This window comes from Acidimicrobiales bacterium (assembly GCA_041394265.1).
In the GTDB taxonomy this organism is placed as follows: Bacteria; Actinomycetota; Acidimicrobiia; order Acidimicrobiales; family SZUA-35; genus JBBQUN01.
In genome coordinates this window covers 1,089,817-1,146,702 of the sequence record JAWKIO010000005.1, presented here as the reverse complement: position 1 = coordinate 1,146,702, position 56,886 = coordinate 1,089,817, and the positions used below count along the sequence as shown (strand labels likewise).

The 56,886-nt window shown below is 67.1% G+C and carries 59 protein-coding genes (2 of these 59 cut by a window edge); 38 read left to right on the top strand and 21 right to left on the bottom strand.

Annotation, left to right across the window (positions count from 1 at the left end):
* The 3 genes in view from R2733_05510 to R2733_05500 are tightly spaced (at most 9 nt apart) and all read left to right on the top strand, a layout consistent with a single transcriptional unit that may run on beyond the window.
* On the top strand, positions 1–346 hold the 3' end of the coding sequence (locus R2733_05510) for a cellulose synthase catalytic subunit (GenBank protein MEZ5375952.1). The gene continues 1,685 nt to the left of window position 1, outside the view; only the last 346 of its 2,031 coding nucleotides appear in the window; its start codon lies off the left edge, out of view; its stop codon occupies positions 344–346.
* A 9-nt stretch (positions 347–355) separates the two neighbouring features.
* Complete coding sequence (locus R2733_05505) at positions 356–1,186, top strand: sugar phosphate isomerase/epimerase family protein (protein ID MEZ5375951.1); 831 nt, start codon at positions 356–358, stop codon at positions 1,184–1,186.
* Positions 1,183–1,953: a hypothetical protein gene (locus R2733_05500; GenBank protein MEZ5375950.1), complete on the top strand. Its 771-nt coding sequence runs from the start codon at positions 1,183–1,185 to the stop codon at positions 1,951–1,953. Before R2733_05505 ends, R2733_05500 begins: the two co-directional genes overlap by 4 nt.
* Before the next feature lie 37 nt (positions 1,954–1,990).
* Here the strand turns inward: R2733_05500 and R2733_05495 are convergent, their stop codons facing one another.
* The 3 genes from R2733_05495 to R2733_05485 all read right to left on the bottom strand — a co-directional run bounded on the left by R2733_05495 (position 1,991) and on the right by R2733_05485 (position 2,924).
* Positions 1,991–2,380, bottom strand: coding sequence for an ATP-binding protein (locus tag R2733_05495; GenBank protein MEZ5375949.1), 390 nt, complete (start codon positions 2,378–2,380; stop codon positions 1,991–1,993).
* A 3-nt stretch (positions 2,381–2,383) separates the two neighbouring features.
* Positions 2,384–2,551: a hypothetical protein gene (locus R2733_05490; GenBank protein MEZ5375948.1), complete on the bottom strand. Its 168-nt coding sequence runs from the start codon at positions 2,549–2,551 to the stop codon at positions 2,384–2,386.
* Positions 2,552–2,666: 115 nt separating this feature from the next.
* A complete protein-coding gene (locus R2733_05485) occupies positions 2,667–2,924 on the bottom strand; it encodes a GNAT family protein (GenBank protein ID MEZ5375947.1) in 258 nt (85 codons plus the stop codon).
* 120 nt (positions 2,925–3,044) lie between these two features.
* Here R2733_05485 and R2733_05480 point away from each other — a divergent pair, with 120 nt between their 5' ends.
* The 7 genes from R2733_05480 (at position 3,045) to R2733_05450 (ending at position 11,201) form a co-directional block, all read left to right on the top strand.
* Positions 3,045–4,388 (top strand): cytochrome P450, encoded by a 1,344-nt coding sequence (locus R2733_05480; GenBank protein ID MEZ5375946.1) that lies wholly within the window; start codon positions 3,045–3,047, stop codon positions 4,386–4,388.
* Between the two features lie 69 nt (positions 4,389–4,457).
* Positions 4,458–4,910: an AraC family transcriptional regulator gene (locus tag R2733_05475; protein ID MEZ5375945.1), complete on the top strand. Its 453-nt coding sequence runs from the start codon at positions 4,458–4,460 to the stop codon at positions 4,908–4,910.
* A 9-nt stretch (positions 4,911–4,919) separates the two neighbouring features.
* Positions 4,920–5,363 (top strand): VOC family protein, encoded by a 444-nt coding sequence (locus R2733_05470; protein MEZ5375944.1) that lies wholly within the window; start codon positions 4,920–4,922, stop codon positions 5,361–5,363.
* Positions 5,364–5,436: 73 nt separating this feature from the next.
* A complete protein-coding gene (locus R2733_05465) occupies positions 5,437–6,090 on the top strand; it encodes a helix-turn-helix domain-containing protein (protein ID MEZ5375943.1) in 654 nt (217 codons plus the stop codon).
* A complete protein-coding gene (locus tag R2733_05460) occupies positions 6,087–6,863 on the top strand; it encodes an SRPBCC domain-containing protein (GenBank protein MEZ5375942.1) in 777 nt (258 codons plus the stop codon). The genes R2733_05465 and R2733_05460 overlap by 4 nt, the downstream gene beginning before the upstream one ends.
* A gap of 49 nt (positions 6,864–6,912) precedes the next feature.
* Positions 6,913–9,906 carry an NADPH-dependent glutamate synthase gene (gltA, locus tag R2733_05455; GenBank protein ID MEZ5375941.1) on the top strand — a complete coding sequence of 998 codons (2,994 nt, stop codon included), beginning with the start codon at positions 6,913–6,915 and terminating at the stop codon, positions 9,904–9,906.
* Positions 9,907–9,983: 77 nt separating this feature from the next.
* Positions 9,984–11,201: a methyl-accepting chemotaxis protein gene (locus R2733_05450; protein MEZ5375940.1), complete on the top strand. Its 1,218-nt coding sequence runs from the start codon at positions 9,984–9,986 to the stop codon at positions 11,199–11,201.
* Between the two features lie 12 nt (positions 11,202–11,213).
* On the opposite strand, the gene R2733_05445 is transcribed toward R2733_05450, so the two are convergent.
* From R2733_05445 to R2733_05435, 3 genes are read right to left on the bottom strand one after another with little or no spacing between them, the layout of a single operon-like run.
* A complete protein-coding gene (locus tag R2733_05445) occupies positions 11,214–11,585 on the bottom strand; it encodes a hypothetical protein (GenBank protein ID MEZ5375939.1) in 372 nt (123 codons plus the stop codon).
* Between the two features lie 16 nt (positions 11,586–11,601).
* The gene (locus R2733_05440; protein MEZ5375938.1) at positions 11,602–12,294 is read right to left on the bottom strand and encodes an RES family NAD+ phosphorylase; all 693 of its coding nucleotides are present in this window, start codon (positions 12,292–12,294) and stop codon (positions 11,602–11,604) included.
* Positions 12,287–12,736: a hypothetical protein gene (locus tag R2733_05435; protein ID MEZ5375937.1), complete on the bottom strand. Its 450-nt coding sequence runs from the start codon at positions 12,734–12,736 to the stop codon at positions 12,287–12,289. Before R2733_05435 ends, R2733_05440 begins: the two co-directional genes overlap by 8 nt.
* Positions 12,737–12,844: 108 nt before the next feature.
* Here R2733_05435 and R2733_05430 point away from each other — a divergent pair, with 108 nt between their 5' ends.
* A complete protein-coding gene (locus tag R2733_05430) occupies positions 12,845–13,660 on the top strand; it encodes a thioesterase family protein (protein MEZ5375936.1) in 816 nt (271 codons plus the stop codon).
* 78 nt (positions 13,661–13,738) lie between these two features.
* Positions 13,739–14,875: an OpgC domain-containing protein gene (gene opgC, locus R2733_05425; protein ID MEZ5375935.1), complete on the top strand. Its 1,137-nt coding sequence runs from the start codon at positions 13,739–13,741 to the stop codon at positions 14,873–14,875.
* Between the two features lie 24 nt (positions 14,876–14,899).
* Here the strand turns inward: opgC and R2733_05420 are convergent, their stop codons facing one another.
* Together R2733_05420 and R2733_05415 are read right to left on the bottom strand one after the other, a co-directional pair.
* Positions 14,900–15,649 carry an alpha/beta hydrolase gene (locus R2733_05420; GenBank protein ID MEZ5375934.1) on the bottom strand — a complete coding sequence of 250 codons (750 nt, stop codon included), beginning with the start codon at positions 15,647–15,649 and terminating at the stop codon, positions 14,900–14,902.
* Positions 15,650–15,710: 61 nt separating this feature from the next.
* Positions 15,711–16,466, bottom strand: coding sequence for a class I SAM-dependent methyltransferase (locus R2733_05415; protein ID MEZ5375933.1), 756 nt, complete (start codon positions 16,464–16,466; stop codon positions 15,711–15,713).
* 73 nt (positions 16,467–16,539) lie between these two features.
* Between R2733_05415 and R2733_05410 the strand changes: the two genes are divergently transcribed.
* Entirely contained in the window at positions 16,540–17,955 is a 1,416-nt protein-coding gene (locus R2733_05410; GenBank protein ID MEZ5375932.1) for an MFS transporter, read from the top strand.
* Here the strand turns inward: R2733_05410 and R2733_05405 are convergent.
* Complete coding sequence (locus tag R2733_05405) at positions 17,883–20,348, bottom strand: DNA polymerase (GenBank protein ID MEZ5375931.1); 2,466 nt, start codon at positions 20,346–20,348, stop codon at positions 17,883–17,885. The two genes, R2733_05410 and R2733_05405, sit on opposite strands and share 73 nt — an antisense overlap.
* 80 nt (positions 20,349–20,428) lie before the next feature.
* Between R2733_05405 and R2733_05400 the strand changes: the two genes are divergently transcribed.
* From R2733_05400 to R2733_05375, 6 genes are all read left to right on the top strand, one after another.
* Positions 20,429–20,917, top strand: coding sequence for an FABP family protein (locus tag R2733_05400; GenBank protein ID MEZ5375930.1), 489 nt, complete (start codon positions 20,429–20,431; stop codon positions 20,915–20,917).
* Between the two features lie 25 nt (positions 20,918–20,942).
* Complete coding sequence (locus R2733_05395) at positions 20,943–21,365, top strand: DUF3237 family protein (protein MEZ5375929.1); 423 nt, start codon at positions 20,943–20,945, stop codon at positions 21,363–21,365.
* Positions 21,366–21,397: 32 nt separating this feature from the next.
* Complete coding sequence (locus R2733_05390) at positions 21,398–21,892, top strand: PPOX class F420-dependent oxidoreductase (GenBank protein MEZ5375928.1); 495 nt, start codon at positions 21,398–21,400, stop codon at positions 21,890–21,892.
* A 7-nt stretch (positions 21,893–21,899) separates the two neighbouring features.
* Positions 21,900–22,766 (top strand): phytanoyl-CoA dioxygenase family protein, encoded by an 867-nt coding sequence (locus R2733_05385; protein MEZ5375927.1) that lies wholly within the window; start codon positions 21,900–21,902, stop codon positions 22,764–22,766.
* Positions 22,767–22,844: 78 nt separating this feature from the next.
* A complete protein-coding gene (locus R2733_05380) occupies positions 22,845–23,279 on the top strand; it encodes a PaaI family thioesterase (GenBank protein MEZ5375926.1) in 435 nt (144 codons plus the stop codon).
* Between the two features lie 27 nt (positions 23,280–23,306).
* A complete protein-coding gene (locus R2733_05375) occupies positions 23,307–24,035 on the top strand; it encodes an enoyl-CoA hydratase/isomerase family protein (protein MEZ5375925.1) in 729 nt (242 codons plus the stop codon).
* Positions 24,036–24,040: 5 nt separating this feature from the next.
* Here R2733_05375 and R2733_05370 read toward each other — a convergent pair whose 3' ends face one another.
* The 3 genes from R2733_05370 to R2733_05360 are packed head-to-tail and all read right to left on the bottom strand — an operon-like array spanning position 24,041 to position 25,146.
* A complete protein-coding gene (locus R2733_05370; GenBank protein ID MEZ5375924.1) occupies positions 24,041–24,475 on the bottom strand; it encodes a hypothetical protein in 435 nt (144 codons plus the stop codon).
* A 32-nt stretch (positions 24,476–24,507) separates the two neighbouring features.
* Positions 24,508–24,891: a helix-turn-helix domain-containing protein gene (locus R2733_05365; GenBank protein MEZ5375923.1), complete on the bottom strand. Its 384-nt coding sequence runs from the start codon at positions 24,889–24,891 to the stop codon at positions 24,508–24,510.
* Between the two features lie 18 nt (positions 24,892–24,909).
* Complete coding sequence (locus R2733_05360; GenBank protein ID MEZ5375922.1) at positions 24,910–25,146, bottom strand: thiamine-binding protein; 237 nt, start codon at positions 25,144–25,146, stop codon at positions 24,910–24,912.
* 364 nt (positions 25,147–25,510) lie between these two features.
* On the opposite strand from R2733_05360, the gene R2733_05355 reads away from it, so the two are divergent.
* From R2733_05355 to R2733_05305, 11 genes are all read left to right on the top strand, one after another.
* On the top strand, positions 25,511–26,584 hold the full coding sequence (locus R2733_05355) for an ABC transporter permease (GenBank protein MEZ5375921.1): 1,074 nt from the start codon (positions 25,511–25,513) through the stop codon (positions 26,582–26,584).
* Entirely contained in the window at positions 26,581–27,207 is a 627-nt protein-coding gene (locus R2733_05350) for an ABC transporter permease (GenBank protein ID MEZ5375920.1), read from the top strand. The genes R2733_05355 and R2733_05350 overlap by 4 nt, the downstream gene beginning before the upstream one ends.
* Before the next feature lie 54 nt (positions 27,208–27,261).
* Positions 27,262–28,362 carry an IS5 family transposase gene (locus R2733_05345; protein ID MEZ5375919.1) on the top strand — a complete coding sequence of 367 codons (1,101 nt, stop codon included), beginning with the start codon at positions 27,262–27,264 and terminating at the stop codon, positions 28,360–28,362.
* A gap of 148 nt (positions 28,363–28,510) precedes the next feature.
* A complete protein-coding gene (locus tag R2733_05340) occupies positions 28,511–28,801 on the top strand; it encodes a hypothetical protein (GenBank protein ID MEZ5375918.1) in 291 nt (96 codons plus the stop codon).
* 66 nt (positions 28,802–28,867) lie between these two features.
* Complete coding sequence (locus R2733_05335; protein MEZ5375917.1) at positions 28,868–29,905, top strand: BMP family protein; 1,038 nt, start codon at positions 28,868–28,870, stop codon at positions 29,903–29,905.
* Between the two features lie 8 nt (positions 29,906–29,913).
* The gene (locus R2733_05330) at positions 29,914–31,452 is read left to right on the top strand and encodes an ABC transporter ATP-binding protein (protein MEZ5375916.1); all 1,539 of its coding nucleotides are present in this window, start codon (positions 29,914–29,916) and stop codon (positions 31,450–31,452) included.
* A 65-nt stretch (positions 31,453–31,517) separates the two neighbouring features.
* Positions 31,518–33,320: a 4Fe-4S dicluster domain-containing protein gene (locus R2733_05325; GenBank protein MEZ5375915.1), complete on the top strand. Its 1,803-nt coding sequence runs from the start codon at positions 31,518–31,520 to the stop codon at positions 33,318–33,320.
* Positions 33,317–34,297, top strand: a complete 981-nt coding sequence (locus tag R2733_05320; protein MEZ5375914.1) for an N-carbamoyl-D-amino-acid hydrolase — start codon at positions 33,317–33,319, stop codon at positions 34,295–34,297. The genes R2733_05325 and R2733_05320 overlap by 4 nt, the downstream gene beginning before the upstream one ends.
* A complete protein-coding gene (locus R2733_05315; protein MEZ5375913.1) occupies positions 34,294–36,924 on the top strand; it encodes a molybdopterin cofactor-binding domain-containing protein in 2,631 nt (876 codons plus the stop codon). Before R2733_05320 ends, R2733_05315 begins: the two co-directional genes overlap by 4 nt.
* A 42-nt stretch (positions 36,925–36,966) precedes the next feature.
* Positions 36,967–38,505, top strand: coding sequence for a pyridoxal-phosphate dependent enzyme (locus tag R2733_05310; protein ID MEZ5375912.1), 1,539 nt, complete (start codon positions 36,967–36,969; stop codon positions 38,503–38,505).
* A gap of 1 nt (position 38,506) precedes the next feature.
* Positions 38,507–39,889, top strand: a complete 1,383-nt coding sequence (locus tag R2733_05305; protein ID MEZ5375911.1) for an 8-oxoguanine deaminase — start codon at positions 38,507–38,509, stop codon at positions 39,887–39,889.
* A gap of 28 nt (positions 39,890–39,917) precedes the next feature.
* Here the strand turns inward: R2733_05305 and R2733_05300 are convergent, their stop codons facing one another.
* The gene (locus tag R2733_05300; GenBank protein ID MEZ5375910.1) at positions 39,918–40,148 is read right to left on the bottom strand and encodes a hypothetical protein; all 231 of its coding nucleotides are present in this window, start codon (positions 40,146–40,148) and stop codon (positions 39,918–39,920) included.
* 157 nt (positions 40,149–40,305) lie between these two features.
* Between R2733_05300 and R2733_05295 the strand changes: the two genes are divergently transcribed.
* Entirely contained in the window at positions 40,306–41,595 is a 1,290-nt protein-coding gene (locus R2733_05295; protein MEZ5375909.1) for a TetR/AcrR family transcriptional regulator, read from the top strand.
* A 197-nt stretch (positions 41,596–41,792) separates the two neighbouring features.
* On the opposite strand, the gene R2733_05290 is transcribed toward R2733_05295, so the two are convergent.
* Positions 41,793–42,515 (bottom strand): hypothetical protein, encoded by a 723-nt coding sequence (locus R2733_05290; GenBank protein ID MEZ5375908.1) that lies wholly within the window; start codon positions 42,513–42,515, stop codon positions 41,793–41,795.
* 86 nt (positions 42,516–42,601) lie between these two features.
* Positions 42,602–44,287: an AMP-binding protein gene (locus R2733_05285; GenBank protein MEZ5375907.1), complete on the bottom strand. Its 1,686-nt coding sequence runs from the start codon at positions 44,285–44,287 to the stop codon at positions 42,602–42,604.
* A gap of 141 nt (positions 44,288–44,428) precedes the next feature.
* Between R2733_05285 and R2733_05280 the strand changes: the two genes are divergently transcribed.
* Both R2733_05280 and R2733_05275 read left to right on the top strand, forming a co-directional pair.
* Positions 44,429–45,022: a TetR/AcrR family transcriptional regulator gene (locus tag R2733_05280; GenBank protein ID MEZ5375906.1), complete on the top strand. Its 594-nt coding sequence runs from the start codon at positions 44,429–44,431 to the stop codon at positions 45,020–45,022.
* 20 nt (positions 45,023–45,042) lie between these two features.
* Positions 45,043–46,527: a bifunctional 3-(3-hydroxy-phenyl)propionate/3-hydroxycinnamic acid hydroxylase gene (locus tag R2733_05275; protein MEZ5375905.1), complete on the top strand. Its 1,485-nt coding sequence runs from the start codon at positions 45,043–45,045 to the stop codon at positions 46,525–46,527.
* Between the two features lie 19 nt (positions 46,528–46,546).
* On the opposite strand, the gene R2733_05270 is transcribed toward R2733_05275, so the two are convergent.
* The 3 genes from R2733_05270 to R2733_05260 all read right to left on the bottom strand — a co-directional run bounded on the left by R2733_05270 (position 46,547) and on the right by R2733_05260 (position 48,958).
* A complete protein-coding gene (locus tag R2733_05270; GenBank protein MEZ5375904.1) occupies positions 46,547–47,752 on the bottom strand; it encodes an acyl-CoA dehydrogenase family protein in 1,206 nt (401 codons plus the stop codon).
* Between the two features lie 112 nt (positions 47,753–47,864).
* Positions 47,865–48,176, bottom strand: a complete 312-nt coding sequence (locus tag R2733_05265) for a hypothetical protein (GenBank protein ID MEZ5375903.1) — start codon at positions 48,174–48,176, stop codon at positions 47,865–47,867.
* 14 nt (positions 48,177–48,190) lie between these two features.
* On the bottom strand, positions 48,191–48,958 hold the full coding sequence (locus R2733_05260; GenBank protein ID MEZ5375902.1) for an SDR family oxidoreductase: 768 nt from the start codon (positions 48,956–48,958) through the stop codon (positions 48,191–48,193).
* A gap of 176 nt (positions 48,959–49,134) precedes the next feature.
* Between R2733_05260 and R2733_05255 the strand changes: the two genes are divergently transcribed.
* Genes R2733_05255 through zwf form a run of 3 tightly spaced genes read left to right on the top strand, consistent with a single transcriptional unit; the run spans position 49,135 to position 53,117 of the window.
* Positions 49,135–49,659: a hypothetical protein gene (locus tag R2733_05255; protein ID MEZ5375901.1), complete on the top strand. Its 525-nt coding sequence runs from the start codon at positions 49,135–49,137 to the stop codon at positions 49,657–49,659.
* Between the two features lie 9 nt (positions 49,660–49,668).
* Positions 49,669–51,633, top strand: a complete 1,965-nt coding sequence (locus R2733_05250) for a DUF5671 domain-containing protein (protein ID MEZ5375900.1) — start codon at positions 49,669–49,671, stop codon at positions 51,631–51,633.
* A gap of 29 nt (positions 51,634–51,662) precedes the next feature.
* Positions 51,663–53,117: a glucose-6-phosphate dehydrogenase gene (gene zwf, locus R2733_05245; GenBank protein MEZ5375899.1), complete on the top strand. Its 1,455-nt coding sequence runs from the start codon at positions 51,663–51,665 to the stop codon at positions 53,115–53,117.
* A 17-nt stretch (positions 53,118–53,134) separates the two neighbouring features.
* Here the strand turns inward: zwf and R2733_05240 are convergent, their stop codons facing one another.
* Positions 53,135–53,644 (bottom strand): hypothetical protein, encoded by a 510-nt coding sequence (locus R2733_05240; GenBank protein MEZ5375898.1) that lies wholly within the window; start codon positions 53,642–53,644, stop codon positions 53,135–53,137.
* Between the two features lie 151 nt (positions 53,645–53,795).
* On the opposite strand from R2733_05240, the gene R2733_05235 reads away from it, so the two are divergent.
* On the top strand, positions 53,796–54,410 hold the full coding sequence (locus R2733_05235) for a maleylpyruvate isomerase family mycothiol-dependent enzyme (GenBank protein MEZ5375897.1): 615 nt from the start codon (positions 53,796–53,798) through the stop codon (positions 54,408–54,410).
* Positions 54,407–55,513, top strand: a complete 1,107-nt coding sequence (locus R2733_05230; protein ID MEZ5375896.1) for a hypothetical protein — start codon at positions 54,407–54,409, stop codon at positions 55,511–55,513. Before R2733_05235 ends, R2733_05230 begins: the two co-directional genes overlap by 4 nt.
* Positions 55,514–55,516: 3 nt before the next feature.
* On the opposite strand, the gene R2733_05225 is transcribed toward R2733_05230, so the two are convergent.
* Positions 55,517–56,746 carry an MFS transporter gene (locus R2733_05225; GenBank protein MEZ5375895.1) on the bottom strand — a complete coding sequence of 410 codons (1,230 nt, stop codon included), beginning with the start codon at positions 56,744–56,746 and terminating at the stop codon, positions 55,517–55,519.
* Positions 56,747–56,757: 11 nt separating this feature from the next.
* Positions 56,758–56,886, bottom strand: the 3' portion of a protein-coding gene (locus tag R2733_05220; GenBank protein ID MEZ5375894.1) for an amidohydrolase. The gene runs 1,512 nt beyond the window's last position; only the last 129 of its 1,641 coding nucleotides appear in the window; the start codon falls outside the window, past its right edge; its stop codon occupies positions 56,758–56,760.

Sequence of the window (56,886 nt, the reverse complement as noted above, 5' to 3'; positions counted from 1 at the left end):
GTTCGTTCCCGGCCAGTTCCGGGCCCTGGCGATCCTCGCCCGAACCATCTATGGCGAGCTCCAGGACATGCCGATCATGGACGCTCCGCATCATCCCCGATCGCCGGTCCCCGGAAGGCAGGCCACGGTGGAGGAACGGTCCAGCGACGCTCGACCAGCTCCGGAGCGGCCGGGTTCAGAACGTTTGCTCCTCGAACGTCTCGTGGCCGAGCGAGCGATCGATCCGACGACGGGGCGGCCCGTGGAGCGACGCAGCTCCGCACCACCGCCGACGCACCGCAGCTTCGACCGCCGTTCGTTGTCGACGCCGAGAAAAGCCAGTTCAGAGGCCGAGCACTCGGCATAGGGTGGCAGCGTGTCCACCCCGCGCCTCTGCCTCAACTCGAGCACGCTGTCGAACCAATCCCTGGGGATCGTCGCGGAAGTGGAGATTGCGGCGGAGGCCGGATTCTCCAGGGTTGAACTGTGGTTGCCGTCGATCCATGCCTACGTCGATGCGGGCGGCTCGCTCGACGACTTCCGTCGTCGAGTCGACGACCTCGGGATCGTGGTCGAGAACGGCATCGGGTTCGCCGCATGGATCGTCGATGACGACGACCTCCGCCGCGCCGGTCTCGAGACGGCTCGGCGAGACATGGAGGCCCTGGCCACGATCGGGTGTCGGCGGATTGCTGCGCCGCCCGTCGGCGCGGTCGAAGGGCCGGTCGTCGCGACCGAGCGCATCGTCGAGCGGTTCGATGCGCTGGCCACACTCGGCGCCTCGTTCGACGTGACCCCCCAACTCGAGTTGTGGGGCTTCGCCGGCACACTGCACCATTTGGACCAGGTGCTCGACGTCGTCGCCCAACGATCCGAACCGACCGGCGTCCTGCTCGACGTCTTCCATCTGGTGAGGGGCGGCAGCGGGATCGACCTCACCGACGTGCCGAGCGGGGCCCGGCTGGAGATCTTCCACGTGAACGATGTGCCCGCCGACATCGAAGCCGATTCGCTGACCGACGCCGATCGGGTGCTTCCGGGTGACGGAGTTGCTCCGCTCGGCGAGCTGATCAGGCAGCTGTCGGCCCGCGACGATGAGGTGGTGCTGTCGCTCGAACTGTTCGATCGCCGTCATTGGGATCACGATCCCCGCCGGACGGCGGCGGTGGCGTGCGAACGTCTCGAGTCACTCGTGGGGGCGGTATGACCACCGATCCCACCGCCGTTCGACGGCGGTTCTGCTCCGCGATGGTCACGGCCATGGGGGCCGACCCGGCGCTCATCGACGCCCCGGGAACCACGGTGGTGGCCGACGATCGGCGCGGTGCCGGCAGCGTCGCCTGCTATCAGATCGGCGCGCATACGTTCGTGCCGTTCGGTGCGGGCCTGGGCGACGAACCGGAGCGGTGGTCGATGTTCGACGGACTGCACCAGGGGCCGCCGGTTGTGGACGCTGAGTTCCGCGAGATGGTCGAGCTGCTCGGCGGGCAGGTCGTCGGGGGCGGGGTGATGAAGACCCGCACCAGTGTCCTCCCGACGCCGCCGTCGCCTGGTCGGCTCCACGTGTTCGACTGGCAGCGGAGCGCCGATCTCGAGATCATCGAGACCTTCGTTGCGCAGTGCGAGCCCGACGATCTCGACGAGGCCGACCTCGATCTCGACCGTCTCGACACCCTCGCCGTCGGGCTTCTCGACGAAGGGGGCCGTCTCATGGCCTATTCGTCGTCGCAGCCGTATGAAGAAGACGACGGCTTCGGCGACATCGCCGTCATCACCCACGCCGACGCCCGTCGCGGCGGATGGGGTCGGGCGGCAGTGGGCGCGCTCATCGACACGTTGCTGCTGCCCAACGGCATCGAGCCGTTGTATCGGTGCGACGTGGAGAACGCCGGCTCGGATCGCCTGTCCACTCGGCTGGGATTCGCCCCAGCCCTGACCCTCACAGCAGCGCAGTTTCCCGTTCCGGAACACTGACGCCCTCGCGTGGGGTTCAATCCCGCAACGAGTCGGGTCAGCCCGCGAGGGTTCGAGCGGCGATGACCGTCGTTCGTCCTTCTCGGTGAGCAACGGCGAGCCGATGGGTGAGCTGGTCGACGATCCAGAGGCCTCGACGTCGCGTCGAGGTCGTGAGCGGGTTGACGAGGTCGAGCACGAAGCCTGGACCGGTGTCTGTGACTTCGAGCACCACTTCGCCAGCGTCCAGCGTCATGATGATCTCGATCGGGTCGGTGGAGACCGCCATCGAGTTCGTGCAGAGTTCGTTCGCCACCAGCAGCCAGTCGTCGGCGGGCTGACCGTGTCGAGCGAGCCACCGTCGCAATCGGTCACGCATGTGAACAAGTTGCGCGGTGTCCGCCTCGATCGTGAGCTGCAAGCGGGAGGTGGCCAGGCCGTCCGCCACCGATCAGTACCAGCGGCCGCGCACGAACCCGCCGAAGGCGATCAGGCCGACGAGGATCAGCACGATGCCGATGAACGTCCAGCCGGCGAGAAGCCAGAGCGCGAGGCCAACGAGGACGAGCACGCCGCCGGTCGAGATGCCGGCAACGCCTGCATTGTTGGTGGTGGCCATGATGATCTCCGATCGTCGAGTGAGGCGATCCGCTTGCCGGTCCGCCTGTCGGATTGACGAACTACCCGGCGAGTCGCAGACGAAACCTGACAATCATCGATGCAACCTTGGAGCCTCAGGGATCGTCCGTCGCCAGGTGTGCGTGCATCACCATGTCGTGCCATCCGTCGTCGTGGAGGTTGGCTCCTCGGCGCACTCCTTCCTCGACGAACCCTGCCCGCTTTGCGACGAGTCGGGAGGCGAGATTCTCGGTCGAGTGTTGGAGTTGGATCCGGTGGATTCCCATTCGGTGCGCCCAGTTCGTGGCAGTGACGCAGGCCCGGGTGGCAACACCACGGCCGCGAGCGGAGGAAAGGAGCCAGTAGGCATCGATGCGAGTGTTTCACAAGGTCGTCGGAGCGGCTGCGTCGGTCTTCGATCCTGATGCTCAAGGGGTGCCTTGCCTCGGCCGATACTGCGTTCTACGCTGCGCCATACGTTGTAAGGGGACCAAATGACTGACACCATGCCAGAGACCGACGTCGACGCGACCGTCGACCCCGCTCCAGTGGCCACGCGCCCGCTGCCGATCATCGGCGACTCGCCGGAAGGAACCGACGGCTGGGAACGCACGCCCTACCGGGCCGAGGACTACGGGCCGGTCAACGACTGGGCCACCGATTTCGACCACGCCCGCCCGGAATACAACCCGGTGGCACCCGATGTTTGGACCGCACTCCGTGAAGGTGGGTGCCCCGTCGCCCACTCCGATCGCTACGGCGGTATGTGGGCGCCGCTCACTCACGAGACGGTCAACGAGGTCGCCTACGACACCACCCGCTTTACCAGCCGAGCCGTGGTCGTCAGCCACACGAGGCCCGGCGACCTTGCGCTTCCGGCACCGATCGGTGTTGCGCCCCCGATCACGAGCGACCCGCCGTTCCACGCCGAGGCCCGCCGAATGCTGCTCCCGGCCTTCGCTCCGAAGAAGATCGCCGACTGGGAAGACGAGATCCGGGCGCTGTGCCAGGGGCTACTCGACGACATGGGTGAGATCGAACCCGGCACCACGATCATCGATGGTGCGATCCAGTACGCCCAGCACATCCCCGTGGCCGTGATCGGTCGCATGCTCGGCCTGCCCGCAGAGGACGACGACTTCTTCCGTCACGTCGTGCATCAGGTGCTCGAGACGATCAACCAGGATCCGCGTGAGCGCACCGACCAGGATCGCCCGCTCGACGCCTACCTCGATCGGATCATCCAGGAACACATCGATGATCCCCGCGACGACCTGATCAGCTACCTGCTCGACATCGAACTCGGCGGCAACAAGCTGGCGCCCGAGCACGTGCGGGGCACGATCATCCTGCTGCTGGTCGCCGGCATCGACACCACGTGGTCGGCCATCGGCTCGTCACTGTGGCACTTCGCTCAGCACCCCGAGGACCGCCAGCACCTGCGGGACCATCCCGAGCAGTTCGACTTCGCGCTCGAGGAGCTGTTGCGCTTCTACGCACCGGTCACGATGGCCCGACTCGTCGCCGAGGACACCGACTTCCACGGCTGTCCGATGAAGAAGGACGACTGGGTGCTGCTGCCGTTCCCGGCGGCCAACCGCGATCCCGAACAGTTCGAACGGGCCGACGAGTTCGTGATCGACCGGGAGCAGAATCGACACGGCGCCTTCGGCCTCGGCATCCATCGCTGCCTCGGCTCGAACCTGGCCCGGCTCGAGATGAAGGTCGCGATCCAGGAGTTCCTCGCCCGGTTCCCCGACTTCGAGCTGGCCGGCGAGACCTCGTGGTCGGTCGGCCAGGTTCGCGGCCCGCGGGTGATGCCACTCCGTGTCCTTTGATCATGTGCGTCCGCTGATCATGCGGATGCGCTGATCATGCACGTGCGCTGACTGCGGCCCGCGCCAGCGATGTCGACACCACCGACGCGAGCACCCGACCATCTCTTGGTCTCGCTTCGACGAGCCAAGGATCATGCCGATCGCCACTTCGCCGAGCCGGTCGATCTCGACCAGCTCGCGGCCATCGCCGGCATTTCCAAGTTCCACTTCCACCGGTTGTTTGCCGCAACCTATGGGTTGACGCCGGCCGCGTACGTGTCCGAGCGGCGCATCGAGCGAGCGCAGGACCTTCTGCGAGCCACGAACCTGACGGTGACCGAGATCTGCTTCGCCGTCGGGTTCTCGAGTCTCGGATCGTTCAGTACCCGGTTCCGTGAGATCGTCGGTGAGACACCCCGGCAGTTCCAGCAGCGATACGCCGGCGGAGCGCCGCGCATCCCGGGATGCCAGTTGTTCATGTGGGGGCTGGTCGAACGCAGGTCCGCAAGCGAGGAGAAGTCTTCCGACGATCCCGGCTCCTAGGGTCGCCGCATGATCACCAACGTTTCCCTCATCAGCGTCTGGGTCACCGACCAAGACGAAGCACTGGCCTTCTACACCGATGTGCTCGGTTTCGAGGTCGGCGACGACCTCACACTCGGCCCCGACTTTCGCTGGCTGACGGTCCGCCACCCCAGCCAACCCGAGCTGCACCTGCACCTGACCACGCCAGGCAAGCCGCTGCCCGACGACCTGATCGAGGCCATGCGGCGAGCGCAGGCCGAGGGCGGCCTGCCGGGCGTCGGACTGACCGTCGATGATTGCCGCCAGACCCACCGTGAGCTCGTGGCGAAGGGGGTCGAGTTCCTTCAGGAGCCGCAGGATCGCCCGTACGGCGTCGAGGCGCTCATGCGTGACAACTCCGGCAACTGGATCGTGCTGGTCGAGCCCAAGCCCTACACCGACGCCGACTTCGACGGCGTCGACATGGGTTGAGGGCAAACGCACTCACCCCCGGAATTGAAAAAAGATCTTGTCAATTACCCTCGACATCGAGCATGCTGAACCGATGCTCGATGTCGAGGTCATCGATGAACCGGCCGCAGTGGCAACAGTGCTCGACTCACAGCGGGCGCGCATCCTGGCCGAGCTGGCACAACCCGGGTCGGCAACGACGGTCGCCGCGGCGATCGGGGCCAGTCGCCAGAAGGTGAACTACCACCTCCGAGCGCTCGAAGCGTGCGGTCTCGTCCGGTTGGTGGAAGAGCGACCCCGACGAGGCTTGATGGAGCGGTTCGTGCAGGCCACCGCCGAGGCCTACGTGGTGTCGCCCGACGTGCTGGGCACCGGCTCGGTCGACCCCGATCGCACCGACCGGCTGTCATCTCGCTACCTGATCGCGGTGGCAGCCCGCATGGTGCGCGAAGTCGCCGAGCTGGCCCGCCGGGCCGACGCTGCCGAGCAGCCACTGGCCACGCTGTCGATCGATACCGAGTTGCGGTTCGCCTCGGCGGCCGATCGGGCCGACTTCACTCGCGACCTGGCCGACGCCGTGACGGCGCTGGCCGCCAAGTACCACGACGAGGCCGCAGCGGACGGGCGTTGGCATCGCCTGGTCGTTGCGGCCCATCCGATGGTGCCCGGCGCGCCGTCCGGCGCGGCACACGCAAACACTCCGACTCCAGACAACGCGACCCCGGAAAGCGACGAGGCACAACCATGAGCGAAGAGCAGCGTTCCATCGAACTCGAGGTCGATGTCGTCGGCACGCCCGAGGAGGTGTGGCGGGCCATTGCGACCGGGCCGGGCATCTCGTCGTGGTACGTCCCACACGTCGTCGAAGAGCGAGAGGGTGGAGCGGCCACCGCCTCGTTCGGGCCCGAACCCGAGATGCAGATTCCGGGCCGGGTACGAGTGTGGGAGCCGCTACGGCGGATTGTGTTCGACGGCGGCGACGCCGACGAGGGGTTGGCGTTCGAGTGGCTGGTCGAGGCACGCGACAGCGGATCGTGCGTCGTGCGGCTGGTCAACACGGGATTCGCCACCGGCGAGGAGTGGGACGACCACTACAACGGCATGACCGAGGGCTGGAAGCTCTTCCTGTCGAACCTTCAACTGCACCTCGCCCACTTCGGCGGGCAGACCGCCACGGCCATGCTCCCGATGGCGTCGTGGGCCGGACCACCGGCCGAGGCGTGGGCAAGGATGCTCGACCGGCTCGGGCTCAGCGACGAGCTGGCCGCCGGCGACCGGATCGAGGTCGACGGCCCCGACACGCCACCGCTCGCGGGTGTGGTCGTCGAGCGTGAGGCGCGCCGGATGACGGTGCTGGTCGACGCTCCGGCGCCGGGCACGGCCTTCATCGCCGCCGAAGGCACCGGTGACCAGATCATGATGTCGGTCTGGTCCTACCTCTATGGCGACGACGGCGCGGCGGCCGTCGAGCGAGACGAGCCCATGTGGAGGAACCTGCTCGCCGGCGGTGCGACATCATGACCTAGGGCCCTGTCTGGCCCCGGGGTGCGTTCTTACGCTCGATCTCGCCATGTATCGCATCGCCAGACGTGAACTCCTCAACGACGTGACCTTCTGTTGGGACGTCGAAGCCCCCGATGTCGCCCAGTCGGCTGAGCCCGGCCAGTTCGTGATGGTCCGCCTGCACGACGGGTCCGAGCGGATCCCACTGACGGTCGCCGACTTCGACCGCCGCGCTGGGACGGTGACCGTGGTGGTGCAGGCGCTCGGTCGCTCGACCGTGGAGATGCGCGACCGCTACGCCGAGGGAGACTCGATCGCCGACTTCGTTGGTCCGCTCGGAATGCCGGCCGAGATCGAACCCGTCTCGGACGGCGACACCTCCCCGCATGTGGTGCTGGTCGGTGGAGGATTGGGAGTGGCGCCGATCTTTCCGCAGGTGCGGGCGTTCGCCGAGGCCGGTCACCGGGTCACCGCCATCGTCGGCTTCCGCTCCGCCGACCTCATCTTCTGGGAGGATCGTCTGTCGGCGTTTGCCGAGGTGGTGATCTGCACCGACGACGGGTCGGCGGGCCGGCCGGGGCTGGTCACCGAGGCGCTGGCCGGTGTGATCGAGGCGGATCGACCGGACCTGGTCGTTGCGATCGGTCCGCTCCCGATGATGCGCGCCTGTGCCGAGGTCACCCGACCGGCCGCCGTCACCACGAGGGTGTCACTCAACACGATCATGGTCGACGCCACCGGCATGTGCGGATCGTGTCGGGTGTCGGTCGACGGGGCCACTCGGTTCGCCTGTGTCGAAGGCCCGGAGTTCGACGCCCACGGGGTCGACTTCGACGAGCTCGTGAACCGGCAGCGGCGATTCAAGGCCGACGAGCTGGCGGCGGCAGACGACTACGAGCATCGCTGCCAGGTCGAGCAGACGCTCTTCATCGACGGCAAGCGGACCTACAAGAAGTTGCGTGAGATCGAGCCGGTGAAGGTGCCGATGCCTGAACGCGACCCCGGTGCTCGGTCTCGCACCTTCGACGAGGTCAATCTCGGCTATTCGTTGTCGGAAGCACTTCGTGAAGCCGAGCGCTGCCTCCAGTGCACCCGTCCGACCTGCATTTCGGGCTGTCCGGTCGAGATCGACATTCCCCGATTCATCCGTCACCTGTTGGTGAAGGACGTCGACGGCGCGCTGGCCGTCATCCACGAGTCGAACGTGCTGCCATCGGTCTGCGGCCGAGTGTGCCCTCAGGAATCGCAGTGTGAGAGCCAGTGCGTGATCGCCAAGCGCATGGAGCCGGTCGCCATCGGGCGATTGGAACGCTATGTCGGTGACCACGGGCGACCGGCCGCCGTCGAGGCGGCGACGCCGGCGGGTCGACGGGTCGCGGTCGTCGGCTCGGGGCCAGCCGGACTCGCCTGTGCCTCCGACCTGGCGCGTGACGGCGTCGAGGTGACGGTCTTCGAGGCCCTGCATGTCGCCGGTGGCGTGCTCCGCTACGGCATCCCGTCGTTCCGCCTTCCGCGCGACATCATCGATCGCGAGCTGGCGGCCCTCGAGCAACACGGCGTGCGAATCGAGACCGACCAGGTGGTCGGGCGCACGTTCACGGTCGAGCAGTTGCTGTCCGATCGCGGTTTCGATGCCGTGTTTCTCGCCGTCGGTGCCGGGGCCCCGAGCTTCCTCGGGATCCCGGGCGAGAACGCCGGTCGGGTCGTCAGCGCCAATGAGTTCCTGACCCGCGTGAACCTCATGGGCGGTGATCGATTCCCCGAAGTCGATACGCCCGTCGGCATCGGTGATGACGTCATCGTCATCGGTGCCGGCAACACGGCGATGGACTGCCTCCGCACCGCAAAGCGTCTTGGCGCCAAGCGAGTCCGGTGCGTCTACCGTCGCACGCGGGACGAGGCACCGGCACGGGCCGAAGAGCTTCGCCACGCCGAGGAAGAGGGCATCGAGTTCTCGTTCCTCGAGTCGCCCGTCGAGATCCTCACCGATCCCGCTGGTGACGTCCGCGGCATGGTGATCGAGCGAATGGAACTCGGTGAACCCGATGAGCGAGGGCGTCGTCGCCCGACCGCGACCGGCGAACGGCTCGAGCACGAGTGTGACACGGTGATCGTCGCCCTTGGTACGAACGCTAACCCGATCGTCACCCAGACCACGCCGGGGCTCGAGCTGGATCAGCGGGGCTACATCGCCGCCGATCCGGTGTCGCAGGCCACCAGCCTCCCGGGCGTCTTCGCCGGCGGCGACATCGTCACCGGGGGAGCGACGGTGATCCTGGCCATGGGCGCCGGACGCCGAGCTGCCGCAGCGATCTCCCGCTATCTGTCGGGCGAGGCGGTCAGGGGCGAGGAGGTCACGGGCGAGGAGGCGGTCGCCGTCGAGACGGGCGAGGTGGATGCTGCACTCACGGGGAACACCTGCCCCCGATGTCGGCGCGCCTCGGCGGACGGTGTCGACGACGGGGCAATCTGCTGTGCCGGCGATCGATTGTCGTGGCGGTGCACCAGCTGCTCCAAGCGGAGCGAGGGCTTCGCGTTCCCCTATGGCAGCTGCCCGGCGTGCGGTGGCAAGCTCGTCATCATTCACGGGGCAGAGCTGCGGGTGGGGGACGACGACGCGGCGGCCCACGAGGCGGTCCGCCGAGCGATGGAGATCGAACTGGGTGGCCGCGACTTCTACTCGGTCGCCGCCGAGCAGGCCGAGGACCCAGGGCTGCAGGCCCTGTTCGCGCAGTTGGCCGAGATGGAACGAGAACACCTCGAGACGCTCGTCGAGCGCTATCACCTGCAGCCCCCCGACACGGCGCAAGCCGGTTTGCGCCCGGCATTCGACCGGGTCGAACGGGCGCCTCGGCCCGACGATCCACTTGATCTGCTCGAACTGGCCATCTCGCTCGAGCGACGGGCCGAGGCCTACTTCGCCGGCAATGTCGACGAGGCCGAGACACCGGCGGCAGCCCAGCTCTACCGAGAACTCGCAGCCGAGGAGGCTGAGCACGTCGATCTGCTCACCACGGAGCTGGCAGCGCGGCGGCGGGGCCGGGTGGGGATGCTGGGCTGACGCTCGAACCGCCCTTAGGTTGTCGGGCTCACGGTCGTCGGGCTCATGGTCATCGGTCACGTTCCGACACTGGGGGAATGACCGATCACCAGACCGCGCACCCGGTGTCCTCATCACGTGCGCTCGCAGCCCAGGGCGGGCGCTTGGCCGCCGTGCTGTACTTCGTTGCCGGCGTCGTCGGCCTGATCACGCTGCCGACCGAGGCCGTCCGGTTCGACGCAGTGTTCAAGACCTTCGTCGCCACGATGTTCGTCGGCGCGGCAGCGCTGATGGCGATGCCGTGGGAACAACACGGCCACCTGTTGCTCCGTGTCGCCGCCGTGTGCACGACGGTCGCCATCGCCGTCTTCACCAATTTCCTCACCCAGTCACCGGTGCTCCTGATGCTCCCGATCCTGGCCGCGGTGTGGTGCGGATCGGTGCTGCCGGTGCAGTGGATGCTGCAACAGTTCCCCATCTATGCCGTGCTCCTCGGGATGGCCCTGTCGTCCCCTGACCAGCTGGGCGACGACGGCTGGCTGGTGGCGGCGGGCATCGTCACGACCACGGTCGCCGTCGGACTCGCCGCATCCTGGATGCGAGTGCAGGTGTACTACGCCAATCGTGCGATGGCGCGAGCACAACGGGTCGAGGCCGACCGGGCTGCAGGCGAGCTCGAACAGCGACGGGTTGCCGAACGTTCGACTCGCGAGACGGTCGACGCCGTGGTGTCGTCATCAGGAACCATGCAGGGCCAGATCGATGTGATTGCCGAGTCGGTCGAGCGGCTGGCCGATGCGGTGCGTGAGATCGCATCCAGCTCGGACCAGACGTCGGCGACGGTGGCGGACATCTCCGAGCTGGCGGAGCACAGTCGCCAGCTCGTCGCCGAACTCGGCGAGTCGGGCGAGCAGATCATCACCGTGGTCGATGCGATCGCCGAGCTGTCCGGTCAGACCAACTTGCTCGCACTCAACGCAACGATCGAGGCGGCGCGGGCAGGCGAGGCCGGGCGAGGATTTGCCGTGGTTGCCGGCGAGGTGAAGGACCTGGCGCAGCAGACGGCCCGTTCGGCGTCGGAGATCGCCGCGATCGTGCAGCAGGTCCACTCGCAGCTCGGCGACACCACGTCATCGATGTCATCGATCGCCGACATGATCGACGGACTCCGCCAGGATCAATCTGATCTCGCGACGGCGATCTCTCATCAGTCGGGTGCCGTCGCCGAGATCGCCGGATCGGTGACCACCAGCAGCTCGAGCATCGCCTCGATTATCGAGGCGATCGGACATCTGGATCGTTCGACGCAGGCGTAGGTGCGAACGTCCTCAGTCCGCGTCGCCCGATGTGGCTCGGAGGTCGAGGTGCCAGACGAGCGTGGTCAATGCCAGGCCCGCCGTGATCTTGAGTGGTGATCCGCCGGTCCAGAGCTTCACGCCCGTCGACAGCAAGGCGGCGGCGACGAGGATCCGAGCCATCGAACCTCGATAGGGCGCCTTGTCGGCGAGCAGGCCGTTGACCTCGAACCGCTTGACGAGTCGCAGGATGCCGAGCAGTACCACGAAGCTGAGGCCGATCAATGGGAGCTTCTGCACCCACCACTCGGGTGATCCGACCTCGGCGGTTGGCAGCGCGTCGACGACCATGAGCCCGACACCGGAGACGACCGCTGCGGTGAAGTGCCAGAGGTAGACACTCATGCCGACACTGTCTCGTTCAGAGGATGGCGACGCGGAGCAGGTTCGCTAGTTCCAGCACGAATCGGGTGGGGTCGCCGTCGACCGTGAGTGGCTCGGAGTCGACGACGCTGACATCGCCGACGAACGGGGACTCGTACACGACGGCGACATCGAGGCTCTGGTGTCGCAGCACCTCCGCCGCCAGACCGTCCCGGTTGCGCTCGGCGTGGAGCGATCCTTGCCGCGAAGTCCACACCATTCCGGCGGTGCTCTTGGAGCCGGCGATGCGTTCGGCGACGGCCCGGGTGCATGGGTAGTGGACGGCCAGGGCGCCGGTGAGCTGCGATCGATCGATCCCGAGGTCGGCGAGGGCGGGGTCGCGAAGGTCGATCAATCGGACCGGTGTGTCGAAGCGGACCCGGTGGAGTCCGAATGCGGCCAGCGTGATCCGGTAGATCCGGGGATTGGGGCCGTCGGCCTCGTGGAGCGCCGACTCGAGGATCGCGGCCGACCGTTGTTCGGCGATGTAGGTGTGTCCCCGATCGGGGAACGGCGAGAATCGACCATTGCCCATGCCTGCCGGCGTGAACACAATGGTGCCGTGACGCAGGGCTGATGCCCGGAACTGTTCGGTGCCGGCGGGCAGGGTGTGGACTCGTAGGGAACGGCGATCGATGGCGTCGGGCCGCACGATTGGGCAGTCGCGTTGGCCACAGGGCGCGTCAGACATCGACGAGACCGGCGACCGCCCGATCGATCGATGGGGAACCGAGGACGTCGATGGGTCGAGCGTCGATCCACGGATTGAAGGCCGTGAACCATTGCCAGATCGCCCATCCACCCATACCCGCCTCCTGTAGCGCGGTCACGACCGGCGTGACTCGTGGGTCGAGGTCGAAGGCTTCGTCGAGCTGGAACGAGGGGATCAGCGTGCCCGACCCGTGATCGACCACGAAGAGGGATCCCCGTGCTCGCTGCCGTTTCACCCACTGCCGCGCTGCCAGGACGGTGCTGTTCCGGCCCTCGGCGAGCCCGTCGTAGTCGACCGACGGCTCGTTGGCGGCCAGATGGTCACGGGCCAACCGCACCAATCGAGCCTGTTCGATGGCAGCACGGTCGAGCATCGGCGGTGCTGGCGGGAAGTCGTCGAAGAACGCGAGGGCTGCGGTCATGTACCAAGCGTACCACGAGACGTTGGACGGTACGACAGGTACATGCCGAGCGATTCGTGGGTGCGGCCGGCGTTTGTGATGTCGGCGTCCCCCGAGTAGAGAGTGCGGATGGAACGGATCACCACGTCAGACTTCCTCGGTCTCGATCAGCGGGCGAACGGCCGCTGGGAGCTCCCGGTCATCGATCGGATCTGCGGCGGCGGTCGCGGTTCGCTCTTCGGCGGAGCCGGTCTGGCCGCCGGCGTCGAGGCGCTCGAGCGTGAGACGGGCAAGCCCACCGTGTGGGCCACCGGGCAGTACGTCTCGGTCACCGCAGCCGGGGACACCATCGACCTCGATGTGCAGCTTCCCGCCGTCGGTCGCACCGTCACACAGGGCAGGGTGATCGGCCACGTCGGCGAACGTCACATCATCACCTTGCTCGGTGCGGTCGGCCAGCGAACCGAGGTGCTTCACGGCGTGTGGGATGCGATGCCCGACGCCGGGCGCCCCGAGGACGCGCCGTTGGTCGAACGCCACGCCGAGGGCGAGAACGTCCACCACCATGTCGAGGCGCGGATCGCCCGGGGTTCCTTCGGCTTTGCCGAGGGTGCCGGCACACCGAGTGGTGACAACCGCACGCTGCTCTGGGTGCGGATGCCTGGCGTCTGGCTCGACGCTGCCGCGTTGGCGATGCTGGGAGACTACATGCCCTCGGCGCTCGGGAACGCGTTCGGACGGGTCGTCAACTGCACATCGCTCGACAACACCATCCGGTTCGCGGCGCCGCTGAGTGAGGTCGATGCCGAAGGTTGGGTGTTGTGCGACAACCGAATCGAGTTCGTTGGCAATGGTTTCGCGCACGGGTCGTGCTTCATGTGGAGCGAAGACGGGCGGATGTTGGCCACCGCAAGCCAATCGGTACTCGTCGTCCCTCCTACTTGATTTGTAGTTGGTCGCGCCGATGGTGATGGGCGGCTCGTAGGGACGAGTCGGGCGGCGGACACGAGGGATCCATCGTCGATGACAGCGAGCGTCAACCGGAGCGGACGAACCGAGCAGCTCGGTCTCGATCACGTCGTGATGCAGCGAGACGATCGACTGAGCGGTCGGGATCCTGCAATCGATCGACTACGAGGGCTCTGCCTGGTGTCGATGACCTTCGGTCACCTGACCGTGAGTGGTCGGGGATCGTCGGTGGTGAACCGGGTGCTGCATGCGCCGGGATGGGTATCGGGAGCGGCCGGCTTCGTGTTCTTGTCGGGTGTGTCGGTCGGCCTGTTGTGGCGCTCCAAGGGCGGCTTCGGACCGGCCGTGAAGCAGTGGACGATCATGCGGGCCATCGTCCTGGCCATGGTGCACCTGCTGCTGAACATCGGCGTGATCGCGTGGTCGGAGGTGGTCCATGACACCTGGTGGGTGCCGGCCATCCGACCTTCGCTCGCCGACCTCGCACTCGGCGCGTGGATGATTCCCTTCGGCGACGTCCTCCCGATGTACGTGGTGTTCCTGCTGGCGGCGGTCGTGCTCGGCCCATGGGTCGGGCGATGGTCCCGGCTCGTGCTTGCCGGATCGGCTGCGGTCTACCTCCTCGGGCTGGCGCTGCCGTCCTTCGGTCCGATGCGCACACCTGGCGACGTCAGGTGGGACCTGTTCACCTGGCAGTTGATCTTCGTGGCGGGCCTGGTCGGGGGGACGCAGTGGCCGACGGTGCGGCGGACCATCGAGGACCGACGAGCGCTGGTCATCGCCGCCGGTCTCGCGTCGCTTGGAGCGATCGTGGTGCTCCACACGGTGTTCGCGCTCGCGGAACGAGGTGCCTCGTGGAGCCGTCCGGGTTGGCGAGAGACGTTCGAGTCGGCGTGGCTCGACAAGGTTTCGATGCAGCCAGGTCGATTACTGCTGGTCTTCACCCTCGGCCCATTTGTCTACTGGGTCTGCACGCGACGCTTGCCGTTCGACCAATGGTTGCAGCGCGCCGGGTCTCGCAGTCTTCGGGTCTACACCCTGTCGACCCTCGCCTGCCTGGTTCCCCCGCTCGCCGGCGCCCTGCCGACGACGCCGATCGGCAACGACACCCTCGTTGCCGTTCTCACCATCGCGACGCTCGCCTCGGCGGTGCCGGCAACGCGCTGGCGAGGGCGACCCTGGTCGTTCTGATCGACGGGTGGTACGTGGGCGGCGTCAGACCGTGACCGAGTCGACGAAGGCGTTGACTCGAGCCACGAAGCGGTCGGGGTCGACCAGATGTGGGTAGTGGCCGTGGTCGGCCCAGATCTCGACCTCGGCACCGGGGATCAGGCCGTGGAGCCAGTCGTCGTAGCCGGGTCCAGGATCGATGCCGTGAAGTGACAGGTACGGGCTGGTGATGGCGGCGGCCATGCCGTCGACCATGGCATCGAGTTCCTCGGTCGTGAGCGTGAGCACGGGATCCCACACACCGAGCACGACGTCCTGTTCCGGTTGACGGAGGGTCGAGATCCGCTCGAACTCGGCATCGGGGAGCGGGCCACGCATCGCGTCGAACACCATGCCGATCGCGGCGACGAAGGTGTCGGTGTCGCCCCGGAGCATGGGTTCCAGCTGCTGTAGCCCGGCCTGGAAGTCGGCCAGCTTGAGCGGCTGGTCGACGTTGATCACACCGCGAAACGGCATCACCGACGCCATGGCGGTGACGACGGTGCCACCGAGCGAATGTCCGATGATGACGGCATCGGCCGGATCGATGCTCGCCGCCGACAGCTCGGCGATCACGTCGGTCGCCATGGTGACGAGATCGAATGGCGGCGTCCGGGTTGCGCCGCCGTGGCCACGGAGATCGACGTTGAGGAGGGTGCGGGGCTGACCGTCGGCGTCCTTTGACAGCGGCTCGATCAGTGGGGCCCAGGATTGTTTGGATTCGGTGATGCCATGCACGAGCACGAGTGAGGTCATGGCGCGCAGCGTAGCCGTGGCCGTCGGTTGCCGGGAGGGCTGGAGGCCGCTCGGATGTGGGTCAATCGGCGAGGTCGACGTTGGTCCAGCGCCACGCTTGGAGTTCCGAACGGTACGGATAGTCGAACGGCGTCCCCAATGGTGTGGTCACGGCGAGTGTGGCGGCGACGACCTCCGCCTGCTCGTTGTCGTCGAGTGCAGCAATGAAGCTGGTGGAGAGCGCTCGGTCGACGGCCCCTTGCGGGGTCGAAGGCTTCGGGTTCTCGATCGACCAGTCGTCGACCAGCTCGAACCCGGGAGCGTCGTCGATGGCCTGCCGCCACGCCATGGTGCGATGGCGTGGTGTGTCGCCCGCGTAACGATCGACGATGTCGGTGACCGCTCGGACCCACTCGACACTCGTGTCGCGCACGTTCCACACGCACACCAGGTGGCCACCGCGCCGGAGAACGCGGCGGATCTCATCGAGCGCGGGCCCGTGGTCGAACCAGTGAAACGCCTGGGCGACGACCACGGTGTCGGCGCCGTCGTCGGGCAATCCCGTCTCCTCCGCCGTTCCGTCGAGCGGAACGACCGGTGCGCAGGTCTCGGCGAGCTGGTCTCGCATCGCAGCGACCGGTTCGATGGCGACGGGAACGACACCGGCGTCGAGGAGCTGGTGAGTGAAGATCCCGGTACCGGCGCCGAGCTCGACCACCTGACCACGCCCGTATGCCTCGACAAAGCGCTCGACCAACGCCAGGTGGTAGCTCGGCCTCACGCCGGCATAGATCTCGGCGTTCGATCCGAATCCGGTGGCGGCCGCGTCGTGAACCATGGTGGCAGTCTCCCATGCCCGAGCCGACGAATTCACTTGTGGTCCGCGGTGGGCCGGGAGCTAACGTCGCCCGATGGCGACAGCGCTCCCGGGGACGACCGACAACGTGATCACGAAACAGGCGTGGCTGGCACTCAGCGTCACCACGTTGTCGACCTTCCTCGTGGTGATCGACATCTCGGCGGTCAACGTGGCCTTCCCGTCGATCGAGACCGATCTCGAGACATCGCGCACCACGCTCGGCTGGATCATCTCCGGCTACAACATCGTCGTCGGGGCCCTGCTGCTTGCTTCTGGCCGATTGGCCGACAGCGTGGGTCGCCGCAAGGTGTACATCCCCGGGGTCGCCCTCTTCATGATCGGCTCCCTGCTCTGCGGTCTCGCCCCGAGTGTGGGGTTCTTGATCGCGGCGCGACTCGTGCAAGGCGCCGGCGGTGCACTCGTCGCAGCGTCGGGCTTCGCCGTCATGCTGCCCGAGTTCCCGCCCTCGCGGCGGAGCACGGCCATCGGCATCGCCGGAGCGACCGGGGCGCTGGGTGCCGTGGTCGGCCCAGCCCTCGGGTCGTTGCTGATCGACGCGTTCGACTGGCGGTCGATCTTCTTCATCAACGTGCCGCTTTCGCTGTTGATCCTCGTCCTCTCCCCGAAGTATCTCCGGGAGTCCAAGAACCCGGATGCCTCGGGCCGCATCGACCTCGGCGGGGTGCTGATCGGCACCTTGTCGGTTGGGCTCGTGATGTTCGGCATCGTGCAGAGCGAGAGTTGGGGGCTCGCCGATTGGCGGGTCTGGGCTCTCATCGTCGTCGGGTCGGCCTTGCTGCCGGTCCTGATCCGGCGATCGCGTGTGCACCCCGAACCGCTCATCGACCTCGAACTGTTCAACTTCCGCTCGTACTCCAGCACCAGCACCGGGGTGGCGTTCTACGGGTTCGCCTTCACCTCGGGGGCGCTCGTGAACTCGATCGTGCTCCAGGACCTTTGGGAACAAGACCTGTCGGTTGTCGGACTCGCCTTCGTGCCCGGGCCGCTGCTTGCCGCTGCGATCAGCCCGCTCACGGGGTCGTTCGCCGATCGGATCGGGCACCGTTGGTTGCTCGGTGTCGGCTGCCTGCTGTGCGGCGTCAGCTACCTGGCACTCCTCGTGGTCGTCGGACCCGAGCCCGCGGTGTGGAACCACTTCGTTCCACTGAGCCTGATCTCGGGCGTGGGCATCGGCCTGAGCGTCGCGACCTGGTCGAGCGCCGGTCTGGCCGACGTGCCGCCGGCCAAATTCGGCGTGGCGGGGGCCACCGTGAACACGATCCGTCAGGCGGCGTATGCGCTCGGCATCTCGGTGTCGATCACACTGCTGGCCTCGGGCGCCGATGTCTTCGACCTCTCGGCCTACCGCTGGGCCTACGGCTGGATCGCCGCCTGCTACGCGGTGGCGGCTGCGATCGTGCTGGTGAGCTTCCCATCGGGCAACGCAGCGTCCCGTTCCGTTGCCTGATCGCCCGGAGTGAGATCACAGGGGTCGATCACGTCGGCCTCGGCGAGTGAGCGACGAACGTCGACGTCGGCCTTCGGGGTGACATCGGGGCAGAACCGGAGCGAGGCCTGCTCCAACGCCTCTCGCACCTCGATCACCATCGCCGGAGCATCGTGCAGATCACACTCGATCACCACCGAGTCGTGCACGGTCTGCACGGGAACGGCGCTTCGGTACCGGCGGAGGCGCCGGTCGAGGTCGGCGTAGGCGGCCAGCATGATGTCGGCGACGCCACCCTGGATCGGGGCATTGCGCCAGGCATTCACCATGACCGACACCCGTTCTCGAGCCGCTCGGCGAAGGAACTCGAAGGCCGCCTCGTCGCCGAGCTCTCGCGCGATCAGTTGGAGGTAGCGCAACCGTTGCGGCCGGTCTTCGAACACGCGGGTGAGCTCTGCTTCGGTGAAGGGCACGCCGTCTTCACTGAGCGCAACGCCATGGGAGTCCTCGAACCGACGGCGGATGGCGATGAGCGACGAGGTCTCGCTCTGGATCGCGTCGATGGCCGCGTTGAGCAGCACGCGGTCGAGGTGGATGTTGAACTGCTGGCGCCGACCCGCCAGCGTTCGGCTGGCGAAGGTGAATGGGGTGCCGGTGTCGTCGAGGGCGACCGGAGCGGAGTAGCGCAACACCCACTTGATGCGGGCGATCAGTTCGTCGGGCGACATGGTGGAGCGATCGGGATGCAACTCGGCGATCTCGTCGGCCGACGGCCATCGGTTCTGCGTGTTTCGGAAGGTGCGGCGGATGGCCGAGATGCCGCTGAACGCGTCGGCGAGGCGCAGGCTCGCCGCCCAGTCGATGACCGAGGTCTGGCCGCTGATGGTTTTGATCTCGGCGATGCGCTCCTCGGCCCAGCGGGCGGTGCCGGGGTAGGTGCGCCGATACTGGGCGAGCAGCTGTGTGGCTTCTTCGCGGCTGGTGGGGGAGCCCTCCGAGGTGAGGGACCGGGCCAGCGCGGAGGCGCCCGAGCCGTAGGCGATACCGAAGTTGAGCGCCTTGGCGATCTGCCGCAGGTGTTTGAACCGTGCCGGGTCGTCGGCGGCGAGGGTGTCGGGATCGAAGCCGAACATGCTGGCTGCGGTGCTGACGTGGACATCGACGCCCCGCTCGAACGCTGATCGCAGCGGAGCGTCGTCGGCGACCTGGGCGAGGTAACGCAGTTCCGCCTGGCTGAGGTCGGCGTGGACGAACACTCGGTCGGGCGTCGGTGGCCGGACGAACGGCTTCATCTTGGGGGTGAAGTTCTGGGCGTTCGGGTTGCGGCTTGCGAGACGCCCGGTGTTGGTGCCGACCACCTGGAGGTACTGCGGTCGAAGGCGACCGTCGTCGTGCAGGTGCTCGTGGATCGATTCGCCGTAGGTGCTCAGGATCTTCGACAGGTTGCGGAAGTCGAGGAGGGTGTCGCACAGCTCGCCGCCGATCTCTCGCAACACGCCGGCTGTGACCGAGTCGTTGTCGGTGAGGTGCCGGGCCCTTCCGAAGCGGCCGGCGGTCCAGGCCAGCACGGCCGGTTCGGCCCATTGGTTGAGCGCCTGGCGAACCTGCTTGTCGGACGCCGGATTCCAGGTGGGTTCCACGAACTCGTCGAAGAGCGAGCCCTGCCCGCCGCCGGTGAGCATGGCGAGTCGTCCGACGACGGCGTTTTTCTTCGCCGCGACCTGGTCGAGTTCGTTGCTCCAGCCCGCCCAGTCGAACGGCAGCCCGCTGCGCTCCATCTGGTCGAGGAACGGGCGGGCCGCGAGTTCGATCTCGGTGATCTCCTCGAGCTCGGCGGTTGCGATCTCGGCCCGGATGGCGTCGCCGACCCACAGGGTCTCGACGGCGTCGGCGGCGGCGTAGGCAATCTGTTCGGGGGTGAGATCGTCCTTGGCGGTATACGACAGCTGGACGGTGCCCTTGCCGTCGGCGGCGAAGCCGAGATAGTGCTCGACCGCCCAGGCCAGACCGTGGAACCAGGTGACGCCACTGCGGCCCTGATGCAGGAGGGCGTCGGCGAGCTGGGCGTCCCACCATCTGAGCCCGGGCGTTGTGTCGGCCGAGTCGAAGACAGCGGCGTCGACGACTCGAGCGTCGAAGTTGGCGTTCCAGGCGTCGGCGGTGACGCCGTCGAGGATCGGGGCGAGCAGGCGGGGGTCGACATCGCGAGCGTCGACCACGAAGGCCGCCTCGACGCTGTCGGCCGATCGGGTGGCGATCGACATCACTCGCATCTGCCCAGCCATCGGGCCGTCGATGGGGGTTTCGGTGTCGATCGCGACGCGCACGGCATCGGCCAGTGACGCCCGGAGCAGCTTCAGCTGCGAGGGATGGTGCACAAATGTGCTCGGGACGGCGCCCGGATCACGGTTCACCCCACCGACCTTACGGCCACGCGCTGACACGTGCGACCGCGCCCGGCGCGCTCGGGCGAGGGTCGGTTACGGTTCGGTCTGTGTCTGATGCCCTGCCGCCACCACTCGAACCTCTCGCCTTCCTCGCCGGGACCTGGACCGGTACCGGCGAGCTGCACTACCCGACAATCGAGACGGCGCACTACACCGAGACCATCTCGTTCAGCTGCGACGGTCGGCCGTTCTTCGCCTACGAGCAGCGCACCCGGCTGATCGAGGCCGACCGGCCGGCGCACGCCGAAGCGGGATTTTGGCGTCACGTCGGCGATGGCAGGGTCGAGGTGATGTTGTCGCATGTGACCGGGCTGGTCGAGATCCTCGAAGGAACCGTCCACACGAGCGATGGCGTGACCGTCGTCGAGTTGGCGTCGACGCTCGTGGCCGGGAGCAGCACGGCTGTTCCGGTGGAGGCGACGACTCGTCGGTTCGAAGGCGACGGGACCACGATGCGCTACGACATGTCGATGGCGGCCGCCGGTCAGCCGATGACGCACCACCTGGCCGCCACCTTCACTCGGGCCGTGGCGTAGGGTGCGGGCCGACCAAGGAGCGCCCATGGACTTCGACGAACAGCCCATCTCGACCGAACTCACCTTCATCATCCGCGCTGAGGTCGAGCCGCCTCGACCGGCCGGCCCGACTCCCGACGGCGCTCGAGTGCTCATCCCGATCACGGGCGGCCGTTTCGAGGGTCCGGCCATCGCCGGCTCGGTGCTGCCCGGCGCCGACCGTCTCGTCGTTCGCAGCGACGGCGTCCGCTTCGTCGACGCCCTCTACGAGCTCGAGACCGACGACGGAGCGATCATCAACGTGCACAACTCCGGTCCGGCCAACCCCGACGGGGTGACCCGGACCTCGCCCCGGTTCATCGCACCTGTGGGACCCCACGACTGGTTGAACAAGTCGATCTTCGTCGGCACACTCGATGCCCACGTCGAGGACGGCTACGTGCTGATCCGCGTCGACCGCATCATCTGATCTGTCGACCGACCAGGCAGGGGAGGACCGCCATGCGCAAGATTCCGAGCGACGATCGCCGTGCACAACACAAGTCGAGCAATACGTCCGTCGATCGCGACGGCCTGGCGGCGTTCGTCGCCGACAAACATCAGTGGGTGTTGAGCACCACCCGGTCCGATGGGCGGCCGCAGATGAGCCTCGTCACCGGTGGGATGACACCCGACGGCAACCTTGCGATCTCCACGTACCCGTCACGGGTCAAGGCCGCGAATGCACGTCGCAACCCGCAGGTCTCGGTGCTGGTGCTCGGCACGGCGTTCAACGCCGAATGGGTCCAGATCGACGGTCGGGCCCGAGTGCTCGACTTGCCCGAGGCCGGCGACGCGTTCGTCGAGTACTACCGCTCCATCTCGGGTGAGCATCCCGACTGGGACGAGTACCGCCAGGCGATGGCCGATCAGGGCAAGTGCATGATCGTGATCGAACCCACCAGATGGGGGCCGGTCAGCAAGGGCGGGTTCCCGCCCGAGCTCTTCGAGGACTGAGGCGCCGGTGCGACTGTCCGACGAGACGCTCGACGCGATCCGAATCGACGGCTTCGCGATCGTCGAGGGATTCCTGACCGACGCCGAGGTCGAGGCGGCGCAGCGAGCCGACTTCGACATCTTCCCCGAGCCCGCCGAGTACTTCGCCGACCCGTCCCGGTACGAGTCGCTCGTGCAGGGCCAGTTCTCGGGCCTACGGGTCGGTCCGTTCCCGTCGTGGGAACTCAACCGCCTCGCGTTCCACCCCGACCTCGTCGATGCCGCCGAGCGGTACTGCGGTTCGACCGATCTCGATCTCTACAAGATCGAACTCTGGGCGAAGTACTCCGGAGCGGTCGACTACGACCAGCATCATCACCGCGACTACGGCAATCACAGTCTCGTGGTGCCTCGGGCCGATGGTCGCTGGCCCCAGCTCACCACCTTCACCCTGCTGTCGGATGTCTCCGAGGCCGACGGTCCGACCAAGGTCGTACCGCGCCCCGTCGGCGTCGACGCTCCGCTCTACCCGAACCGGGTCGGCCCGGGCGAGTTCGCCGATGACGAAGTGGCCGTCACGGGCCCGGCCGGAACACTCTTTCTCTACACCACCGACGTACTGCATCGGGCCTCGTCGATGACGGGGGAGCAGCGAAGCCGGTTCGTGCTGCTCGCCGACTATGCGGCCCGGGGCAATCCATGGATGGGCAAGGTCAGCTGGCCGGGCCGAGCGCTCGACCCGGCGTGGCCAGACCTGCTCGCCAAGGCATCGCCCCGCGAGCGCGAGCTGTTCGGCTTCCCACCCGTCGGCAGCGACTACTGGAACGAGCAGACTGTCAGCGACGTCGGCCAACGCTGGCCGGGGATCGACATGTCGGTGTACCGGGTGCGTTGAGCGCATGACCTCGGAGGTCATGGCTCGGCGTGCCGAGGCTCGGTAACGTCGCTCGCACACGAACCGGGGGTGGAGACGATGTCCGACGAGACGACAGCAGGAAGTACGACGAACGAGGCCACGGCGACCGTGCACGCCACGATGCCGCTGATGGCAACGCTCGGAGCGTGGGCGAGCGAGTTCTCGCCAGAGGTGGTGCAGCTCCACCTGGAGTGGGCGCCCGGTCTGTGCACCAGCAATGGGCTCCTCCACGGCGGGGCGATCATGGCGCTCGCCGACGCTGCTGGTGGCGCCAGCGGATTCCTGAACCTCCCCGAGGGCGCAGCCGCGACGTCGACGATCGAGTCCAAGACGAACTTCCTGCGAGGGGTCAAGGAGGGTACGGTCACCGCAACGTCCCGGCCCCTGCACGCCGGCTCCACGACGATCGTGATCGAGACCGAGGTGACCAACGGCGATCGCCTGGTCGCCAAGGTCACCCAGACCCAGGCGGTGCTGCGGCCCCGGACCTAACATCGCAGCACCTGGGAGGAGTGAGCCGTGAGCGAGACACCGTTGGTCGAGATCGAACGTCACGACGGATGGGCGGCGATCGTGCTCAACCGGCCGGAGCGCAAGAACGCGCTCACCGGTCCGCTGATCGACGCCGTTGCCGACGCCGTCGACGGGTTGAGTGATGACCAATCCGTGGCTGCCGTCGTGCTGCGAGGCTCGGGTGGCGCCTTCTGCTCCGGTATCGATCTGACCGAACTGCAGGCGGTGCCTCAACACGATTGGGTGCCGCACTTCGCTGCGAGCACACGACGGATGCACATCGCGCTCTTCCGGTGTGCGTGTCCGATCGTGGTGGCGCTCGAGCGCTACGGCATCAACGCCGGCACGTCGCTGGCGCTGTCGGGTGATCTCGTGATCGCCGGGGAAACCTCGTTCCTACAGGTCGGTGAGATCCAACAGGGCGCAGCCATCCCGATGAACGCAGCGTGGTTGCGGCTCAAGTCGACCGAGCAAGTGATGGCCCGGTTGGCACTGATCGGTGACCGGGTCCCGGCGCCAGAACTCCACCGTCTCGCTCTGGTCCACGAGGTCGTCGCCGACGACGCCGTGCGAACCCGAGCCGAGGAACTCGCGCATCGGTTCGCCTCGTTCCCCGACGGGAGCTCGCGGACGATCAAGGCGAGTATGCGTGCGCACCTCGCCATCGACCCCGACACGTGGTTCGTCAGCTCGTCGAACAATGCCCTGCTGCAGGCGGAGCAGCTCCGGCGGTAGCGCCGTCAGTAGCTCCCGGGAACGAACTCGAGGACACCGTCCACGCACGGCAACCGGACGATGACGGCCCGTCCGGTGATCTCGTTGGTGGCTCCGTCGATCCCGGTCTGGTACCACACCCGAGGCTCGGCTCGCACGATACGGAACATCGCTCGTCGGTCGGGGTCGGGCTCGGTGAACACAATGGTGAGGAACAGGCACTCGTCGACCCACTCGGCCCGGCTGAACGATGCATCGTCGTTGAGGCCGACGACCTGTGGCACGTCATCGAACATGTTGGTGAGCACAGCCAGGCGATCGAGCGCCGGTTGGCGGTCGTCGCCATCGTCGGCGGCCGTGGCGACGAGTTCGGTCGCCGACTGCAAATGACGTTCCACCCACGCCGGAGTGGCCTGCGCCCGATCGATCAGGTCGTCGAGCGACGCCAACAGCTCACTCATCGACCGACCTCACTCGCTCGTTCTGTCACACGTCACTCGCTCGCTCGTTCGATGGCATTGAGGTAGCTGTACAGCGTCACCTTGCTCACGCCCATCCACGATGCCACGTCCTCGACCGCGCCGCGCAGGAGGAACGCTCCCTGCTCATCGAGCCGACGAATCGCCGCCTGCTTCTGGGCCCGGTCCATGTCGGGCAGGCTGGCCCCGAGTTCCCGTTCGACAGAGGCGGCCAGACGCTCGAGCGCGCCGTGGAGTTCGGTGGTGCGGACGAACGCCACCGTCCGGCCCTTCCACCGCACCGGTTGGTCGCCGGGGCGAGAGGACCGGGCGTGCACCACCGTTGCCCCCATCTGCTCGACGACGGGCTTCAGCGCCGACAGGAACTCCTCGGCGCCGTCAGGCATGGGCGCTCCCATCCGAGCGAACCATGCGACTCATGCCCGCTCGATCCGCGTCTGGATGCTGGTGGCCCCGGCGTCGAAGCCGGCCTGGAGGAGCTCCGAGGTGAGGGCGATGAGCTCGGTGAGTTCACCCTCGATCGTCGAGGAGAACGGCCCCATGTCGACGTTGAAGCCCCGACTCCGTACCAGGTCGAGCACGGCGAGGACGTGTGGACCGGGAGCGTTCTCCTTGAACGGCTCGACCAGGATCTCGATGCGACCGAGTGGCATGGCGGCTCACCCTACTCAAAACCCCTGGTCTGCTGACCAGTCCGAGCCGACGGAAATGTTAACGAAGTGTTATGGCCGCAAGAACGCAGCAAGCGGTTGTGTCGAAACCGCCCGAGCGCCAATAGGAATGGGCCTGTGAGCGATGTTCTGCTGCCGACGACAACACGAATCGGGCCGTCGTTGTGCTTGACAGAACGTTCAGTTCGCGGAAATGTTGCGCCCGGACTCCGGGGGCAACACGTGCACAATCTGACCATCGACCGGCCGAGCATCTCGCCGCGTACCACGTCGTAGCCGAATGGCAGCAGTGGCCACCCCTCAGCCAACTGGTCAGCAAGCCTCCTCCGATTCCCTGGTCCGTCGGTTGGTCCGCCCTGTCGTCGGCCTCGTCGTGCCGCTCAGCGCAGTCATTGCCGCACTCGCCGTGGGCGCCATCATGTTGCTGGCACTCGGCGCCAATCCGCTCACCGGTTACCGAGCGTTGATCCATGGCGGTTTCGGCTCGGTCGACAACCTCGCCGACACCGCCATCAAGGCCATGCCGCTGATGCTGGTCGGTGTCGGCATTTCCATCGCCTTCCGAGCCGGTGCGGTCAACCTCGGTGGCGAGGGCCAAATCATCGCCGGGGCGATCGCCTCCACCATCACCGCGCTCGCCCTCCCGGATCTTCCCCGTCCGCTGCTCGTACCGTTGGTGTTGGTGCTCGGAGCGGTCGGTGGCGCGTGTTGGGCGGCAATACCGGGAGCACTGAAGGCCTATGCCGGGGTGAGCGAGATCCTCTCGACGATCATGATGAACATCGTCGCTGCCCAGTTCCTGAGCTTCCTGCTGCAGGACCTGCTGATCGAGAAGGGCGCCATCAAGATCCAGCAGACGAAGCGGCTGAGCGAGAACGCCGACCTCCCGCTGCTGCCGGGTGGCACGCGTCTTCACTTCGGCTTCATCGTCGCCATCATCGTTGCCATCCTCGGCTACTACCTGCTGTTCGAGAGTGCGCTGGGTGTGCGCCTACGCGCCGTCGGTCACAACCCCGATGCCTCTCGCTACGCCGGCATGCCGGTGAAGAAGTCGATCGTCGAGGCCATGGCGTTCAGCGGGGCGTGCTCGGGGGTGGCGGGCGCCATCTTGGTGTTCGGCAGCGAGTCCCACCGGCTCATCGGTGAAGGCGGCGCTGCCGGCTTCACCCAGAATGCCGGGTTCAACGGCATCGTCACTGCACTCTTCGGTGGCCTCCACCCGCTGTTCACGGTGCCCGCCTCGTTCCTCTTCGGTGGACTGCTCACCGGCGGCATCGAACTCCAGCGAGAGCTGCAGGTGCCGGCGGCGCTCATCGTCGCCCTCAATGGTGTGGTGGTCGTGTTCGTGGTCGGCAGCTTGCGGTTCCGCAAGCGCCTCGAACGCTGGGTCGAATCGAGCAACGGCGAGGGGGCACGATGAGCGACTTCTTCACCCTCACGGTCCTCGTCGCCACGTTGGCGTCGGGCATCCGGCTGGCCACGCCCTTCCTGTTCGCCGCCCTCGGTGAGACCCTCGGGCAGCGCAGCGGTGTGCTCAATCTCGGGGTCGAGGGCGTCATGCTCATCGGCGCCTACTCGGCTTACTACACCGCACTCAAGACGGGGAGCACCACTACCGGGATCCTCGTGGCGATCGCCATCGGCGCGGTGATGGGTGTGATCTATGCGTTCCTCACCGTCGTGATGCACGCCGAACAGGGCATCAGTGGGATCGGCATCTTCCTCTTTGGTCTGGGCTTCACCGACCTCCTCTACCAGAAGCAGGTCGGCACCCCGATTCCGATCAAGGGTGTCGGCAAGGCGCCGGTTCCCGTGCTGTCCGACATCCCGCACATCGGCGACATCTTCTTCAACCACAACCCGCTCGTGTATCTCGCGTTCCTGCTGGTGCCGATCATGTGGTTCATCGTGAACCGGACCACGTTCGGCCTCAATGTTCGAGCCGTCGGCGAGACCCCCGAAGCCGCCGACACCCTCGGCGTGAGCGTCAACGGCGTGCGCACCACCACCATCATCATCGGCAACGCACTAGCAGGGTGCTGAAGTTCGTCTGATTGGGGCTCGCGTTCTGGGCGGGGATCGAAAATACTGGTGGGTATGCGTGGAACGCCTGATCGCCAGTTGTCGATGTTGTCGTCGCTCTCGACCGAGGACCTGATCCCGACCGATCATCCGATCCGCCGGATCCGGGCTGTGGTCGACGAAGTCCTGGCTGGCATGGATGACCGGTTCGATGCCATGTACGCGGACTCGGGCCGCCGCAGCGTGCCGCCCGAGACCCTGTTGAAGGCGACGGTGTTGATGGCGCTCTACTCGATCCGTTCCGAGCGGGCGTTCTGTGAACGGTTGAACTACGACATGTTGTTCAAGTGGTTCCTGGACATGGCGATCGATGATCGGGCGTTCGATCCGACCACGTTCACCAAGAACCGTCAACGCCTGTTGGATCATGCGATCGCGGACGAGTTCTTCGCCGCCGTCGTCGCCCAGGCCAGGTTGCGGCGCTACACCTCCTCGGAACACTTCAGCGTGGACGGCACGCTGTTGCAGGCGTGGGCATCGAACAAGAGCTTCAAACCCAACGACAGGTCCGACGACGACGGCGACGGGAACGGGTTCAAGGGCCGCAACGCCGAGGTCGACTTCAAAGGCCAGCGGCGATCGAACAAGACCCACACCTCCACGACCGATCCCGAAGCGATGCTGTTCCGGAAGTCTTCCAACGCCGCAGCAGAGCTGTCCTACATGGGGCATCTGTTGATCGAGAACCGGTCCGGCCTGATCGTCGATGTCGAGCTGACCCAAGCGACCGGTTACGCCGAGCGGGACTGCGCGACCGAGATGCTCAAACGGTTGCCGGCATCGGGTCGGCGTCGGACCGTGGCGGCGGACAAGAGCTATGACACCAAAGACTTCGTGGCCGGAGTCCGGGAGTTGGGGTTCACCCCGCATGTCGCGCAGAACACCTCGAATCGTCGCTCCGCGATCGATGGCCGCACGACCCGGCACGAGGGCTACCGCACGTCGCTGCGGATCCGGAAACGCGTGGAGGAACCCTTCGGTTGGATCAAGACCGTCGGGGCGGGCCGCAAGCTCCGCTACATCGGCCAGACCAAGAACCGGGCCTGGCTCAAGATCGAGGCAGCGACCTACAACCTGATCCGGATCTGCGCCCTCGACACCGCCATACCAGCCTGAAGCCAGGGCCCCGACAGCTACCCGAGCCGGTCCTCCGGCCAGCCCAGGGCCACGAGAACCAGCCAGCCCTACCGATCCCGACCAGAACCGCCGCTACAAGCCGATTTTCCGCGCCCTGCTAGCCGGGCTCGCTGGCGCCGCCCTCGCGATGGAGGTCGGCATCTTCCAGCAGAACCTCACCAATGGCCAGGGCTTCATCGCCATCGCCCTCGTCTACTTCGGCGCCTGGCGCATGCCCTGGGTGATGAGCGGTGCACTGCTGTTCGGTGTCGTCTCTGCCACCGTGCTCCAGTGGCGCACCCTCGGCATCGTGTCCGGCCCGGCCTCCAGCCTCACCGCCATGGCTCCTGCGGTGCTGACCATCCTCGTGCTCGTCGTCGTGAGTCGCCGCATCGGTGCCCCGGCGGCGCTCACCCGCCCGTTCGATCGCGCCGGCTGAGCCACGTCGCGCTTCGCTCCGATTCTCAGATCCTCCGTAACCAACCATGAAACTTGGGAGAGCATCATGAACAGCAAACACCCCTACAAGCTGCTGGTGGCGTTACTCGCCGCCCTGTCGCTGTTCGCTGCCGCCTGTGGTGGCAGCTCCGACAGCGCCGGCGACTCGGCGAGCAGTGACGGTGCCGACAGTGGCGACTCGGCAGCTGGCGAGCCGTTCCGGATCGCCATGGTGGCACCGAGCGCCAGCAACGACCTTGCCTTCACCCAGAGCATGGTCGACGCCATCAACGCCATCGGCGCCGATCGTGAGATCGAGTTCGACGTCACCGACAGCACCTTCGTCGTCGAAGACGCCGCCGCAGCACTTCGCGGCTACGCCGAGGACGGCTACGACCTCGTGATCGCCCACGGTTCGCAGTACGGCGGCCCGCTCGCCGAGATCGCCCCCGACTTCCCCGAGGTGGCCTTCGCCTGGGGCACCTCGGCCGACACCTTCGACCTCCCGAACGTCTCCGCCTACACGGTGCGAGCCGATGAGGGCGGCTACGTGATGGGCACGATCGCCGCCCAGATCTCTGGAGCCGGCAACATCGGTGTCGTCGGCCCGGTCGAGGTCGGTGACGCCAAGCTCTACGTCGACGGCTTCAGTGCCGGCGTTGCCGCTCAGGACGCAGCAGTCGATGTCAACGTCAACTACATCGAGTCGTTCAGCGACGTCGCCCTGGCCGCCGAGGCTGCCACCGCCCTCATCGGCGCCGGCGCCGACGTGCTCACCGGCAGCGCCCAGATGGTCGTGGGTGCCACGGGCGTCGCCAGCGAGGACGGCGTCCCGTGGTTCGGCACCCAGTCGAACCAGACCGCACTCGGTGAAGACATCGTCGTCGCCTCGCAGGTCTACCACTGGGAAGTCGTCATCTCGGATCTCATCGATTCGATCGAAGCCGGCACCCTCGGCGGCGAGGTCTACATCCTGACGCTCGCCAACGGCGGCCTCGTGATCGAATACAACGACGCCTACCCGCTCGATGCCGCCATCAAGGAGGCCGCCGACGCCACCGCCGCCGGTATCGCCGACGGTTCGATCACGACGGGCATCGAGTAGGCCCTTCGATGACGACGCACACTGACCGGACAGCACCCATGCTCGAACTCCGGGGGATCACCAAACGATTCCCCGGGGTGCTGGCGAACGACGCCGTCGATCTGACGGTGCTGCCCGGTCAGGTGCACACCCTTCTGGGTGAGAACGGAGCTGGCAAGAGCACGCTCATGAAAGTCGTCTACGGGCTCTACCAGCCCGACGGCGGCACGATCCGATTCGACGGCGAAGAGGTCAAGATCACGTCGCCGTTGAACGCGATCGAACGCGGCATCGGCATGATCCACCAGCACTTCATGCTGGTGCCCACGTTGACGGTCGCCGAGAACGTCGCCCTCGGACTCGGTGGCCGCCGCGGCCTGAGCGACATGCGGCCCGTGAAGGCCCGCCTCGCCGAGGTGTCGGAACGCTACGGCCTCCATGTCGACCCCGACGCCTACGTTTGGCAGTTGGCGGTCGGCGAGCGGCAGCGAGCGGAGATCCTGAAGGCGCTCTATCGAGACGCCCGCTTGCTCGTGCTCGACGAGCCGACGGCGGTGCTGACCCCGCCCGAGGTCGACGAGCTGTTCGTGACCTTGCGGCAGATGACTGCCGACGGCAAGGGTCTGATCTTCATCTCGCACAAGCTGCACGAGGTGATGGAGCTGTCCGACGAGATCACGGTCTTGCGAGACGGCAAGGTCTCGGGCACGACCCGACCATCGGAGTCCACGCGAGAATCGCTCGCCGAACTCATGGTGGGGCGCCCGGTCGAACTCACCCGAACCGTGCCCGCTCCCCAGATTGGTGCCACCCGCCTCGAGGTCAAACATCTGCGTGTCATCGGCTCCCGGGGGACACCAGCGGTCAAGGACCTGTCGCTGTCCGTGCGAGAAGGTGAGATCGTCGGTCTCGCCGGTGTCTCCGGCAATGGCCAGCGGGAGCTGGCCGACGCCATCTTCGGGCTGCGGCCGATCGACGGTGGCGAGGTGATCATCAACGGCACGCCAGTTCCCCGTCCGACGCCGAAGGGGGTCCGGGCGATGGGGCTTGCGTATGTGCCCGAGGAACGTATGGTCGAAGGCGCCATCGGCGAGTTCACCGTTGCCGAGAACCTCCTGCTCGTCGACTACCACCGTGAGCCCTACACCAAGCGTGGCCTCCTGCGGAAGGGTGCGATCAGCGACTGGTGCTCCACCATGGTGTCGAACTACCGGGTCAAGACCCCCGACATCGAAACGCCGACCCGCAACCTGTCGGGCGGCAACATCCAGAAGGTGGTGATCGCTCGCGAGTTCAGCTGCGGCGCCGACGTGCTGGTGGTCGCCCAACCGACACGAGGTGTCGACATCGGCGCCGCCGAGTACATCCACGAACGCCTGCTCGAGCAGCGAGCGAACGGGGCGGCCATCCTCCTCATCTCGGAAGACCTCGACGAGGTGATCCAGCTATCGGATCGCATCGTCGTCGTGCTCGAAGGTGAAGTCATGGGAGAGGTCGAGCGGAGCGAGGCGACCCCGTCGTCGATCGGCTTGCTCATGTCCGGCGTGCGGGCTGAGGCCTCCGCCTGAACGCTTTACAAAAAGTTAAGGCGCCGGGTAGCCTCCCGTAGCGCTGAGGAGTTGGGATCACCGACATGACCGATCAAGGACAGACCAACACCGCCGAGGAAACGCCGCCCCTCACGCCGATGTCGCTTGCGACCTTGCTCGGTCGCATCGAGCACGAGTGGGCGACCCGCAAGAAGATCTTCGATCTGCCCAACGCCCGCATCTGGAAGCCTGACCCCGCCGTCGATCTCGGATTCGACTTCCTCGGGCGACGCTGCGCCACCCCGATCGGCCCAGCCGCCGGTCCCCACAGCCAGCTGGCCGAGAACATCGTGCTCGCCTGGCTCGGCGGCTCGCGACTGTTCGAGCTGAAGACGGTGCAGATCCTCGACCAGCTCGTGATCAACCGCCCCTGCATCGACATGGCGACGATTGGTTACAACATCGAGTGGAGCCAGGAACTCACGCTCGGCCAGAGCCTCACCGAGTACGTGAAGGCCTCGATGCTGATCGAGATCCTGCGCCGGTGGGAACCCCTCGCCGAGTTCATCGGGCCCGACCCCGGTCCACACGTGTTCGACATGTCGGTCGGCTACGACCTGGCCGGCGTTTCCTCGCCACCGGTCGCAGCGTTCATCGACGGCATGCACGACGCAACGGACGAGATCGACCGACTCCGGGGCGAGCTGACCGGTTCGTGGGCCCGGTTCGCCGACCTCGACTTCCCGACCCACATCGCCGACACCCTGACGCTGTCGACGTTCCACGGGTGTCCGCCCGAGGAGATCGAGTCGATCACGAAGCACCTGATCGACGTCCACGACCTCGACGTGATCGTCAAGCTCAATCCCACGCTGCTCGGCTACGAGACCGTGGCGGGGCTCGTCAACGACACGCTGGGCTACACCGACGTCTCGGTCAAGGAGTCGGCGTTCGCCGCCGACCTCCAGTTCGACCGGGGAATCGAGCTCATCGCCGAACTCGACCAGTACGCCAAGGACCGTGGGCATCGCTTCGGTATCAAACTCACGAACACACTCGTCGTCGACAACACCAAAGGATGGATGCCCGACGAGACCATGTATCTGTCGGGTCCCCCGCTCCACGTGCTCGCTTCGACCTTGCTCGACCGGCTGTCGAAGGCGCTCCCCGGCCGGCTCGCCATCCCCGGCCACGGCGGCGACATCATGGTGAGCTTCTCGGCCGGGATCACGAAGGACAATCTGGCCGACTCGATCGCAATGGGGGTGAACCCGGCGACGGTGTGTTCGGATCTGCTCAAGCCCGGCGGATACGGTCGGCTGGCGCCGATGCTCAAGGCGCTGACCGCCGCAGTGGTCGACGAGGGGCACGCCGAACTGACGTCGTGGCGGGCGGCCCGCCAACTCACCGCCAACGCCAACGGGTTCGCCTCGACTGCCGAACAGCACGTCGCGCACATCGTGGGTGCCGGTGTCGGCGACTACCACCTCAGCGGCAATGAGAAGCTGCCTCGGGCGGTCGACCACGAGCTCGAGATGTTCGGGTGCGTCGCCTGCAATTTCTGCATCACGGTGTGTCCGAACGACGCCTTCTTCAACATCAAGAGCGTCGAGGGCACGGAAGGGCGCCAGCAGTACCTGGTCTTCTCCGAGCTGTGCAACGAGTGCGGCAACTGCATGACGTTCTGCCCCGAAGACGGCGATCCGGCCAAGGTCAAACCCCGGCTCTACACCGACCCCGACCTGTTCGCTCGGCGCGAGGGGCAGGGATTCCTCCTCGTCGACGGCGTGATCGTCGACAGTCGCAGCGAGGGTGACCAGGCGCTGCTCGTCCAGCGACTCCTCGATGCCGAAGCCGGCAATCCGCTCCAGGCCACCGGTGCCTCCTCCGATGAAGGATCTCGATGAACAGCGCGCAACCCCGGCGATACCTCACCGTCGGCGCCGCCCAGCTCGGACCGATCGCGAAGGAGGAACCTCGTCACGCCGTGGTCGAACGCCTGATCGCTTTGCTGCGCGACGCCGCCGAGCGCGGCTGTGAGCTCGTGGTGTTCCCCGAGCTGGCACTCACCACGTTCTTCCCACGCTGGTACACCGACGAGCTCGGCGGACACGACGCCTACTACGAGACCTCGATGCCGAGCCCGGCCACTCAGCCCCTGTTCGACGAAGCGAAGCGGCTCGGCGTCGGGTTCTCGCTCGGGTATGCCGAACTGACCGAGCCCGACGACGGCGGCGTCGTGCACCGGTACAACACCACCGTGTTGGTCGAGCGAGACGGCACGATCGTGGGCAAGTACCGCAAGGTGCACATTCCCGGGCACGAGAACGACGAGCCGTGGCGGCCGTTCCAGCATCTCGAGCGGCGCTACTTCGAGGAATCACCCGACGGGTTCAACGTGTGGCGGAGCTTCGGCGGCATCGTCGGCATGGCCACCTGCAACGATCGGCGCTGGCCTGAGACCTACCGTGAGATGGGGCTCCAAGGGGTCGAGCTGATCCTGATCGGCTACAACACGCCCATCCACTACGCCCCCGATCCCGGCCAGAACGCGCTGCAGGGCTTCCACAACCACCTGTGCATGCAGTCCGGCGCCTATCAGAACGGCACGTGGGTCGTCGGCGTGGCCAAGGGCGGCACCGAGGAGGGTGTCGAGTCGCTCGCCCAGTCGTGCATCATCGCTCCGTCAGGCCAGATCGTGGCCCAGGCCACCACGACCGGCGACGAGGTCATCGTTGCTCGGTGCGACCTCGACAAGTGCAAGGACTTTAAGGACACCCTGTTCGACTTCGCTCGTTACCGGCGACCCGAGGTCTACCAGCGGATCACCACCCAGAAGGGCGTGATCGAGCCACCGATCCAAGAAAAGGGAGCGCAGCAGTGAGCACCTTCAGACTCAACGGCGGCGACGTCACGGCGTCCGACGGCCACGAGCACCTACTCGCGGCGCTACGCGACGAACTCGGTGTCATGTCGCCCAAGGACGGCTGCTCGCCGTCGGGCCAATGCGGCTGCTGCACCGTCTTGATCGACGGCAAGGCCCGCATCTCGTGCCAGACCTCGATGGACAAGGTCGACGGGGCCGAGGTGCTCACCCTCGAGGGCGTCGACCCCGACGAGCGGGAGCGGATGGCCACGGCCTTCGCTGCCCACGGTGCCCTCCAGTGCGGGTTCTGCACGCCGGGCATCGTCATGCGGACCAAGGCCATGATCGACAAGTCGGGCGAGAACCTCACTCGCGATCAGGCCTCCCGGCTGCTCGGCGCGCACCTGTGCCGTTGCACCGGGTACACCAAGATTCTCGACGCCGTCGAGGCGCTGGCGGCCGGCGAGACCTCGGTGGCGCTGGCTCCGAAGGGTGTCGGCACACGGGGCGTCAAGTACGAGGCGGCGGCGCTGAGCCTCGGCGATCGCCCCTTCATCGACGACATGGCGGTCGACGGATTGCTGCACGGCGCGTTCCATCTCACCGACCACGCTCGAGCCGACATCATCGCCATCGATACCTCCGCCGCCGAGGCCGTACCCGGTGTCGTGCGGGTCTTCACCGGCGCCGATGTACCGGGCGAGCTGCGTGGCGGCCTGATCCACAAGGACTGGCCGATCTTCATCCCGGTTGGCGGGCGTACCAGCTACCTCGGCGACGTCCTGGCCATGGTCGTGGCCGTTGACCGCCCGACGGCGCGCAAGGCGGCGAAGCTCATCGAGGTCACCTACGAGGTGCACACGCCGATGACCAATCCGGCCGAGGCGGTGGCGTCGAGCGAGAACGCCGTCTGGGGACTCGACGGCAACGTGTTGTCGACCAGCACCTACGCCCGCGGCGACGCCGAGGGAGCGCTCGCCGGCGCCACCCACGTGGTGCGCGAGACCTTCCAGACCCAGCGCATCGACCATGCGTTCGTCGAACCCGAGTCCACGCTCGCCGTGCCGATCCCGGCCGGACACCCCCTGCCACTCACGAACGGTGCCACGGCCGGCCAACCGGTCGACTTCGAGCGCCTCATGGTCTATTCGGGCGGCCAGGGAATCTGGGATGATCGCAACGACATCGCGAAGATCCTCGACGTCCCCACCGAAACGGTGGTCACCGAACTGGTCTCCAACGGTGGTGCCTTCGGCGGCAAGGAAGACATGTCGAACCAGGGGCAGACTGCACTGGCCGCCTGGCTGCTGCGCCGTCCGGTCAAGACCACGTTTTCTCGCGAGGAGTCGTTCCTCGTGCACACCAAGCGGCATCCGATCCGCATGGCGTACGAGGCAGGCTGCGACGCCGATGGCAAGCTCGTCGGTCTGCGGGTCCGCATGCTCGGCGACTCCGGGCCCTACGCGTCGGTGGGGATGAAGGTCCTCGAGCGGGCTGCCGGTCACGCCTCGGGGCCCTATGTCGTCCCCAACATCGACGTCGAAGCCGTTGCCGCTCGCACCAACAACTCCGTGTGTGGTGCGTTCCGCGGCTTCGGGGCCAACCAGGCCCAGTTCGCCATGGAGGGCTGCATGGATCGACTGGCCGAGATGGTCGGCATCTCCGGCTGGGAGATGCGTCACCGCAATGTGGTCGAGCCCGGCGTCACCTGGGGACCGGGGCAGATCCTCGATGACGGCTGTCTCGGCGCCCGAGCCTGCCTCGACGCCGTGAAGCCTGCGTACGACCAGGCAGTCGCCGACGGGGCTGCCGTCGGTCTCGGACTGGGGCTCAAGAACTCGGGCCTCGGCAACGGGTTCAAGGAGATCGCCAAGGCGGTCGTCCACTTCCGGCCCGACGGCAAGATCGAGGTGCGGCACTGCTGGACCGAGATGGGCCAGGGCATCCACACCGTCGCCATGCAGGTGGCCATCGAGGAACTCGGGGTCGAAGCCGAGCGGATCGAGGTCATCGTCGACTCCACCCGTGAACTCGGCGCCGGTCAGACCACCGGCAGCCGAGGCACGCTGATGGGTGCCGGTTCGGTGGCCGACGCCTGCCGGGCCGCCATGGCCGACGGCTGTCAGGTCGGCGTCGACTACGAGGGCGAATACCGGGTCGACTGGACCAACTCGCTCAGCGAGGGGCTGCCCAACCCGATCATCCACTCGACGTTCGGCTACGCCGCCCAGCTGGTGATCATGGATCGCGAGAGCGGACTGGTCGATCGAGTGGTCGCCGCTCACGACGTCGGTCGGGCCGTCAACCCGCTGCTGTGCGAGGGCCAGATCGAAGGTTCGGTACACATGGGCCTCGGCTACGCGATGACCGAAGGCTTCCCCTGTGACGCCGACGGCAAGCCGCTCAACGACACCCTGCGTTCGCTCGACATCATCCGTCCCAAGGACATGCCTCCGGTCGATGTCATCCTCGTGGAGTCGGCCGAGCCCAACTCCCCGTACGGCATCAAGGGGGTCGGCGAGATCGGGCTCGTCCCGACCGCCGGTGCCGTTGCCGCCGCCATGCACGACCGTGACGGCGAGTGGCGCAACGAACTCCCGCTCGTCAACGTGAGCAATCGCGAACGTGCCGACGCCTGGGCCTGACCCCGTACCGATCCCTCGACTCCATTTTCAGGTGACCATCTCATGACCACGTCCTCCGCCACTGCCAGCCAGCTCGCCATCTTCGGCGAGTTCGCGTCCGATGGGCGGGCCTTCTACGACAACGCCGTCGCTCGATTCAAGGCCAACAACATCGTGCTGCCGACGTTCGCGCAGCTCCGAGACCCCTCCACCATCCCCGGCACGATCGTCGAGCAGCTCGCCGGTGTCGAGAAGGACGCCGCCGACCCCCGCAACCTGTTCCGGGTCCACTGGTACAACGAGCACGCCGATGCTCCCGGCGACAACTACCCGGGCTTCGTCGATGTGCCGACCCACGTCGAACTCCCGTCGGAGCTGACTGGCGTCGATGCCCGGATCGTCCTGGCGTTCGGCAATCGGTTCCCGATGATCCGGGCTCACAAGGTGCTCGCCGCCTACTCCTGCCTCGCCGCCCGTCTGGTGACCGGGCGCTTCGACCCGACCCAGCACCGCGCCATTTGGCCGAGCACCGGCAACTACGCACGCGGCGGCATTGCGATCTCCAAGATCATGGGCTGCCGCGGTGTGGCCATCCTGCCCGAGGGGATGAGCCGCGAGCGGTTCGAGTGGCTCGAGCGTTGGACCACGAACCCCGACGAGGACGTGATCAAGACCTACGGCACCGAGAGCAACGTCAAGGAGATCTACGACGCCTGCAACGAGCTCTCGCTCGACGCCGGCAACGTGATCCTGAACCAGTTCAGCGAGTTCTCGAACCACATGGGTCACTACGCGGTCACCGGTCCGTCGCTGGAGAAGGTCTACCAGCATGTCACCGCGTCGAAGCCCGGCAAGCTGGCGGCCTTCGTCTCGGCGTCGGGCTCGGCCGGAACCCTCGGTGCCGGCGACTACTTGAAGGACCATCAGGGGGCGAAGATCGTCGCCGTCGAGGCGCTCGAATGCCCGACCATGCTCTACAACGGCTTCGGTGACCACAACATCCAGGGCATCGGCGACAAGCACATTCCGCTGATCCACAACGTCACCAACACCGACATGGTCGTCGCCATCAGCGACCACGCCACCAACTCGCTCGACGTGCTGTTCAACACCCCGGCGGGCAAGCGACATTTGGTCGAGCGGGGGCTGGCTCCCGAGTTGATCGACGCCATGGTCGACTTCGGGTACTCGTCGTTCTGCAACATGCTGGCCGCCATCAATGCGGCGAAGGTGTGGGGTCTTGGCGCCGACGACGTCGTCATCTCGGTCGCGACCGATGGCTCCGACATGTACAACTCCGACCGAGAGCGCATCATGTCCACGTACTTCTCGGGCGGATTCGACGACGCCGAGGCCGAAGCGGTCTTCGACGACGTCCTGGTCGACGTCGACACCACCCACAGCCGAGTGCTCGACGACGTCGAGCGCAACCGGATCTTCAACCTCGGCTACTTCACGTGGGTGGAGCAGCAGGGTGTTTCGGTGCCCGACTTCGAAGTTCGGCGCAGCCAGGACTTCTGGAACGGGTTGCGTCCACTTGTCGACACCTGGGACACGATGATCGGCGAGTTCAACGACGCCACCGGCGCGAGTTTCGACTGAGGTGGAGGCCCGAGGCGAACGCGCCGACCTGCTCATCCACGATGCTCGCCTCGTGGCCACCGTCGATGTCGAGCGACGCGAGATCGCCGGCGGCTGGGTCGCCATCACCGGCAACCTCATCTCGGGGATCGGCGGGCCGGCCGATCCGGCGCCGCAGGCCGCCCGGCGTATCTCGGCCGACAATGCACTCGTCACCCCCGGCCTGATCAACACCCACCATCACCTCTTCCAGAACCTCACGCGGGCCTGGTCACCGATGACCGACGCCCCGCTCTTCGGCTGGCTGACATCGCTGTATCCCACGTGGACGGCAAACATCGACGAAGAGGCGGTCAACCTGGCCGCATGGGTGGGGCTGGCGGAGCTTGCGCTCTCGGGGTGCACCACCTCGACCGACCACCACTACCTCCACCCGGCCCGGGCCGGCGATCTGCTGTCCGCCGAGATCGCCGCCGCCATCGACCTGGGGATGCGGTTCCATCCGACCTACGGCTCGATGAGCTTGTCGGAGAAAGACGGTGGGCTCCCGCCCGACGACGCCGTGATGGACGAAGACGACATCCTGGCGGCGTCGCAGCGTCACGTCGACCGCTGGCACGACCCATCACACGGGGCCATGGTGCGCATCGCACTCGCCCCTTGCTCGCCGTTCACCGTCACCCCGCACCTCATGCGTGAGACGGCCGAGTTGGCCGAACGGCTCGACGTCAGGCTGCACACCCACCTCGCCGAGAACGCCGAAGACGACGAGTACGCGGTTGCGACGTTCGGGATGCGCCCTGTCGACCTCTACGAGGACGCCGGTTGGATGACCGATCGTTCATGGGCCGCTCACGTCGTACGCCCCGACCCGGCAGAAGTCGTCCGGCTCGGTCGAGCCGGTGTCGGTATCGCCCACTGTCCGAGTTCGAACATGATCCTGTCGTCGGGGATCGCGCCAACGGTCGATCTGCACCATGCCGGCTGCTCGGTCGGGCTCGGGGTCGATGGATCGTCGTCGGCCGATTCCGGGTCGTTCTGGCAGGAGGCCCGGCTCGCCATGCTCCAGGGCAAACTCACCTCGGGGGCCGGGGCCATGACCGCTCGACTCGCGCTCGAGTTCGCCACCCGAGGTGGAGCCGGCTGTCTCGGTCGGACCGGTGAGATCGGTGAATTGTCGGTCGGAGCGGTCGCCGATGTCGCGATCTGGAAGCTCGACGGACTGACCTTTGCCGGTGTGGTCGACGATCCGATCGAGGGCTGGTTGCGCTGCGGTCCGGTGGCCGCGTGGACCACCATCGTCAACGGTCGACCGGTGGTCGAGCAGGGCGTGCTCGTGGCGAGTGATCTCGAGGATCGGCTCCGGCGGCATGCCGTCGTGGCACGACGCTTCCAGGCCGTCTGACACCGGCTCGGACCGGTGCGATGACGGCTCAGGCCGGTGAACGGCGGCGTCGGCTGGCGTCGATACTGCGTGCCGTGCGGACCACGGACGCCGTGGCGGGGACCGCCTCGTTTGCGCCGTTGCCGTGCTGGGACAGGAGTGGGGCGAGCGCCTCGAGCAACGCGCTGACGCTGACACCCCATTCGACGGCGACGTCGTGCCACCGTTCGTGGGCGGCGTCGCTGACATAGGCATGGAGCGCTCGACGCGACGATGACATGGGTCCTCCTGCGCAACCTCGGGGCGAGGCACTAACGTGAGATCGGCCATGACACCGTATTGAGGCCTGACGGGAGCATCCAGACGGAATCTCGTCGCACGATTTCGATTGACGTGAGCGGCGGGCGCTCGGAGGGACCTTGAGCGACAGGCGCGGCATGAGTGTGGACGAGGTGCTCGCACTCATCGGTTTCAGCACCGAGTTCCTGCCGCATCCGGCGGCGCTGCTCACGATCGAGCAGGCATCGAACGTGGCAGGCGTCCCGAAGACGACCGTCGATTCGGCGGTGAGTGGGTCGAATCAGTTCCGGGAGATGGTGGTCGCCGAGGCGATCGGCCAGCTGCAGACGCAGCCGGGGCCCGAGACCTGGCAAGCGCTGCGCAAGGGATTGCGCGGGTCGTCACTCGTCGAGACCGTCGCGTTGGTGCTCGACGCTCGGGCGTCGGAACTGGCAGACGACCCGGCCTTCGCCCTGTTCCTCGGTGGCTACGACTGTCTCGAGAAGGAGCGAGTCGCCGCCGTCGTCGATGTCGCAGCGAGTGAGGTGGTGCGTCGGTTCGTACCGTTCATCGAGACGGCGGTCGCCACCTTCGGCGACGATCCGTTGGTCTCCGTTGGCGCCGACCAGGCGTTCCTGATGCTGCACGTGCTCCTCACCGAGGCCTATCGCCGGTTGCCCGGCTGTCCCCGCCCCGAACCGGCGGCCGACGCCACCCTCACCCAGCAGTCGGCGGCGCTGATCGTCGACGAGTTCGCCTCCGTGGTCGAGGCCACGGTGAGCGGGGCATGGGACACGTTCCTCGGCCCACCGTTCGACTCGCACGTCCCTCCCGTAGGACGCCTCGCGACCGCGGTGAGAGCCGGCGCCGGGCTCCTGCTCAGTGGCGCCGTCCCGGTCTCGATGCGATTGACCATCGGTGACGTGACGGCAGCAACCGGTCTCAGCACCGCAGCGATCTACCGGCGATTCGGATCCCTCGCCGATCTCGAGCGTGCACTGCTCGAGCGGGTCGGCCGGGAGATCCTGGTCTGCTTCGAGGACGACTTCTTCGACTCGCTCCTGGAGCGAGTGCGGTCGGGCGCCATGCCGGTCGGCGAAGCGTTCTCGATGTTCACCGAGCGAGCAGCGGCCGAGGTGGCCGACCACATCGAGCGAGGTCGCCCCGACCGTCAAATCATCCCGTGGATGCAGCACGCGGCGACCGCCGAAATCTTCCGCAACGCCTACCGCGCCGGCTACCAGCTAAGGGGAGCGTTCTACGAGGAGTTCGGCGCACTCCTCGGTCTCCGCCCGGCCGACACCCTGTGCGGCGCCGACGTCTCGGCCATCCTCAGCGCCCACTCGGTCATCTCCGAGCTCATCCTGCGCCGAGCCCCCGACCGCGAGACCGCCTCGGCCGTCATGCACACCCGCTTCCCGAGGATCAACGCCCGCCTGTTCACCTGACCCGAACGGTCGCCCCGAACCGCTACCCGACTGCTGACTCGGCTGCTGACTCGAACTGTGCGTCAAACACATCGCCATCCCCGTTCTGTGCGTCAAACTTCCCGCGTGCGGTGACTTTGACGCACAGAACGGTCGGGCCGGTGACTGTGACGCACAGAATGAGTGGCGTCGGCGGCCCGGCGGCGGTTGGGAGCGGGTCAGCGGAAGGTGCAGATCGAGCCGGCCCAGAGGTCTTCGATCAGGGCGGCGTCGGTGTCGTCGGACAGCAGGCCGTGGTAGCCGGCACCGTCGGTCGAGGTGCTGAACTCGGTGCCGAGGGTGGACTCCTCGACGGTCACGGCCCAGTGGTTCCGGAGGGTGGCGAGGCTGGTGCCCCAGCCGATTCCCGCCAGATCGGTGAGGGTCGAGCCCGGTCGGGTCGACCAGCCGATGAACGCCCCGTCCGCGAACTCGAGCATGATCTGTCCGTCCCAGGTGGCGACGAAGTCCTGCCCGTTGCCGCACTCGCTGGATCCCGGTCCCTGGTTCGAGGCCGGTCCGAGGAGGTCGGTGACGGCGTTGACCACGATGCTCTGGGCCGAGTCGAAGGCGAGCATGTTGGTCGACCCGGTACCCGCCTCCACCACCATCAGCCCCTCGGGTGCGAGCGCAAGGACGTACTCGTCGACGGCCTCGGTGGTGGCGGTCGAAGCAGTGTTGGTCGAAGCAGTGGTGGTCGTGGTTTCGGCCGTGGTGGTCGTCGTGCCCTCGGTCGACGACGTGGTGGACGACTCGACCGCTTCGCTCGAAGAGGTCGTGGCGAGCGAGGTCGTGGTGACGGCGTTCGCGTCGATCGTGGCGTCGGACCCTCCCGAGCAGGCGGTGGCGACGAGGGCGAGCACGGCGGCGATGGTGACGGCAATCGGGCGTCGGGTGGTCATGGGCGTTCCTTGGGGCGAGCGATGGCACATCCTGCCACGGGTGGAGGGAGCTGGTGTTCGAGTGGGCGGTGGCCGAACGGGCTGGGTCAGACGGCGTCGCGAAGTTCCCGCTTGAGGATCTTGCCCGATGCGTTGCGGGGCAGCGGCTCGGTGACGAGCGTGATGTGGGTGGGGACCTTGAACTTGGCGAGCCGCTCGCCGAGAAACGCCTGGAGCTCCGCGACCGTCACGGGGTCGCCCGAGTCCTTCACCATGATGTGAGCGGCGACCTCCTCGCCGAACCGTTCGTGGGGGATGCCGTAGACGGCCGCTTCGTACACCGCCGGATGCTCGTAGATCGCCGCCTCGACCTCGGCGCTGTACACGTTCTCGCCGGCTCGCAGCACCATGTCCTTCGCCCGGTCGCTCACGTAGACGAATCCCTCGTCGTCGATGCGGCCGATGTCGCCCGTCCGGAGCCAGCCGTCGACGATCGTCGCCGCGGTCGCGTCCGGCCGGTTCCAGTAGCCGCGGATCAGATTGGGACCGCGGAACCAGATCTCACCCGTCTCTCCCGCAGGAAGCGGGGTGCCGTCGGGATCGGCGATGCGGACGTCCATCACCGGTATCGTGCGCCCCGTCGAACGGGGTCGGGCGAGGAAGTCGTCGCCGGTGTTCTGCGGTCCGTACGCGTTGGTCTCGGTCATGCCGTAGCCGAGTCGGGGCCGGCCGGCGGAGAAGTTGTCTTCGATCCGCTTCACGAGTTCGGGCGGCATGGGCGCGCCACCACCGCCGACCGATCGGAGCGAGGACGTATCGGTCGTGGCGAACGACGGATGCTCGAGCAGATCCCAGCTCATCGTCGGCACACCGACGAAGCTGGTGACTCGCTCCTGTTCGATGAGTTCCAACGCCCGGCCGGCGTCCCAGCGATGCATGATCACGAGCCTCGAACCGTTGACGAAGGCGCCGAGCATCACCGGCACGAGTCCGGTCACGTGGAAGAGCGGCACGGCGAGAATCGAACAGGGCGACAACGGTGGCGTCGGGCTCGCCGGCGCAGCGGGGGTCGGGTTGCGCAACGCCTCGACGGCGCCCCGGGCGGCGTAGGCCAGCAGCGCGCTGAGCACGGCGCGGTGAGTGCTGATGGCTCCCTTGGGATGGCCGGTGGTGCCCGACGTGTAGAGGATGCTGAGGTCGTCATCGAGATCGACCTGCACGTCAGGCATTGTTGCGCCCTCGATCAACGCATCTTCGAGTCGAGGGTGGTGTGAGCCGGGGCAGCGAACGGCGATGACCTGGGCCGCCGTTGCGTCCGCCGCCTCGATCCGCTCGATGCGCTCGGCGTCGGCGATCACGACGCTGGCACCGCTGTCGGTCAAGGCGTAGTGCAGCTCCTCGGTCTGCCACCAGGCATTGAGCGGGACCACGATGGCGCCGATCGAGGTGATGGCGACGTAGCTGGTGATCCACTCGGGGTAGTTCCGCATGGCGATGGCGACCCGGTCGCCCTTGGCGACACCAAAGTCGTTGACGAGGGCGTGGCCGATCTGTCCGGCCTGCTCGAGCACCCGGTCCATCGACCAGCGTTCGAGCTCTGGGCCGTCGTAGACGAGGAAGTCACCGGTTCGGCCGGCTGCGGCAGTGAACAGGGCTCGGAGGTTGGCCGGGGTGCCGACGAAGGTCTTGGTCGGCACCCCGCGGATCTCGGTCTCGACGATCTCGTACATCGTGCCCGGCGCGCAGACGGCGGCGCAGGCTTCGTCGTAGGTGGGCGTTGGGCCGGGCTGCATGGCGTCAGTGTGCCTGCTGCGCCTGACGTTGCCGAATTTGCCGCGCCGCACTCGGGCAGCTCATTGACAAAGTAGATCAGTTGATAAAGAATTCGGCTCGATGTGTCGCCAGTCACACAACGCCAAGCGCGATCGGCGGTCGTGCGCCGCGCCCTGGTCGAGGCCGCACTGCATGAGTTCGCCGCTCACGGGTTCGACGCTGCGTCGACGCGAGCCATCGCCACCCGGGCCGGCACCCACCAGCCACAGATCAACTACCACTTCGAGTCCAAGCTCGAACTGTGGCGAGCAAGTATCGACTGGCTGTTCGAGCGACTCGACGGCTTGATGTCCGAGGCCGGCACCGCGGCCAGCCCGTCGACCCGAGCGGACTTCGCGGCGGCCATTCGCGGGCTGGTCTACGCCGTCGCACGACTGCCGGAACTGAATCGGATCATGGTGCAGGAGGCCACCGTCGACTCCGAGCGTCTGGCCTGGATTGTCGACCGCCACACTCGCCGTCGCTATGAGACGTTGATGGTGAGCTGGGACGACCTGCGCCGAGCGGGCGACGTCCCCGACATCGACGCGCTCACCGCCTTCTACTCGTTGGTCGGCGCCGCGTCGCTCGTCTACGTGAACGCCCCCGAGGTTCGTCGTGTCGTCGGCGTCGACCCGATCGACGACGACTTCGTCCGCCGCCACGCCGACGCCGTGGTCACCATGATCCTCGGCCCGACCCCTACCACCGCCTGACGTCTTTCGAGGGAGCCACCATGACCAATCCATCCAACGCCGCCGCAGATAGAGACTCGGCCACCGACATGATCGTCGTCGGAGGTGGTCCGGTCGGGGTGATGACGGCCATCCTTGCGGCGCGGTCCGGCATGTCGGTTCGGCTGCTCGAGCGAGCTCCCGAGGTCTACGACCTGCCGCGCGCGATCGTGATGGACGACGAGATCCAGCGGGTGTTCCAGAAGGTGGGCCTCGATGCCGGCCTCGCCGAGATCACCACGCCGCTGGCGGGCGCCGAGTTCGTCACGACCGAGGGTGAGCGGATCATCGGCTTCGAGCTCCCGCCGACCGGCACCTTTCCGTACGGGCACCACCCCACGGTCAGTTACTACCAACCCCAGCTCGAGGCGTTCATCCGTCAGGCGGCGGTCGACGCCGGCGTGGAGCTGTTGCTCGGTGTCGAGGTCGACTCGGTCGACCAGGACGACGCCGGGGTGACCGTTCACACCTCGTCACCCGACGGCGAGGTCACGTACACCGCGACCTGGCTGGTGGCGGCCGACGGCGCATCGAGCGGCATCCGCAAGGCGCTCGGGATCTCGTTCATCGATCAGGGCTTCGATCAGGACTGGCTCGTGCTCGACGTCCAACTGCTGCGTCCCGTCGAGACCCTGCCACCGTTCGTGCAGCAGATCTGTGATCCCGTGCGGCCGACCACTTTCGTCGTGGGCCACGCCGACTACCGGCGCTGGGAGTTCCAGTTGCAGCCCGGTGACGTTGCCGAGGAGATGACCACACCGGAGCGAGTGTGGGCGCTCCTGGCGCCGTGGTTGACGCCGGACGACGCCCACCTCATCCGCTCGGTCGTCTACCGGTTTCATGCGCTCGTCGCCGACGCCATGCGCAGCGGCCGGATCTTCCTCGCCGGCGACGCCGCGCACCAGATGCCGCCGTTCCTCGGGCAAGGGTTGTGCTCGGGCGTCCGGGATGCGGCGAACCTGATCTGGAAGCTCGACCTGGTGAACCGGGGGCTGGCCGGTGACGCCCTACTCGACACCTACGGCGAGGAACGACTGCCGCACGCAGCGGGCGTCGTGGCGAACGCGGTCGACACCGGGGTGTTGATCGACCAACTCGCCGGGCGGGTCGACGCCGACAAGAGTCTCGACGCAGGCTACGGCGGTGCTCGGCCGTTCCCCCATCTCGAGCACGGCCTGCTCCACGGTGAGCATCCGGCGGTCGGACGCCAGGTGCCGCAGCCCGCCATCGACGGTGTGCGGCTCGACGATCTCCTCGGCCAGGGGTTCGCGGTGGTGGTCGCCGACGCTGCTGTCGCCGCCGATGTTCGTGATCGCTGGGGGGCGGTCGGGGGATCGATCGTCGTGGTGTCGGCGGATCACCTGCCGCTGATCCTGGCCGACGAAGGCGCCGTGATCGTGCGTCCGGACCGTCAGATCGCCGCCGTGGCCGCCGACGCGACCGAGCTCGTGAGCGCGACCGACGACCTCCTCGCTCGCCTGCGCTGAGGCGAACGCCGGCGAAGGGTCAGCTCGCCGCGTGCTTGCGCTGCTGGAGGATGCGGCGACCGAGTGAGGTCTTGTGCACCTCGTCGGCGCCGTCGTAGATCCGGGCGGCCCGCTCGTGGCGGTACCAGTAGGACAACACGGTGTCGTCGGTGACGCCGAGCGCGCCGTGGACCTGGATGGCGGTGTCGACGGCTCGCAGCATGGTGTTGGCGACGGAGAACTTGATGGCGGCGATCTCGTCTCTTGCAGCCTTGGCGCCGTACTTATCGATCGCCCATGCGGCGTGGAGCGTCTGGAGTCGAGCGCCGCGGATCTCGGCATCGAGTTCGGCGGCCCAGTGCTGGATGACCTGACGATCGGCGAGGGTCGAGCCATCGGGTGCGATGACTCGTTCGTTGGCCCGATCACACATCAGGTCGAACGCCCGGCTCGCGATGCCCAGCCAGCGCATGCAGTGGTGAATGCGTCCGGGGCCGAGGCGCTCCTGGGCGATGGCGAAGCCCGCACCTTCGTTGCCCAGCAGATTGGTCTGGGGCACCCGACACGACTGGTAGCTGACCTCGGCGTGGCTGGCGTGCCCGGATCCGCTGTGGCCCATCACGCTCACGTTGCGAACGAGTTCGAACCCGGGTGTGTCGGTCGGGACGATGATCATGCTGGTGCGCTGATACGGCGGCGCATCGGGATCGGTCACCGCCATGACGATGGCGAACGCGGCGCCGTCGGCGGACGAGGTGAACCACTTCTGGCCATTGATGACGTAGTCGTCGCCGTCCTTGACCGCGGTGGTGGCGAGCAGCAGAGGGTTCGAGCCGGCCGTTTCGGGTTCGGTCATCGAGAAGCAGCTACGGATCTCGCCCGCGACGAGCGGCCGCAGGAAGCGCTCTCGCTGCTCCTCGGTGGCGTGGGCATGGAGAATCTCGACGTTGCCGGCGTCCGGGGCCTGCACCCCGAAGATGGTGTGACCGAGCGGGCTGCGCCCCATGGCCTCGCTCAACAAGCCGTGGGTGACCATGTCGAGGCCCAGGCCGCCGAACTCGACCGGGTGGTTCACCGCCCACAGTTCCATCTGCTTGACCTTGGCCTGGGCGGCCGCCACCTTGACCTGGAGTTCGGCCGGATCGCCGTGGAGCATCTCACCCTCGAGCGGGATGACCTCGGCATCCATGAAGGCGTTGACCATTTCGAGCATGGTCTGGGTCGCTTCGGACAACGCGAAGTCCACGGCAGTCTCCTCCGTCAGCCGGCGCGGTACGCCGGAAACTGACTGCACCGTAGGAAGCAGCGGTTGGCCCGACCATGGACCTAAGTCCCATGATCGGCGACCGACGTTTGCATCAGGAGCGGACGATGTGCGCCTTGATCATCGAGCTGTCGTCGTTGGTCCAGCCCTTGGTGGCGGCGTACGCCAGCATCTTCGCGAACCCGTCTTCCCAGTCGGCGGTGGCGTGATCGCCGGCCAGACGGCGGACGGCATCGACCGCGATCCAGACGTGGTCGTCGCCGGCGGCCGAGCCGACCGAGCCGAGCGCCGTGGCAATCGAGGCCTCGTCGGCGTCGATGGGATCGGCGAGGAGGTCGAAGCCCGTGAAGGCGGCGGGTCCGAGGAGGGTGACGTGGTTGTCGGCGAGGTTGACGGTGATACGCATGTTCGTCTGGCCTTTCAGCTCTCGAGGCTGCGCCGCCGCAGCCGCTGCATGCCGCCGAGCCAGCGGTCGATGTCGTCGCCCTTGCGTCGTACGTAGTCCTCGACCTCGGGGTGGGGGAGCACGTAGAACCGTTCGGTCCGGAGCGTGTCGACGACGGTCTGCGCCAGTTCGTCGGCCTCGATGATGCCGTCGGTCTGCCCGTCGCCCAGGCTCTTCGGCGCCATGGCGGTGTTGACGCCCTGGGGGCACAGTACCGACACCCGAATGCCGTCGTCGCCGTGGGTGATGGCGAGGAACTCGGCGAGCTTCACCGCGGCCGCCTTGGTGACCGAGTAGGGACCTGAGCCGAGGGCGGCCAGGAGTCCGGCAGCCGAGGCGGTGTTGAGCAGGTAGCCCGAGCCTCGGGCGATCATCGACGGCAGGACGGCTCGTGCGGCGTAGAGATGCGCCATCACGTGGAGCTCCCATTGCTTCTGCCACACGTCGTTGCCGGCGTCGGTGAGGACGCCCTCGCCGCCCGCTCCAGCGTTGGAGCAGAAGAGGTCGATCGGGCCGTGTCGATCGATGGTCCACTCGACGAGGTCGATGATGTCCTGCTCGTTCGTGACGTCGCAGGCCCGACCATCACAGCCGAGTTCGTTGGCGGCCGCCTGGACCGCGTCGGCATGGAGGTCGGCGAGTACCACCGCTCGAGCGCCTTCGGCGAGGAAGGCCTTGGCCATCGCCCTACCGATCCCGCCGCTTCCACCGGTGATGACCACTACCGCGTCGTTGAGCTCCATGGGACCGAGACGTTAGACCGCCGACGGTGATCCGCCCAGCTGGTCAGTCTGCCGTCCGGTGGGCAGGGCCGCTGATCAACGCAGGTCAGAAATCATCAACACTGGCCGAATCGCATGACAGGATCACCGCCGGTGGAGGACACTGATCCCAAGAACTCATGATCGGAGGTCGGCTGATGTCGCCCGACGACGGCACACACGACAGCGGCACAGGAGGCGTCGACCGAGGGCGCGCTGGCCACCGAGTGTCGCGATTGCCGCTGGCGATCATGGCCGCGGTCATCGCCGTGGCAGCACTCGTGACGCTCGCCCTGAGCCAGAATCGGTCGCCAACGCAGTACGACGACGGCACGCCGGCGGCAGCACTCCAGCACTACATCGCCGCCGGCCTCGATGGCGACGAGGGAGCGATGCTCGACCTCCTCGCGGAGGACAAGCGAGCGGCGTGCATCGCCGACTTCCGCGACGATGTCTACGGGAACGACTGGCGAGCCGACGATGTCCGGACCGAACTCGACGACATGGTCGTCGAAGGCGATATCGCCCGGGCAACGGTGCTGTTCCGCGAGGGAGGCAACAGCGGCCTGTTCGATGACACCTCCTGGGACTACGACCGGCGCTTCACCCTCGTGCTGGTCGACGGTCACTGGCTCATCGATCGGGCCGGCTGGCCGTACCCGTTCGAAGATTGCACGAGATAGGAGCGTCCGATGGGAGCAATGTTCGGAGGCCTGCTACCCCTTCTCATTCTCGGTGGCCTCGCCTTCGCGATCGCGAACGGCCTACGGTCGGCGAACGACGATCCGTCCGATCCGATCGAGCCCGCCGAGGCGGCCAAGTCGTTCGCCCTGCATCTCGGTCTGTTCGTTGCGTTCGTTGCTGTGAGTGTCGGCCTGATCGATCTGCTCCAGGCGGCGATCGACCGGCCGGAGCGCCTTGCCGGCACCAGTTCGGATCTCGCTCGTGGTCTGTCGCTGCTCATCGTCGCCGGCCCTGCATTCGCCCTCTTGTTCCGCGCCGTCGATCGCCGTTGCCGGGAGCGGGTTGAGTCTGGTGACCAGCGACCGACCCGAGGCTGGTCGGTGTACCTGGTCGCTGCACTGTCGACCTCGCTGATCGCCACGCTGGTGTCGGTGGCGCAGGTCGCCGACGCTGCGACGTCGTCGACCAAGGAGGTGAATCGTTCCGAGGTCGCCCAGCTGATCGTGTGGTTCGCCGTGTGGCTGGCGCACTGGTTCGCACTGCGGCCCCGGCTGCGACTCCGGGGTGACGCCCACCTCGCCATCGCAACCGTGGTCGGGCTCGGCTGGTTCCTGTCCGGTGTGGGTGCCGTGCTGTTCCGGGTGCTCGAGCAGGGCTACGACGCCGCGTTCGGGGAATCGCTCGACTCGTCGGCGAACGTCGCACTCTGGCTGATCGTCGCCGCCGCCGGCGCGGTGGTCTGGCTGTGGCACTGGTGGAGCGTCTTCGACGCGCCGGCACCGGGTTCGTCGGTCGAGGGCGAGCGGCGAGCCTCGCCGCTGTGGTTCTTCACGGTCGTGGTCGCCGGTGTCCTCCCTGGCCTGGTGGCCCTGATCGTCTCGGTGGCGATCGTCGTCAGCCTCGTTGCCATCTGGTTCCTGGGCACGGTCGACGAAACGGCAGGCGAGTACTTCATGCCGCTCCCGGGCCTGATTTCGGTCCTCTTCCTTGGTTTCGTGACGTGGGCCTATCACCGCTGGGTGCTCGAGCGTCACGGACACCCGAACGAGCTCGAGGTCGTGCGGAACGAGTCGATCCGGTTTCACGACTACGTGGTCGTGGCCGCCGGGCTGGTCGCGGTCGTGAGTGCGGCGGCCGCATTGATCGCGCTGATGATCGACACCATCGCGGGTCGGTCGTCGTTCGCCGACTCGAACCGCACCGACAACACCTTGATCGTCATCCTCACCGTGCTCGCCACCGGTGCCGTTGTCTGGTGGCACTATTGGCACCTCATCGAAGCCGAGCGCGACGCCGATCCGGAGGAGGAGAGCGAGTCGTTCTGGCGCAAGCTCTACCTGATCGCCAGCTTCGGCATCGGCGGTCTCGTACTCGGCGGTTCGCTCACCTGGGTGCTGTTCGCCTTCCTGCGAGACCTGTTCGATGCCGGGCTGAGCCGGTCGACCATCGAGGACCTGGCCGACCCGATCGGGTGGGCCGTCGCCGTTGTGGGCGGGGTCTGGTACCACTTCGGTGTCTGGCAGGCCGACCGTGCGGTCCTCGAAGCGAGACAGCCGCCGCCTCCGACCGCTCCACCGGTCAGCCAGGCCGCAGTCGCTCCGGGGGCAGCGCCGCCGCCTGCCGCGGGACCGGTTGGGCTCTGGTCACGCCCGGCGACGGCCGCCGATGCCGGCGAGCTCTACACCCTGCAGCTAGCCGAGCGTGGCGCGCGTGAGGTCGTCACCGGGCCGGTCGAGACGATCGACGAGCTGGAGGCCCGACTGGCGACGTCGCAGACCACGGTGATCGGCGACGGCCATCGCATCGTCGGCTTCGTGACTCGCCCGCTCGGCGAGGACCATGGCACCACTGGCGACAATGGCTCCACCGGCGACACCGCCGCGATCCAAGCGGTGGTGGCACCAGATCGCAACACTGCCGAAATCCGGGCCTTGCTAGCGTCGATGGCGTCGCCGGGGGACCGCACCTCATAGACCAGGCGGCACAACCGACTGCTACCACTGTGAATCGTCGTGTCTCCAAGTACCGCACGCAGCTGAATCCGGGTCCACCGACCACGGTCGTGCTGTTCGGCGCCACCGGCGACCTGTCACGGCGCAAGCTGCTCCCCGGTCTGTTCCACCTCCTTCGTTCTGGCCTTCTTCCTCACGTGCGGATCGTTGGCACCTCGCTCGACGACCACACGCGGGAGTCGTTCGTCGAGTTCGCCCGAGCTGCGCTCGACGGCCGAGAGGGAACCGTCGAACCCGAGGAGTGGGACAACTTCGCCAAGCGACTCTTCTGGGCGCCGGGTGGCACCGCCGACGCGCTACGAGCGGCGATCGAGGAGGCCGAGGCCGAACTCGACGGTCCACAGCAGCGACTGCACTATCTGTCGGTCCCGCCCAAGGGGGCGATCGCCGTGATCCACACGCTGCGCGACGCCGGTCTCGTCGAGAACTCGCGGGTCATCATGGAGAAGCCCTTCGGCACCGACCTCGCCAGCGCCAAGGCGCTGAACGAGACCGTGCACGAGGTCTTCGACGAGGAGCAGGTCTTCCGCATCGACCACTTCCTCGGCAAGGAGGCGGCGCTCAACATCTTGGCGTTCCGCTTTGCCAACGGTCTGTTCGAACCGATCTGGCACCGCAACATGATCGATCACATCCAGATCGACATCCCCGAGGCCTTGGGACTCGAGCAGCGGGCCAACTTCTACGAGTCGACCGGCGCCTACCGGGACATGGTGGTCACCCATCTGTTCCAGGTGATGGCGTTCACCGCGATGGAGGCGCCGACGTCGCTCGACTCACGGGCCATCACCGAGGAGAAGAACAAGGTCTTCCGGTCGATGTTGCCGATCGGCCCCGATGACGTCGTGCGCGGCCAGTACATCGGCTATCGGGACGAGGAGGGCGTCCACCCCGAGTCCGAGACCGAGACCTTCATCGCGCTCCGGTGCTACATCGACAACTGGCGCTGGGCCGGCGTGCCGTTCTACCTGCGGACCGGCAAGAACATGGCCGAGGGCCAGCGCATCATCTCGATCGCGTTCAAGGAACCGCCGAAGTCGATGTTCCCGAAGAACTCCGGGGTCGGCCAGCTCGGGCCGGACCACCTGACGTTTGATCTGGCCGACGAGTCCAAGCTCTCGCTGTCGTTCTACGGCAAGCGGCCCGGGCCTGGCTTCCGGCTCGACAAGATGTCGATGCAGTTCTCGGTCGAGGACACCGACACGTCCAACGATGTGCTCGAGGCGTACGAGCGCCTGATCCTCGACGCCGTGGGTGGCGACCGCACTCTGTTCACGACCTCCGAAGGCGTGGAGCGGTTGTGGGAGGTCTCCGAGGATCTGCTGTCGAACCCACCGCCGGTGCGCCCCTATGCCAAGGGCACGTGGGGGCCGAACCAGATCCACCAGCTGATCGCGCCGAACTCGTGGCGACTCCCTTTCGAGCGGGCCTGGCGAACCAAGTAACCCGGACGATCGGCTCGTCAGAGCCTGGTGTTGAACAACATCCCGATCGAGGACTGCACGCCGTTCTGGGCCAGGAGCTGGCTGAGTGAGCCGTCGTCGATCGACTGCCTGACGGTGGCGGTGTCCACGGCCATCGTGGTCGCCAGATCCTCGATCCTGCGGGCGGCGTCTCGGCCGGGTGGTGCGCCAACGGGCAGACCACCCGTCGAGCTCGCGCCGGTTGGCCGGTTGGATCCGCCCAAGAGCGACGAGAGACCGACGCCGAGAGCGCTACCGATGCCGGGGCGAGCAGCAACGGTGGGGGCTGCGTCGCTCGGGAGACCGAGCGGCGCGCTTTCGGCCGGCTCGACGCCCGCCGATTCGGCGCGCTCCTGGAGCGCTTCGCCGCCACCGTCGAGGCGCGAGCGGAGATCCGCCGGGTCGACGTTGGTCACGTCGGGGACCGGTCGGGTCGTTGCTCGGTCGGCGGTGTGGGTCCGCGCCGGTGCGAGGGCGGCAACACTGGAGACGCTGTTGACGGAGTACATCGGGTCCTCCCGAGATCGGTGTCACTCCTGCCATCGGCGTCCTCGGCGCCACGCTTGAACAAGCTTGACCAAGTCATGATGATCGACGGCTCACGTGATGCAAGTCGACCACGACCACTAGGGTCGGCCGCGAGCCGACCGAGGAGTGCGCGTGGCAACGTGGCAATTGGCAGCGAAGGCCCGGAACGACTTCGCCGATCTCGTCGAGGGTCTGACACCGGATCAGTGGGACCATCCGTCGTACTGTGACGAGTGGACCGCGCGCGGCGTGCTCTCGCACCTCACGAGCTTTGTGGAAACCGGCGTCGTCGGGTTCATGGCCACGATGATCAAGCAGCGCTTCGACTTCAATCGGGTGTCGGTGGCCATGGCGACGCAACAGCTGGCCCGTCCGGTGGGCGACGTGATCCTCGCGTTGCGGACCAAGGCCACGAAGTCGGCGGCCATGCCGATGTTTCGCGAGGAGATGACGGTGACCGACGTCGCCATCCACACCCAAGATGTTCGTCGACCTCTGGGTCTCACCGGTGAGCTCGACCCCGCCGTCCTGTCGACCGCGCTCGAGTTCCTGACGACCCACAAGATGGCGACCATGCTGGTCGACCGCAAGCCGCTCGACGGGGTTCGACTCGTCGCCACCGATCGGGACTGGTCGTTCGGTGACGGTGCTGAGGTTGCCGGCACGGGTGAAGCGCTCATGATGGCGATGGCGGGGCGTCCGGTGCTCGACGAACTGAGCGGTCCCGGCGTCGACCGGTGGCGATGATGGCGAACGACGCGCCGGGGAGCTCGCTTTACCGTCTGGTCGCCGAGTACGGCGGCTTCGAGCACCATCGCACGGGCACCGAGCACGAACGCGAGACGCAGGCGTGGCTGGGCGACCATTTGACCGATCGCGGTGCCGTCGTCCGGACCGCCACCTACGACTTCGACCAGTTCGTCGTGGCGGAGCACCACGTCACCCTCGACGGGGAGGCCGTCGAGGCAATGCCGCTGTGGTACGCCGGTGCGGGGCACCACGACACCAGCGACGTCGATCGCATCGTGTGGCCCTTCGCCGGCGGCAACCACGGCACCGACGACGCATGGGCGTCGCTGATCGGCACACGACCAACCGTCGCTGCTACCGCCGGCCTCGACGGCAAGCTCGGCGTGCCCAATCGTGCGCCTCGCTTCACCCTCGATCAGCCGGTCTCGCTGATTGCCGGCTCCTTCGCCGAACAGCTGCTCGAGGCTGACGTTCGAGTCGTCGCCGACTTCCATCGCACGACGGGCGAGTCCGTCAACGTCTTCGGACGGTTCGGCGGCGAATCGGCTTCGCCTCTCGTCATCACGACGCCGATGACCGGTTGGTTCGCCTGTGCCGGCGAGCGAGGCACGGGGATTGCGATCGCGATCGAGTTGGCCACCCGGCTCGGCGGCGAGCGACCGGTGCTCTTCGTCGGCACGACCGGCCACGAGATCGGCTATCTCGGGGTGGACCGACTCGTCAACGAGGCAGGATTCGGTACGCCGGCCGCGATCGTGCACATCGGAGCGAGCACGGCCGCCGGCGTCGTGCTCGACGGCGAGGGCACGCTCTCGCCCACCCGCCTGGCCCTGTCGTCGCTCCCCGCAGCCGACGGTCGCGCCGTCGTCGACGCGGCTGCCGACGGCGGCCTGAACGTGCTCGAGAATCCGCCCGATTGGTTCGGTGAGGGTGAGATGCTCAAGCGGCTCGACGTGCCGTTGTTGTCATTCGTCGGAACCTTTCCCGACTTCCACACCCCGCTCGACGTCGTCGAACGGGTGACCACGCCGTCAATGCTCGCCGATGCTTCGGCCACGGTGGAGCACACCGTGCGGGCGTTTCTCGACGCCGCAGGGTGAGGGCTACGACGTCGTTGTGGCTGGGTCGGTGAATCGTCCGGCGACACGCGACATGATCGCGGCACCGACCAGCATGCTCGAGCCCGCAACCGTCCAGCCGAGCTGATAGCCGGAACGCTCCACCAGCTGCCCCATCACGATGGGGCCGGTGACGACACCCAGGTAGACCCCGGTCTGTGTGATGCCGGTCGCCAGTGCTGCCGCTGCCGCGTTGGTGCGCACGATGGCGAAGTTGAACAGCGCCGGCCATGACCAACCGGCGCCGAACGCAACGAGCGCACCGACGGCGTGCGTCCACTCGAGCCGTGGTGCCAACGTGAGGGCGCCGAGCGCGCCGAGCGCCAAGAACTGGGCGGCGGTCATCATCGGTAGGCGCCGACTGCGGTCGGCCTGCCAGCCGAGTACGAGTCGAGCGCTGATCCCACTGATCGAGCCGACGCTGAGCAGGAGGCCGGCGGCGCCCGACGACCATCCGGCGTCGGTGGCCGAACTGGTCAGCCACGAACCGAGTGTGCCGGCCGCCGCCGCAGAGAAGTAGGCGGCCACGGCGGCGATCAGCAGGGTCGACCGTGTGCTCGGCGTGGGACGCGGCCCGAGCGACGTGGTGCGCTCGTCACCGTGAGCTGCTCGCCGGGCTCGCTGGACATCAGGGCCGTCGACTGGAGCGAACCGAAGCACGAAACCGAGCGCAACGATGGCGAGCAGCGACGCTGCTGCGTAGGCCCACGGCCAGCCCACGGTCAGCGCAATGGCAGGCACGGCGAGGCCGCCGAGCAAGGTGGCGCCCGGCATGCCCGACTGCTTGATCGCCATGGCGAAGCCCAGCCGACCGGGTTCGATCGACTGACTCAGGAGTTTGTTCGCTGCGGTCTGACCACCTGAGTTGGCAATGCCGGCGACGAAAAGTGCGACCAAGAGCACCGCTCCCGATCGAATGGTCCCGGCGATGAGCGCGGTCATGGCGGCGGTGGTCAACAAGCTGACCGTGATCATGCGTCGGGCGCCGTGCTGTTCGCCGAGTCGGCCGAGGGCCACCGAGCCGAGCGCCGACCCGATGAAGAAGCTGCCGATGACCAGGCCGAAGAAGCCCTCGCTGATCCCGATCGACGACCGGAGTTCGGGGCCGAGCGCGCCGGCGAGGAACGCTGGGTAGACGCTCGACACGGTGGTCAGGATCGAAACCAGCATGACGATGCCCTGCGGTGTCGTCGCGGTCGACGACGACGTCTGCATCGAGGGTGCCGTCAAGCGAGACCGGCCCCGTCGAACGCGAACTGCCCGCCGACCATCGTGGCGAGGACGCCGATGTCGGCGATGCCGTCGGGGTCGATGGTGGTGAGGTCGGCGTCGAGGACCGCCAGATCGGCGAGCAT

Coding starts and splice junctions, on each gene's coding strand:
- R2733_05500 (MEZ5375950.1), top strand. CDS start 1,183: ATGACCACCGATCCCACCGCCGTTCGACGGCGGTTCTGCTCCGCGATG.
- R2733_05490 (MEZ5375948.1), bottom strand. CDS start 2,551: ATGGCCACCACCAACAATGCAGGCGTTGCCGGCATCTCGACCGGCGGC.
- R2733_05480 (MEZ5375946.1), top strand. CDS start 3,045: ATGACTGACACCATGCCAGAGACCGACGTCGACGCGACCGTCGACCCC.
- R2733_05475 (MEZ5375945.1), top strand. CDS start 4,458: ATGTCGACACCACCGACGCGAGCACCCGACCATCTCTTGGTCTCGCTT.
- R2733_05470 (MEZ5375944.1), top strand. CDS start 4,920: ATGATCACCAACGTTTCCCTCATCAGCGTCTGGGTCACCGACCAAGAC.
- R2733_05465 (MEZ5375943.1), top strand. CDS start 5,437: ATGCTCGATGTCGAGGTCATCGATGAACCGGCCGCAGTGGCAACAGTG.
- R2733_05460 (MEZ5375942.1), top strand. CDS start 6,087: ATGAGCGAAGAGCAGCGTTCCATCGAACTCGAGGTCGATGTCGTCGGC.
- gltA (MEZ5375941.1), top strand. CDS start 6,913: ATGTATCGCATCGCCAGACGTGAACTCCTCAACGACGTGACCTTCTGT.
- R2733_05450 (MEZ5375940.1), top strand. CDS start 9,984: ATGACCGATCACCAGACCGCGCACCCGGTGTCCTCATCACGTGCGCTC.
- R2733_05445 (MEZ5375939.1), bottom strand. CDS start 11,585: ATGAGTGTCTACCTCTGGCACTTCACCGCAGCGGTCGTCTCCGGTGTC.
- R2733_05440 (MEZ5375938.1), bottom strand. CDS start 12,294: ATGTCTGACGCGCCCTGTGGCCAACGCGACTGCCCAATCGTGCGGCCC.
- R2733_05435 (MEZ5375937.1), bottom strand. CDS start 12,736: ATGACCGCAGCCCTCGCGTTCTTCGACGACTTCCCGCCAGCACCGCCG.
- R2733_05430 (MEZ5375936.1), top strand. CDS start 12,845: ATGGAACGGATCACCACGTCAGACTTCCTCGGTCTCGATCAGCGGGCG.
- opgC (MEZ5375935.1), top strand. CDS start 13,739: ATGACAGCGAGCGTCAACCGGAGCGGACGAACCGAGCAGCTCGGTCTC.
- R2733_05420 (MEZ5375934.1), bottom strand. CDS start 15,649: ATGACCTCACTCGTGCTCGTGCATGGCATCACCGAATCCAAACAATCC.
- R2733_05415 (MEZ5375933.1), bottom strand. CDS start 16,466: ATGGTTCACGACGCGGCCGCCACCGGATTCGGATCGAACGCCGAGATC.
- R2733_05410 (MEZ5375932.1), top strand. CDS start 16,540: ATGGCGACAGCGCTCCCGGGGACGACCGACAACGTGATCACGAAACAG.
- R2733_05395 (MEZ5375929.1), top strand. CDS start 20,943: ATGGACTTCGACGAACAGCCCATCTCGACCGAACTCACCTTCATCATC.
- R2733_05390 (MEZ5375928.1), top strand. CDS start 21,398: ATGCGCAAGATTCCGAGCGACGATCGCCGTGCACAACACAAGTCGAGC.
- R2733_05380 (MEZ5375926.1), top strand. CDS start 22,845: ATGTCCGACGAGACGACAGCAGGAAGTACGACGAACGAGGCCACGGCG.
- R2733_05370 (MEZ5375924.1), bottom strand. CDS start 24,475: ATGAGTGAGCTGTTGGCGTCGCTCGACGACCTGATCGATCGGGCGCAG.
- R2733_05365 (MEZ5375923.1), bottom strand. CDS start 24,891: ATGGGAGCGCCCATGCCTGACGGCGCCGAGGAGTTCCTGTCGGCGCTG.
- R2733_05360 (MEZ5375922.1), bottom strand. CDS start 25,146: ATGCCACTCGGTCGCATCGAGATCCTGGTCGAGCCGTTCAAGGAGAAC.
- R2733_05350 (MEZ5375920.1), top strand. CDS start 26,581: ATGAGCGACTTCTTCACCCTCACGGTCCTCGTCGCCACGTTGGCGTCG.
- R2733_05345 (MEZ5375919.1), top strand. CDS start 27,262: ATGCGTGGAACGCCTGATCGCCAGTTGTCGATGTTGTCGTCGCTCTCG.
- R2733_05340 (MEZ5375918.1), top strand. CDS start 28,511: ATGGAGGTCGGCATCTTCCAGCAGAACCTCACCAATGGCCAGGGCTTC.
- R2733_05335 (MEZ5375917.1), top strand. CDS start 28,868: ATGAACAGCAAACACCCCTACAAGCTGCTGGTGGCGTTACTCGCCGCC.
- R2733_05330 (MEZ5375916.1), top strand. CDS start 29,914: ATGACGACGCACACTGACCGGACAGCACCCATGCTCGAACTCCGGGGG.
- R2733_05325 (MEZ5375915.1), top strand. CDS start 31,518: ATGACCGATCAAGGACAGACCAACACCGCCGAGGAAACGCCGCCCCTC.
- R2733_05320 (MEZ5375914.1), top strand. CDS start 33,317: ATGAACAGCGCGCAACCCCGGCGATACCTCACCGTCGGCGCCGCCCAG.
- R2733_05310 (MEZ5375912.1), top strand. CDS start 36,967: ATGACCACGTCCTCCGCCACTGCCAGCCAGCTCGCCATCTTCGGCGAG.
- R2733_05300 (MEZ5375910.1), bottom strand. CDS start 40,148: ATGTCATCGTCGCGTCGAGCGCTCCATGCCTATGTCAGCGACGCCGCC.
- R2733_05295 (MEZ5375909.1), top strand. CDS start 40,306: ATGAGTGTGGACGAGGTGCTCGCACTCATCGGTTTCAGCACCGAGTTC.
- R2733_05290 (MEZ5375908.1), bottom strand. CDS start 42,515: ATGACCACCCGACGCCCGATTGCCGTCACCATCGCCGCCGTGCTCGCC.
- R2733_05285 (MEZ5375907.1), bottom strand. CDS start 44,287: ATGCAGCCCGGCCCAACGCCCACCTACGACGAAGCCTGCGCCGCCGTC.
- R2733_05275 (MEZ5375905.1), top strand. CDS start 45,043: ATGACCAATCCATCCAACGCCGCCGCAGATAGAGACTCGGCCACCGAC.
- R2733_05265 (MEZ5375903.1), bottom strand. CDS start 48,176: ATGCGTATCACCGTCAACCTCGCCGACAACCACGTCACCCTCCTCGGA.
- R2733_05260 (MEZ5375902.1), bottom strand. CDS start 48,958: ATGGAGCTCAACGACGCGGTAGTGGTCATCACCGGTGGAAGCGGCGGG.
- R2733_05255 (MEZ5375901.1), top strand. CDS start 49,135: ATGTCGCCCGACGACGGCACACACGACAGCGGCACAGGAGGCGTCGAC.
- R2733_05250 (MEZ5375900.1), top strand. CDS start 49,669: ATGGGAGCAATGTTCGGAGGCCTGCTACCCCTTCTCATTCTCGGTGGC.
- R2733_05240 (MEZ5375898.1), bottom strand. CDS start 53,644: ATGTACTCCGTCAACAGCGTCTCCAGTGTTGCCGCCCTCGCACCGGCG.
- R2733_05230 (MEZ5375896.1), top strand. CDS start 54,407: ATGATGGCGAACGACGCGCCGGGGAGCTCGCTTTACCGTCTGGTCGCC.
- R2733_05225 (MEZ5375895.1), bottom strand. CDS start 56,746: ATGCAGACGTCGTCGTCGACCGCGACGACACCGCAGGGCATCGTCATG.